At 65.2% G+C, this 50494-nt stretch carries 39 protein-coding genes and 1 tRNA gene; 19 read left to right on the top strand and 21 right to left on the bottom strand.

Going from position 1 to position 50494, the window contains the following annotated elements:
- A partial coding sequence (locus QQS14_RS10405; RefSeq protein ID WP_285906929.1) for a cadherin-like domain-containing protein occupies positions 1 to 1072 on the bottom strand: 1072 nt, incomplete at its 3' end.
- A gap of 548 nt (positions 1073 to 1620) precedes the next feature.
- On the opposite strand from QQS14_RS10405, the gene QQS14_RS10410 reads away from it, so the two are divergent.
- A tRNA-Ala gene (locus QQS14_RS10410) sits at positions 1621 to 1696 on the top strand.
- A gap of 185 nt (positions 1697 to 1881) precedes the next feature.
- On the opposite strand, the gene QQS14_RS10415 is transcribed toward QQS14_RS10410, so the two are convergent.
- From QQS14_RS10415 to QQS14_RS10425, 3 genes are all read right to left on the bottom strand, one after another.
- A complete protein-coding gene (locus tag QQS14_RS10415) occupies positions 1882 to 2961 on the bottom strand; it encodes an AbrB family transcriptional regulator (protein WP_285906930.1) in 1080 nt (359 codons plus the stop codon).
- 186 nt (positions 2962 to 3147) lie between these two features.
- Complete coding sequence (locus tag QQS14_RS10420; RefSeq protein ID WP_285906931.1) at positions 3148 to 6429, bottom strand: PAS domain S-box protein; 3282 nt, start codon at positions 6427 to 6429, stop codon at positions 3148 to 3150.
- A gap of 86 nt (positions 6430 to 6515) precedes the next feature.
- Positions 6516 to 8873 (bottom strand): GAF domain-containing protein, encoded by a 2358-nt coding sequence (locus QQS14_RS10425; RefSeq protein ID WP_285906932.1) that lies wholly within the window; start codon positions 8871 to 8873, stop codon positions 6516 to 6518.
- Between the two features lie 179 nt (positions 8874 to 9052).
- Here QQS14_RS10425 and QQS14_RS10430 point away from each other — a divergent pair, with 179 nt between their 5' ends.
- Entirely contained in the window at positions 9053 to 10585 is a 1533-nt protein-coding gene (locus QQS14_RS10430) for a two-component system sensor histidine kinase NtrB (protein WP_285906933.1), read from the top strand.
- On the opposite strand, the gene QQS14_RS10435 is transcribed toward QQS14_RS10430, so the two are convergent.
- The 8 genes from QQS14_RS10435 to QQS14_RS10470 all read right to left on the bottom strand — a co-directional run bounded on the left by QQS14_RS10435 (position 10563) and on the right by QQS14_RS10470 (position 18478).
- Positions 10563 to 11894, bottom strand: coding sequence for a sigma-54-dependent transcriptional regulator (locus QQS14_RS10435; RefSeq protein ID WP_285906934.1), 1332 nt, complete (start codon positions 11892 to 11894; stop codon positions 10563 to 10565). The two genes, QQS14_RS10430 and QQS14_RS10435, sit on opposite strands and share 23 nt — an antisense overlap.
- Before the next feature lie 3 nt (positions 11895 to 11897).
- Positions 11898 to 13388, bottom strand: a complete 1491-nt coding sequence (locus QQS14_RS10440; RefSeq protein ID WP_285906935.1) for a PAS domain-containing sensor histidine kinase — start codon at positions 13386 to 13388, stop codon at positions 11898 to 11900.
- Positions 13389 to 13547: 159 nt separating this feature from the next.
- On the bottom strand, positions 13548 to 14237 hold the full coding sequence (locus QQS14_RS10445; RefSeq protein ID WP_285906936.1) for a hypothetical protein: 690 nt from the start codon (positions 14235 to 14237) through the stop codon (positions 13548 to 13550).
- A gap of 1 nt (position 14238) precedes the next feature.
- On the bottom strand, positions 14239 to 15522 hold the full coding sequence (locus tag QQS14_RS10450; RefSeq protein WP_285906937.1) for a sulfite exporter TauE/SafE family protein: 1284 nt from the start codon (positions 15520 to 15522) through the stop codon (positions 14239 to 14241).
- Between the two features lie 36 nt (positions 15523 to 15558).
- Positions 15559 to 15972 (bottom strand): response regulator, encoded by a 414-nt coding sequence (locus tag QQS14_RS10455; RefSeq protein WP_285906938.1) that lies wholly within the window; start codon positions 15970 to 15972, stop codon positions 15559 to 15561.
- Positions 15969 to 16361, bottom strand: a complete 393-nt coding sequence (locus QQS14_RS10460) for a response regulator (RefSeq protein WP_285906939.1) — start codon at positions 16359 to 16361, stop codon at positions 15969 to 15971. The genes QQS14_RS10455 and QQS14_RS10460 overlap by 4 nt, the downstream gene beginning before the upstream one ends.
- Before the next feature lie 12 nt (positions 16362 to 16373).
- Positions 16374 to 16790, bottom strand: coding sequence for a response regulator (locus tag QQS14_RS10465; protein WP_285906940.1), 417 nt, complete (start codon positions 16788 to 16790; stop codon positions 16374 to 16376).
- Positions 16787 to 18478 (bottom strand): sensor histidine kinase, encoded by a 1692-nt coding sequence (locus QQS14_RS10470; RefSeq protein WP_285906941.1) that lies wholly within the window; start codon positions 18476 to 18478, stop codon positions 16787 to 16789. The genes QQS14_RS10465 and QQS14_RS10470 overlap by 4 nt, the downstream gene beginning before the upstream one ends.
- 541 nt (positions 18479 to 19019) lie before the next feature.
- On the opposite strand from QQS14_RS10470, the gene QQS14_RS10475 reads away from it, so the two are divergent.
- From QQS14_RS10475 to QQS14_RS10490, 4 genes are all read left to right on the top strand, one after another.
- Entirely contained in the window at positions 19020 to 19439 is a 420-nt protein-coding gene (locus QQS14_RS10475; protein ID WP_285906942.1) for a response regulator, read from the top strand.
- 102 nt (positions 19440 to 19541) lie between these two features.
- Positions 19542 to 22106 (top strand): PEP/pyruvate-binding domain-containing protein, encoded by a 2565-nt coding sequence (locus QQS14_RS10480; protein ID WP_285906943.1) that lies wholly within the window; start codon positions 19542 to 19544, stop codon positions 22104 to 22106.
- A gap of 102 nt (positions 22107 to 22208) precedes the next feature.
- Entirely contained in the window at positions 22209 to 23159 is a 951-nt protein-coding gene (locus QQS14_RS10485; protein WP_285906944.1) for a permease, read from the top strand.
- Position 23160: 1 nt separating this feature from the next.
- Positions 23161 to 23964 carry a TIGR03943 family putative permease subunit gene (locus QQS14_RS10490; protein WP_285906945.1) on the top strand — a complete coding sequence of 268 codons (804 nt, stop codon included), beginning with the start codon at positions 23161 to 23163 and terminating at the stop codon, positions 23962 to 23964.
- Positions 23965 to 23989: 25 nt separating this feature from the next.
- Here the strand turns inward: QQS14_RS10490 and QQS14_RS10495 are convergent, their stop codons facing one another.
- The 6 genes from QQS14_RS10495 to QQS14_RS10520 form a co-directional block, all read right to left on the bottom strand.
- The gene (locus QQS14_RS10495; RefSeq protein ID WP_285906946.1) at positions 23990 to 24442 is read right to left on the bottom strand and encodes a Fur family transcriptional regulator; all 453 of its coding nucleotides are present in this window, start codon (positions 24440 to 24442) and stop codon (positions 23990 to 23992) included.
- Between the two features lie 87 nt (positions 24443 to 24529).
- A complete protein-coding gene (locus tag QQS14_RS10500; protein WP_285906947.1) occupies positions 24530 to 25474 on the bottom strand; it encodes a metal ABC transporter solute-binding protein, Zn/Mn family in 945 nt (314 codons plus the stop codon).
- A gap of 142 nt (positions 25475 to 25616) precedes the next feature.
- Positions 25617 to 26429 (bottom strand): acyl-CoA dehydratase activase, encoded by an 813-nt coding sequence (locus QQS14_RS10505; protein ID WP_285906948.1) that lies wholly within the window; start codon positions 26427 to 26429, stop codon positions 25617 to 25619.
- Positions 26426 to 27718 carry a double-cubane-cluster-containing anaerobic reductase gene (locus tag QQS14_RS10510; RefSeq protein WP_285906949.1) on the bottom strand — a complete coding sequence of 431 codons (1293 nt, stop codon included), beginning with the start codon at positions 27716 to 27718 and terminating at the stop codon, positions 26426 to 26428. The genes QQS14_RS10505 and QQS14_RS10510 overlap by 4 nt, the downstream gene beginning before the upstream one ends.
- 176 nt (positions 27719 to 27894) lie before the next feature.
- Positions 27895 to 28845 (bottom strand): hypothetical protein, encoded by a 951-nt coding sequence (locus QQS14_RS10515; protein ID WP_285906950.1) that lies wholly within the window; start codon positions 28843 to 28845, stop codon positions 27895 to 27897.
- A 39-nt stretch (positions 28846 to 28884) separates the two neighbouring features.
- Complete coding sequence (locus tag QQS14_RS10520) at positions 28885 to 29994, bottom strand: LeuA family protein (protein WP_285906951.1); 1110 nt, start codon at positions 29992 to 29994, stop codon at positions 28885 to 28887.
- 320 nt (positions 29995 to 30314) lie between these two features.
- Here QQS14_RS10520 and nifH point away from each other — a divergent pair, with 320 nt between their 5' ends.
- The 10 genes from nifH (at position 30315) to QQS14_RS10570 (ending at position 40836) form a co-directional block, all read left to right on the top strand.
- Positions 30315 to 31142: a nitrogenase iron protein gene (nifH, locus tag QQS14_RS10525; RefSeq protein WP_285906952.1), complete on the top strand. Its 828-nt coding sequence runs from the start codon at positions 30315 to 30317 to the stop codon at positions 31140 to 31142.
- Positions 31143 to 31186: 44 nt separating this feature from the next.
- Positions 31187 to 31534 carry a P-II family nitrogen regulator gene (locus QQS14_RS10530; RefSeq protein ID WP_285906953.1) on the top strand — a complete coding sequence of 116 codons (348 nt, stop codon included), beginning with the start codon at positions 31187 to 31189 and terminating at the stop codon, positions 31532 to 31534.
- Between the two features lies 1 nt (position 31535).
- Positions 31536 to 31910, top strand: coding sequence for a P-II family nitrogen regulator (locus QQS14_RS10535; RefSeq protein ID WP_285906954.1), 375 nt, complete (start codon positions 31536 to 31538; stop codon positions 31908 to 31910).
- 21 nt (positions 31911 to 31931) lie between these two features.
- On the top strand, positions 31932 to 33569 hold the full coding sequence (gene nifD / locus QQS14_RS10540; protein WP_285906955.1) for a nitrogenase molybdenum-iron protein alpha chain: 1638 nt from the start codon (positions 31932 to 31934) through the stop codon (positions 33567 to 33569).
- Positions 33570 to 33587: 18 nt separating this feature from the next.
- Positions 33588 to 34961 (top strand): nitrogenase molybdenum-iron protein subunit beta, encoded by a 1374-nt coding sequence (gene nifK / locus QQS14_RS10545; protein ID WP_285906956.1) that lies wholly within the window; start codon positions 33588 to 33590, stop codon positions 34959 to 34961.
- Between the two features lie 72 nt (positions 34962 to 35033).
- Entirely contained in the window at positions 35034 to 36206 is a 1173-nt protein-coding gene (locus QQS14_RS10550) for a NifB/NifX family molybdenum-iron cluster-binding protein (RefSeq protein ID WP_285906957.1), read from the top strand.
- A 15-nt stretch (positions 36207 to 36221) separates the two neighbouring features.
- Positions 36222 to 36521 carry a (2Fe-2S) ferredoxin domain-containing protein gene (locus QQS14_RS10555; RefSeq protein WP_285906958.1) on the top strand — a complete coding sequence of 100 codons (300 nt, stop codon included), beginning with the start codon at positions 36222 to 36224 and terminating at the stop codon, positions 36519 to 36521.
- A 221-nt stretch (positions 36522 to 36742) separates the two neighbouring features.
- The gene (gene nifE / locus QQS14_RS10560) at positions 36743 to 38128 is read left to right on the top strand and encodes a nitrogenase iron-molybdenum cofactor biosynthesis protein NifE (protein WP_285906959.1); all 1386 of its coding nucleotides are present in this window, start codon (positions 36743 to 36745) and stop codon (positions 38126 to 38128) included.
- The gene (locus QQS14_RS10565; RefSeq protein ID WP_285906960.1) at positions 38121 to 39509 is read left to right on the top strand and encodes a nitrogenase component 1; all 1389 of its coding nucleotides are present in this window, start codon (positions 38121 to 38123) and stop codon (positions 39507 to 39509) included. The genes nifE and QQS14_RS10565 overlap by 8 nt, the downstream gene beginning before the upstream one ends.
- 52 nt (positions 39510 to 39561) lie before the next feature.
- Positions 39562 to 40836 (top strand): radical SAM protein, encoded by a 1275-nt coding sequence (locus QQS14_RS10570; RefSeq protein ID WP_285906961.1) that lies wholly within the window; start codon positions 39562 to 39564, stop codon positions 40834 to 40836.
- A 186-nt stretch (positions 40837 to 41022) separates the two neighbouring features.
- Here QQS14_RS10570 and nifA read toward each other — a convergent pair whose 3' ends face one another.
- The gene (gene nifA, locus QQS14_RS10575) at positions 41023 to 42594 is read right to left on the bottom strand and encodes a nif-specific transcriptional activator NifA (RefSeq protein WP_285906962.1); all 1572 of its coding nucleotides are present in this window, start codon (positions 42592 to 42594) and stop codon (positions 41023 to 41025) included.
- 159 nt (positions 42595 to 42753) lie between these two features.
- The gene (locus QQS14_RS10580; RefSeq protein ID WP_285906963.1) at positions 42754 to 43929 is read right to left on the bottom strand and encodes an SGNH/GDSL hydrolase family protein; all 1176 of its coding nucleotides are present in this window, start codon (positions 43927 to 43929) and stop codon (positions 42754 to 42756) included.
- A gap of 214 nt (positions 43930 to 44143) precedes the next feature.
- Between QQS14_RS10580 and QQS14_RS10585 the strand changes: the two genes are divergently transcribed.
- From QQS14_RS10585 to pstA, 3 genes are all read left to right on the top strand, one after another.
- Positions 44144 to 45184: a PstS family phosphate ABC transporter substrate-binding protein gene (locus tag QQS14_RS10585; protein ID WP_285906964.1), complete on the top strand. Its 1041-nt coding sequence runs from the start codon at positions 44144 to 44146 to the stop codon at positions 45182 to 45184.
- Between the two features lie 134 nt (positions 45185 to 45318).
- The gene (pstC, locus tag QQS14_RS10590; protein WP_285906965.1) at positions 45319 to 46545 is read left to right on the top strand and encodes a phosphate ABC transporter permease subunit PstC; all 1227 of its coding nucleotides are present in this window, start codon (positions 45319 to 45321) and stop codon (positions 46543 to 46545) included.
- Positions 46546 to 46554: 9 nt separating this feature from the next.
- Positions 46555 to 47715 (top strand): phosphate ABC transporter permease PstA, encoded by a 1161-nt coding sequence (gene pstA, locus QQS14_RS10595; protein WP_285906966.1) that lies wholly within the window; start codon positions 46555 to 46557, stop codon positions 47713 to 47715.
- Between the two features lie 253 nt (positions 47716 to 47968).
- Here pstA and QQS14_RS10600 read toward each other — a convergent pair whose 3' ends face one another.
- The gene (locus QQS14_RS10600; protein ID WP_285906967.1) at positions 47969 to 50377 is read right to left on the bottom strand and encodes a methyl-accepting chemotaxis protein; all 2409 of its coding nucleotides are present in this window, start codon (positions 50375 to 50377) and stop codon (positions 47969 to 47971) included.
- Between the last annotated feature and the right edge of the window lie 117 nt (positions 50378 to 50494).

The following is a 50494-nucleotide window of genomic DNA, read 5'->3' on the forward strand; positions in this document are numbered from 1 at the left end:
CGGTCAGGGTGGCGGTGTCGGTCAACTCGCCGTCGGACACGGTGTAGCCGATGTTGAAAACGCGGGTTTCGCCCTCGGTCAGAAAGTCGTAGGTCGACGCATCAAAGGTATATGTGCCGTCGGCGTTGAAGGTCAGGCCCACGGGCGTGTTGTCCGGGTCGGTCAGGGAATAGGTCAGTTCGTCCGCCGTGTTGTCCACGTCATGGTCGTTCTCGGCCACGGAGCCGGTGATGATCTCCTTTTCCATGAGCGCGGCCGTGTCGTCGGCCGCCACGGGCGCGTCGTTGACCGGGTTGACGGTGATGGCCCCCTGGCCCTGGACCGTGTGGACGCCGTCGGTGACGGTGAAGGTCACGGCGATGGTTCCGTTGTAGTCCTGGTCAGGGGTGAAGAGCCATGCGCCCGCGCCGATCTGGGTCAGGGTGCCGCCCGCCACGGACAGGCCGGTCACGCTCAGGACGCTGCCCGGGTCGGGATCGCTGACCAGGGCGAGGATCTGAGCGGCAGTGATTACCGTGGGCACGTCCTCGTCAGTGACGATGGACAGGGTGCCGTTGATGGTCGGCGGGTTGTTCGACGCGCCAGCCGTGCTGGAAGGGGAAAAACCGGGGGTCGAGTCGCGGAATCCGCCGCCACCGTTCTGGAAGGAGAGTCCCTGCTGGCCGCCCAGACTGTCAAAACCGTCCACGAGGGAACCCGAGTCGTCGGAATACGCGCCCGCGCCGCTGCTGCCGGACGAGCCGTCGGCTGCGGTTTCCAGCTCCTCTTCCTCGGTCACTTCGTTGAAGGCGAAGAGATAGACATCGCCGGGCACCAGGATGCCGCCCATGAGTTCGAAGGTGGGCAGCGCCCCCTGCTCCGCCAGCACCAGGTAGTCCTCAATGACAATGATACCGTGACCTTCGACGGAAATGACCAGGTCGTTTCCGCTTCCGGTGAATATGGCGTCTGACACGTCGAAGTCGAAAGCGACCAGCATGTCCGGCGCGATCTGAAAGCGGGAGGACTTTCCGTCGCCCGGAAGGGTGAGGGTGAGTCGCACTTGGGTCTGGGTGGTATCGTTCTCGGCCATGATGTGCTCCTGGTGATCGGCTGTTGGCGTCAGGATTAAACGGGCGGTTGCCTTTGTACTATTGTATAGTGGCAATCGTGCCAGGAGTCAATTGGCAAAAACTTTGTAAATACTATTAGTTGAATTGTTGATAACTCTGATCGCCACAGCGAAAGGCAAGGCTTGGCGGACATGTTTGTGGCAAGCCATTATCGGCGAATATCCGAGAAATTTTTAGTTTTAAACAGCATCATGTTAATAACATGCCAGGCATGGAGAGGGTTTTCCCCTGGTGATTTGGTCGGCTAGTCAGCGTAGTTATCTGAAATAACTAAATAAATATTTTTATCAGAAAAAAAGCATAAATAAAGCATGAGAAGAGGAACGATTCCTACCTGTCCTTGGTTTTCGAAGACGTGGTTTCATGGCCGTTCTCTGGTCGGTGCGCCCGTCCTGGCTGTGGAGCTGAAAACGCCCATTGCCCGTGAATCATTCAACCTTTGCGGCGAGCTCGTGTTTTGTGTTGACAACCATGGGCGCATTCTGCAAATTGACTTTCCCAACGACGTGGGGCTGTAGCTCAGTTGGGAGAGCGCTTGAATGGCATTCAAGAGGTCGTGGGTTCGATTCCCTCCAGCTCCACCACACGAAAGTTAAGGGTTTCAAGTAAATACTTGGAACCCTTTTTTTCGTGCCTGATGGCGGATTTCAGGAATATGTCCGCTATGTGTCCGCCGCTTCCGACGGGGTGTGTGGATTGACACCCAACTTGAGAAAGTGAGCTACGTGGTTTGAAAATGTTGTCCTGGTTGGCGATTGTGCACGAAGTATCATTTTCTGGGGTCAGGAGTGCCCTTTGGGCGGCCCAGGCGGCAGATAAGCCTGGCCACCAGGGGGCCGGCGAGGACCACGGCGAAGAGGCGCAGGGTCTGTAGGGCCAGGATGAAGGGCAGATCGCCCCCGCTGCCCATGGCGATGATGGCGATGGAGTCGAGGCCGCCGGGGCTGGTGGCCAGGAAGGCGCTCAGGCCGTCCATGCCGAGCCAGGCGGTCAGCAGCCAGGCCGAGACGCCGCACAGGGCGATGAGCAGGGCGGTGCCTAGGAGCATCTGGGGGATGGCCTGCATGGCGTGGAGCACGGTTTGGCGCGTGAAGCGCAGGCCGATGTACCAGCCAAGCCCGGCATAGGCGAGCCAGAGCAGCCAGGGGGGCACGATCAGGGTGACGAGGCCCGTGGCGTTCAGGGTTGCTCCGACCAGCATGGGCAGCAGCAGGGCCCCGGCCGGGATGCGCAGTCTGCCGCCCGCCGCCACGCCGCAGACGGCCAGGGCCAGGGTTTGGATCAGGGGGATCAGGGGCGTGTCCAGGCCCGGATTCCAGGCGTGGGGCGCGGGTGTGTCCAGCGCATGGCCCACCACGAGGCGCGTGGCCACCGAGGCGGTCAGCACCACCACGAACAGCCGCAGATATTGCATGAAGGCGACCATGCGCAGGTCCGCGCCATGGGCCTCGGCCATGGCCGTCATGGCTGCCGCGCCTCCCGGAGACGAGCCCCAGGCCGCCGTGTCGCCCGGCAGCGAGCCGAACCGCGTGAGCAGGAATCCGGTCAGCCCGCCCGCACCGATGGTCATGGCGACCACAGTGAGCATCACCGGCCAGTCCCTGGCCAGCGAGACTAGGGTGGAGGGGGTGATCGCCATGGCAAGCATGCAGCCGATCACGGCCTGGGCTCCGCCAAAGGCCCACCGGGGCATGTCGGGCGCAGCGCCGCGCAGGGCGAAGAACGTGGCCGCCACCATGGGGCCGAGCATTTCCGCTGCGGGAAGCCCGGCCCAGCGCAGCAGGACGGCCAGGAGTGCGGAAACCAGGACCAGCGAGGTCCATTTGCCTAGAAGCCGGAAGCTGACCATGAAATCTCCAGGCGGAAAGGGCGGACAAGCGGCGGCCGTGATCGGCCGCGTGGTGGCGGCCCGGAAGAGGGCGATGCGCCGGAAGGGCCGACGCGCAAACGTCGGCAAACCTACTCGGGAAGCGGGCGGCTGTCCAGACGGGCCACGCTGCTGCCGGGATTGTCGGCCCGGACCCCGTGTGCGGAGCTAGCGGTTCCGGGCCGCGCCGGTCACTCGGGCCAGTTCGTCGTGCAGGGCCCGTGTTTCCACGGGCTTGGCCACATAGCCGTCCATGCCCTCGGCCAGGAGCCGGGCGCGGTCGCCGGACATGGCGTAGGCGGTCAGGGCGATGACGGGCACATGCCTGTTGGCCTCGCCCGCCTCGCCGCGCCGGATGGCCCGGGTGGCGTCCACGCCGTCCAGCACCGGCATGTGCACATCCATGAGCACCACGTCGAACCCGCCCGAGCGCAGGGCGTCCAGCACCTGCTGGCCGTCTGTGACCAGGGTCACTTCGCAGCCCGCCTTTTCGAGATGACGGCGGGCGGCGATGCCGCTGACCCTGTCGTCCTCGGCCAGCAGCACCCGGAGGGATCCCAGCGGCGGCACATCCTGCCGGGCCGCCTCGGGATGCGTGTCATCCATTCGGGCAGCCACGCCAAAGGAGAGGCCGATGTGGACCGTGGTGCCGATGTCCACCCGGCTCTCAATGCACAGGGTGCCGCCCATGAGTTCGATCAGGCGCTTGGTGATGGAGAGCCCGAGGCCAGCGCCCTGGTATGGCCGGTTCCATCCGCCGTCCATCTGGGTGAAGGGCTGGAACAGGTTGTCCAGACGGTCGTCCGGTATTCCCGGGCCGGTGTCCGCCACCGAGAGGAGCACCCGGCACTGGCCCGGGGCCAGCGGCTTCAGATCGGACACCTCCACGGTGACCGAGCCGGATTGGGTGAATTTCAGGGCGTTGCCCACCACATTGCTCACCACCTGCTGCACGCGCACCGAGTCGCCCAGGAGCATGTCGCTGATGCCCGGTGAGATGCGGATATCAAAGTCGATGCCCGCCTGACGGGCGCTGGGCATGAAGAGGTCGCGCACGGTGAGCAGGGACTCCCCGAGGTCAAAGGGTTCGATCATGATGGTCAGCTTTTCCGCCTCGATGCGCGAGATGTCGAGGATGTCCGAGAGCAGGCGGGTCAGCCGCCGCGATGCCTGGATGGCGTTGCCGACGTAATCATCCTGTTCCCCGTCGAGGCGGGTGGTCCGCATCAGCTGGAGCATGCCGAGGATGCCGTTGAGCGGGGTGCGCACCTCATGGCTCATGTTGGCCAGGAATTGGGACTTGGCCCTGGTGGCGGCCTCGGCGGCCTCCTTGGCCTGTATCAGTTCGGCCTCGTATTGCTTGCGCTCGGTGACGTCCCTGGCGATGGCGTAGTTGAGTCCCTTTTCGGGCAGTGGCCGCGCCACCCAGTTGAGCCAGATGTAGTCGCCGGATTTTCGCCGGTAGCGGTTCTCGAAATCGACCACTTCCTGGCCCTGCTTGAGCTTCATTTCGACCATGTCGATGGTGGGCTGCACATCGTCCGGGTGGATCAGGGAGAGGAACGAGCGGGCCGTCAGCTCCTCTCTGGAATACCCCAGGGTGTCGGTGAAGGCGGGGTTGACGCGCAGGAACCGGGATGTCCGGATGTCGGAGATGCTGATCATGTCCTTGGACAACTCGAAGATGCGGCTCAGGTCCTCCTGGGCCTGGACCCGCTCGGTGACATCGGCAAAGATGCAGGCGAACCTGTTGGGCGCGGGGCGGAAGGACGTCACCTCGAAGTGCTTGTCCAATTCCTTGGAATAGCTGGCGAAGTGAATTGGTTCGCCGGTGAGGGCCACCCGGCCGTAGCGTTCTATCCAGAGCCGTTCGGTGCCGGGCAGGATTTCGAGCACGGTCCTGCCGACGACGGTTTTGGCCGTCAGGCCGGTCATGGCCTCAAAGGACGGGTTGACCACGAGGAAGCGGTAGTCAATGGGCTCGCCTGCCTCGTTGCAGATGATTTCATGCACGGCAAAGCCGTCGAGCATCTTCATGAACAGGTTTTCGTAGTCCTGCTCCACGCGCCGCTGTTCGGTGATGTCGCGGCTGATGGAGAGCAGCGAAGGGATTTCGCCCCCGGCGTCGAACTCGGGGATGAGCCGCCAGTTGAAGACCACCGGTCCTTTGCGGCTCTCGAAGGAGAACTCCGTCTCCAGCGGTTTCCGGGTTTCAAAGACCGTTTCTATGGCGTCGTGCCAGAATTGGCAGTCGGACTCGGGAAAACCCAGCTCCGCATGCGTCTTGCCGAGAAACTCCCCGGGCACGAGGTGGACGTATTCCCTGACACTGTCCGAAACAAAGAGGTGGTGGCCCTGCCGGTCAAAGCGCATGACGATGTCCGGCATGCCCGAGAGCAGGGCGTGGTAGCGCTCCCGGCTCTCGAAAAGATCCTGCTCGAACTGCTTGCGCTCGGTCACGTCCTGATTGGCCCCGATGGTCTTGACCGGCCTGCCCAGGGCGTCGCGCAGGAGCAGATAGCTGACCACGATGTGCCGCACCTCGCCGTCGCGCCGCACGATGCGGTGCTCGACCCGTCGGGTGAAATTGGGGTCGTCGGTGATGGCGAGGCGGGTCCTCTCGTCCTTGACCACGCCCATGTCCACGGGATGCACGAATTCACGCTGGTAAGTCTCTGCGGCCATGCGGTATCCGCCCTCGCGCTCTGCGGTGGTGCCGTACAGGGCATAGAATTGGTCGTCGAAGAGGAATGTTCCGCTGGCGATGTCCATTTCCCAGGGCGCGATGTCGGTCATTTCCATGGCCAGCCTGAGCTTGGCCTGGCTCTCCTGCAATTCGGCGCGTTGCCTGTCCAGAGCCTGCTGGGTCTGCCCGTACCGGAGTCTGTTGACCAGCAGAAGGCCCATCAGGCAGCTGGCGGCCGGGAAGATGAGCAGCACAGGCCAGGATATGCGGGACAGGACCAGGAGGGCCGTGGCCCGGGGCAAGGTGAACATGAGGGCGAGCATGACCAGATGGATGGTCAGGCCGAAGAGGAGCAGTTCGCGCCAGGAAATCGAGGCCAGCGACCCTTTCCTGGCGTGGCGCCAGAAGATGCCGATGCTGCCGGCGGCCAGGATGACGGCCACGCCTGTCCACGCGCCTGCGCCGCCGAGGTGCAGCCGGTAGGCGGCGGTCATGAGCATGGTCACGGCCGTGGCGACCCCGCCGAAGAACAGGCCGGAGATGCCGAGCAGCACGGAGCGGGCGTCGAAGATCACGCCAGGCATCAGGGTCCACGGTGTGGCCATGCTGACCACGCCGATGAGCCCGAGCAGGAACCCGACGATGAGGTGTGCGGGCGTATGGCTGCGCAGCCGCCAGCGCACGGCGAAGACGTCAAAGAGGATGGCCGCGGCCAGCAGCAGCGACACGTTCTGGGCAAGGGCAATGAAGGTGCTGGTCGTCATCGCCACATCTTATGCACAAAGTGCCTCCGTTTCCAAGAATATTGTAAGGGGCTTCCGTCCTTCACGGAGTGTGGCCGCCCGGTGGTTCAGAACCCGTCGTGGCCCACGGGCAGGCGGATGATGAAGGTGGTGCCCCGGCCCACCTGGGTCTCGAAGGTGATGGTGCCGCCGTGCTTCTCGACAATGGCCGCGTAGGCGATGCTCAGTCCCTGGCCGGTCCCCCCGCCCACCGGTTTGGTGGTGAAAAAGGGATCGAACACCCTGGAGCGAATGGCCTCCGGGATGCCGGTGCCCGTGTCGCTGACGCGGATCTCGGCCTGGCCGTCGCGGCTGGCTGTGGTGATGCGGATGAGGCCGCGCTTGTCCGGGTTTTCTCCCACCACGTCGCGGATGGCGTGGGTGGCGTTGATGACCACGTTGAGCAGGGCCTGCTTGATGTCGTCGGTCAGGCACATGACCTGGGGCAGGTCCCGGTCCAGGTCGATCTTCGTGTCGGCCACGAACTTGTATTCGTTGCGGGCCACGACCATGGTGTTTTCGATGATCCGGTTCAGGTCGGTCAGGGTCTTTTCGCGGCCGCCGGGGTGGGCGAACTCGCGCATGGACCTGACCACGTTGCCTATGCGCTGGATGCCCTCCTCGATGTGGGCCACGGACAGCGGCAGCTGGGTGCGCAGGAAGTCGAGGTCCGCGTCCTCGGCCAGCTTGCGGGCTTGCTCGACAAGGGATTCGGGCAGGTGGCCGTTGCTGGCCGCCCGCAGCATCTCCTGGTGGGTTTCGAGAATCGGCAGCAGCCCGGAGAGGGCATCCCGCAGGAACTGGGTGTTGTCGCCCACAAACTGGGCAGGGGTGTTGATCTCGTGGGCGATGCCCGCGGCCAACTGGCCGATGGCCTCCAGCTTCTGGGACTGGAGCAGTTGGGTTTCCATCTGGCGCAGGTGGGTTACATCGCGCCCCTGGATGAGCAGACCCACCCGGGTGTCGTTCTCATCGAGGACGGCGCTCGCGGTCAGTTCCAGCAGCCCGGCCCTGCCGTCGGTGTGCTCGAAGCGCAGATTGTGCACCTGGGCCGGGGCGTCGTCCAGGCATTCGGCGATGGCGCGCTCCACCTCGGCCCGGTCCCAGGCCATGGCGCACTCGGCCAGGGGGCGGCCCAGCACATCGCCGGGCTCCAGTCCGAACAGGGTGTGGGCGGTCTCGTTCCAGCGCACCACCGTGGTGTCGGGCTCGATGCGCACCAGCATGCTGGGGATGGCCTCAAGCAGCAGCTCGATCTCCCTGTTGGCCGCCTCAAGGCGCGCCTTGTACCGGTTGCGGAGCATCCTGTTCCAGACCCGTTGCAGAAGCACTGTCAGGGCCTGGATGTCGGAATCGTCGTACCCGGTTTTCTTGTTGGCCACCGCCACTGCGGCCACGATGCGTCCATGATGCATCACGGGCACGGTCAGCAGCCGGGCAAGGGGGACATGGCCTGCGGGGCATCCACCGGCGGCCGGGTGGTCCTCGGGAGACTCGTTGACCACCAGCGGCTGCCGCTGGCGGACGCATTCGGCCCACAGGCCGGCCCCGGCCACGGGGAAATGAAGGGGAGTTCCATCGACCCTGCACTCGGCGAGGACATCCTTGGACCAGGCCTGGACGACCATGGTTGACTCGTCCTCGGTCATCACACCCACGAAACCTATCTGGCTGCCCGTGGCCACAAGGGCCGCCTCCAGGGCAAAATCCATCACCTCCTGCACCGGGGCGTCGGTCATGCGGTCCAGTTGCAGCAGCATGTCCTGGCGGCGGCCGTCGAGCCGCAATTGGTCCCGGGTGCGGCGCAGCATGGCCGCGATGACGGCCAGGGCCACGGAGACGACCAGGATGCCGAAGCTGCCTATGGCGATCCATCGCCTGTGGGCGCGCTCCCTGTCCAGGGTCTCGATCTTTTCGGCCACGAGTTCCTCCATGCGCGTCTGGTAGCGCTGAAGTTCCTCGTCCATCAGCAGTTTGCCCGTGGCATCGCGGATGAGGGAGAGCAGGAGCTTTCTGCCTGCGGCATCGGCAAAGGGGGAGCTGGAGACCTCCACCGACCGGATGGTGCCATCGGCCAGCCGGTGGGGAAAGATGAAGTAGTTGCGCTGCTCGTCCCTGGCCCGGCGAAACTCCTGAGCCACCTCGGTGGGCGAGAGCTGGTTGATGTCCTGGATGCGCATGGAGCGCATGGTTGCCAGGGAGTAGCCGTAGAAGCGCAGGGCGGAGTCGTTGGCGTCCAGGATGGAGCCGTCGGCGGGGTCGATGAGCAGGGCGATGTCGTGATGCCCCCGCAGGCCGGGGCCGATGAGCGGCTGCGAGTCGGCCCGGGCGGGCAGGGTCGTCGTGAGGACAAGGAGCGTCAGCGCTGCCTGAAAAAAGAGAAGCGCCAGCGTTGCCCGGGGTGTGTCTTGCGCGTGATGCATCATGTTTTGACTCGTTGGGTGAAGAGAGCCGGTCCTCCAGGTTCCGCCACATGTACCCTCGCAGGCCACCGTGTAGCAATGATAATGTGCCTTCGGCCGGATGCCCCGTGGCCGAATTCCGCCCATCGCCTTGTCAGGGGCGTGGTCATCCCGTATCCTTGGCCCAAACGGAGGATGCGGCCATGGGCGAGTTCGATTACGACTCCCTGGGAATATGCTACTGGAACGGGAGTATGGAATCCTTCGTGGTGGGGATCATCGGCTCCGGGCCGGGAGTGAAGGCCCTGCTCGACATCGTCTTCGAGGAGGATTTCCGCGAATTTCTGCCGGACATCCTGCTGGCGGCCGCCAGCCACGTCGAACGGGAGTCGGACCTGGTCACCTTCGGCGAGATCAATGTGCCCGTGTACGACCGCTTCGAGGTCATGCTCGACAGGCACCCCGAGATCAACCTGGTGGTGGAGATGACCGGCAGCCCCGGCATGCTCGAAAGCCTGCGCAGGCGGGTGGGCGAGTCCATCTCCATCCTCGATCACCGGGAGGTCGCCTTCTTCTGCGGCCTGCACGACATGACCCTGGTCAAGAAGTACTGCATGGACAGTCTGGCCCACCAGCGCAGTCTGCTCCAGGCCATCCTCGACGGCATCCGCGAGGACATCCTGCTCCTTGATCGGGCTGGCAACGTGGTGGATCTCAACCGCATCGTCTGGGAGCGGGCGGGGGCACAGCGCAAGGACCTTCTGGGCAAGGCCTGCTGGCAGGCGGCCCGGCTGCGCGACGGCTCGTCCTTTTGCAGCCTCATGGACCCGACCTGTCCGTATCACAAGACCCTGGCGAGTGGCCGGGCCGAGGAGGCGCTGGTCACCCGTGTCAGCCGGGACGGACTGCTTCAATATTACCGGCTCTACGCCTATCCCATTTTCGGGGTCCGGGGCGAGATGAGCCATGTCATGGTCATGCACCGCGACATCACCAAGCGCACCTTGCAGGAGCGGCACCAGACCCAGCGCGACAAGCTGGCCATCGTGGGCGAGATGTCCACCTACCTCGCCCACGAGATACGCAACCCGCTCTTCGTCATCGGCGGGTTTGCCAACTCCCTGCTCAAATCACCCGACCTGATCGGCGCGGACAGGGAGAAGGTGGAGATAATGCTGGAGGAGAGCGGGCGGCTTGAGCACATGCTCACCAGCATGCTCAACTTTGCCCGGGCCTCGGAGACACGGATCGGCGAGGTGGACATGACGGCCGTATGCCGCGACGCCGCCGAACTCATGACCATCGGCTACGGCGGGCTTGGCTACGCCGTCGAGGTGCGCCCGGCCGGGGCGCTGCCCGCGGTGCTCGGTGACGAGGACACCCTGAAGCAGTGCGTGGTCAACATCCTCAAGAACGGCATCGAGGCCATGCCCGGGGGTGGCACCGTGACCATGGGCCTCTCCCTGGAGGGCGATTGCGTGGTGGTCAGGGTCAGGGACACAGGGGTGGGCATGGATGCCGTGGACCTGGAGCGTGTCTTCAACCCCTTCTATTCCACCAAGCAGGGGAGCAGCGGCCTGGGGCTGGCCATGGTCAGGAAGAAGATCGACGAGTTCGGCGGCAGGGTGGAGATCGCCAGCAAGCCGGGGCTGGGGACCACGGTGTCGCTCTATCTGCCCGCGTCCACCGGAGAGGGGTGCGCCGGGTGCCAGGTCATTCCTTCCCCATCTTCTTGAGTTTTTCCCGCAGCGTCTTCCGGTTGATGCCCAGGATGTCGGCGGCGTGGGACTTGTTGTTGCCGACCATGGTCAGCACGTTCATGATGTGCTCGTGCTCCACCTCGGCCAGGGGCCGGTCCACCCGGCCGGTCATGGACAGGCAAAAGCGCATGGTCTCCGGCAGGTCCGTCACCTCGATGGGGTCGTGGTCCACGATGACCAGCAGCCGCTGGATGAGATTCTCCAGTTCGCGCACGTTGCCTGGCCAGGAGTGGCGGCGCAGGGCCTGGACCGCCTCGTCGCTGATGGACGGGGTCGGGCGCTGCATGGCCGCCGCGAACTTGGCCAGGAAGGTGTTGATGAGCACGAGGATGTCGTCGCCGCGCTCGGAGAGGGTGGGCACATGGATGTCCACTACGTTGATCCGGTAGAAAAGATCCTCGCGGAAGGAGCCTTCGGCCACCAGCCGCCTGAGGTCCTTGTGGGTTGCGGCCAGGATGCGGGTGTCCACGGTGTTGCCCCGGCTCGAACCCACCTTGCAGAACTCCTTGGACTGGATGACCCGGAGCAGCTTGGCCTGCATGTTGGGGCTGGCGTCGCCGATCTCGTCCAGGAAGATGGACCCCCCGTTGGCGATCTCGAAGAAGCCCGCCCGGCTCTCCTTGGCCCCGGTGAAGGCCCCCTTGACGTGGCCGAACAGCTCGCTTTCGAGCAGGCTGTCCGGGATGGCCGTGCAGTTGACCGGCACGAATGGCGCGGCCCTGCGGTCGCTGTTGTAGTGGATGGCCCGGGCCACCAGTTCCTTGCCCGTGCCCGATTCGCCGGTGATGAGCACGTTGGCGTTGGTGGCCGCCGCCTTGCCGATGCGCCGGAAGACTGCGGCCATTTCGGGCGAGTCGCCGACGATTCCGTAGTTCTCGCTTTGGGCCGCGGTGGAGCTCACGGCCTTGCGCCGCTGGAGCTTGTCCGCGATGCGCCCCACGGCTGACAGCAGTTCTTCGGTGGTGAAGGGCTTGGGCAGGTATTCGCCCGCGCCGTCGCGAATGGCCTCCACGGCCCCGGAGATGGAGGGATAGCCGGTGATCATCATGATCTCGGTCTCCGGGTGGTTGTCGCGCACGTGGCGGATGAGGTCGAGCCCGGTGGCCTGGGGCATGCGGTAGTCGGTGATGACCAGGTCTATGGCCAGCTCGCCGAGCAGGGCCACGGCCTCGTCCACGCGCAGGCGGGTGTAGACCTCGTAACCGTGCGGCTCCAGGTTGCGCTTGATCACTTCAAGGGTGCTGGGGCTGTCGTCCACGGCGAGGATGCGGATGGGGGCGCTCATGGTCTATTCGGCTCCATTGGTTTGACTGCATGGAAAGGCCACCTCGAAGCGCGTGCCCTGGCCGGGGGTGCTGTCCACCTGGATGAACCCCTGGTGCGCCTTGACGATGCCATGGACCACCGAGAGGCCGAGGCCGGTCCCTTTGTCCACGTCCTTGGTGGTGTAGAAGGGGGTGAATATCTGCCTGAGTTCCTCGGGGTGCATGCCCGGGCCGGTGTCCTCGATGACGATGTAGGCGTCGCCGCCGTGGTTGATGGTCCTGACCGTGAGCGCGCCGCCGTTTTCCATGGCCTGGATGGCGTTGGCCGCGAGGTTGACCACCACCTGGGTGATGTGCTGCGGGTCGGCCATGACCGGGGGCAGGGTCTGGTCCAGCTGGCAGGCCACCTCGACCCTGTTGCGCTTGGCGCCCGCCTCGGTGATGCGCAGGGCCTGGGTGATGGTGGCGTTGAGGTCGGTCATGACGAGCTGGGGCGGCATCTGGCGGCCGAAGAGCATAACCTTGCGGATGACCTCGCGCGCGTGCAGGGACGAGTCCACGATGTTGCGCAGGTCGGTTTCCACCTGTTCGGGCAGGCCCGGGGTCTGGAGGGCCAGCTGGGCGAAGCCGAGGATGTTGGCCAGGGGCTCGTTGATCTCGTGGGCCAGCCCAGCGGAGAACTGGCCGATCTTGGCCAGCCTGTCGGCCTGCCTGAGCTGCTGTTCCAGCTGCTGCCTGGCGCGGCGCTCCTCCTTCTTGGCCACGATGAGGGCTATCTGCTGGGCCACGGTGGCCAGGAGGTCGTTCTCGTCCTCGATGAATTCCGCGTTCCTGGCCCTTCTGCCGTGGCCTTCGAGGGAGACCACGAGCATGCCGCGCCGCTCCTTGTTGACCGTGATCGGTTCGGTCAGGCGGTTGTCCGTGTCGCGGTAGCCGGGGCTTTGCAGGTGGATGTCGTCCACGGTCAGGGAGATGTGCGTCTTTCTTGGCCGCTGGAAGCCCGACGGGAGCAGGTTGACTATCCTGGACAGGATGACCGGAAGCTCCTCGTTCATTTCGACCATGAGCAGGCTGATGTGGTAGAGGCAGCTCAGCTCCTTGTTGCGCTCCATGAGGGTTGATCGTTCGTAGATCAGCCCTTTTTGGCGGAGCATGTGGTCGGTTACGTCCTGGCCCACGCACAGGACGCTGATGGGTTCCCCGGCCGAATCCACCAGGGATTTGATGTGCCAGTCGATGTACACGGTGTCGCCGCTTCTGGTGCGGATGATGCCCGAGGTGGTGGAGATGGTCTGGCCGCGGATGGAGTCGGTCACGGTGCGGATGGCCTTTTCGTGCCGATCCTCGGGGATGAAGGTCTTGAACCAGTCCCTGCCCGCCAGCTCCTTGATGGAATAGCCGGTAAGCTTCTCAAGCTCTGAGTTGCCGTGGATGATCCGGCCGCCGAGGTCGAAGGTCACCACGATGCCGTGGCTCAGCTGCATGACGGTGTCGTAGTAGTTGTGCAGATTCATGGCGATCTTTCCCGTTCCTTGTGGAGATACTGCGCATCGGTGCCGGAGTAAACACCTTCCGTCTCTTCGGCCGGGCGTGCAGGCCCCGGTCGTCAAAGAGAGCGCGGCCCGGCGTCATGATGAGCCGGGCCGCGTGATTGGTGTGACGCTGTCCTGCGACTAGTGGCTCAGGCGCAGTCCCCATCCCTCGAAGACCCAGAGGATGGCGAACCCGTACCACAGGGTGTAGAACACATAGAAGGCCAGCGAGAAGATGACCGTGCCGAGCTTGTCGGTGATGTGCAGCGGCTCGATCTTGAAGTAGTTGTAGGCGGTCTCCACGGCGCGGGTCTGCACAGTGTTGACGACCTTGGCCGCAGCGAACTCCTCCTGGTGGGAGAGGGCCCTGTCGATCTGGGCAAGAGTCACCCACCAATTGTAGGAGGCGCGCCGGGGGTTGATGCCGGCGTACTTGGCGGAAACCGAGTCGCCGTCGTTGTGGTACATGTAGTCCGCGTCGGCGATGCTCGCATCGAGGATGGCCTTGAGCGAACCCGTCACCTCGACATCGGTACCCTTGACGGTGGCGGCCACGCCTGCGGCCGTCATCTGGGCGGCCGACTGGGTGGCGATGTTCTCGTCAACGTAGTGCAGCACGAGGTTGACATCCTTGCCCTCGACCTTCTGTGCCGCCTCGCCCGCCATGGGGATGTAGTAGACCGAGCCCTTGGAGATGGAGTTGTACAGGGCGTCGAGATACGCCATGGAGTTGAGGCCGTTGAACATCGGCTGGAACATGTAGAACAGCACCGCGAAGAACAGGGCCAGCGCTACCAGGCCCCCTGTGAATTCCTTCTTGTTGTGGACCATTTTAGTGTACCTCCTTGGCCTTCAGATTCGGGATGTTTTTCAGGAAGGTTCCGATGACCCAGACCGAGAAGCCACCGATGACGACGAAGAACGCCCAGATGCCGATGTCGTTGAGCACGGAGCCCAGGGCTGGCGATATGGGCAGGATATCCATCTCACCGAGCTTGCCCGGCAGGGCGAAGATGCGGTTGACGAAGCCGGAGAGCACCGCCATGGCGTAGAAGCCGCGGATGGTGATGCCGGGCACCACCTTGGTGACCAGCGCGCCGATCTGGATGCCCAGCAGCGAGCCGAGCAGCATGCCCATGGCCAGGGTGTAGAAGATGAAGCCGTAGATGGCGTACTGGCTGATGGACGCGAAACCGGCGGTGAAGACGATCTGGAAGATGTCGGTACCGACGGTGGTCATGGACGACACGCCCAGCACGTAGACGAAGATGGGGAAGGTCAGGAAGCCGCCGCCAACGCCCATGATACCTGCGGCCAGACCGACCAGGGCGCCGGACAGGACCAGGAACACCCAGGATATCTGCCTGCCGCCGGGGGTCAGGTCCTGATCAAAGGTGACCATGGGGGGGAATTTGACGGCCTGGAGGCTCTTGGCCATGGAGCCCATCTCCGCGCCTTCGCTCTTTCCGCCGTGGCCGCTGCTGGTGTCGCCAGCCTTGCGGCTGCGCAGGAAATCGATCAGGGAGTAGAAGCCGAGGAAGCCGAGCATCAGGGAGTAGACCGAGGTGATGAAGGCGTCGCTCAGGATGGGGTTGATGTCATAGAGTACACGGTTGATAATGCCGCCCGCCGACGCGCCGAGGATGGCGCCGATGAGGAAGACCACGGCCAGGGGCACCGAGACGTTGCCCAGCTTGCGGTGGATGACGCTGCCCATGATCGCCTTGGCGAAGATGTGGAACAGGTCGGTGCCGACCGCCAGGATGCCCTTGATGCCCGCGCTCATGAGCGCCGGGGCGATGATGAAGCCGCCGCCCGCGCCGATGCAGCCGGTGATGAGTCCTGCGCCCATGCCGATGCCGATGGACACCAGGAAGATGGTCAGGCTGTAGAAGGCCGGGCTGTAAGCCTTCTTGCCGCCCAGGATTTCCGGCAGGGCCGGACCCAGGTCATTTGCAAAGGCGATACCGCCGATGATGATCGGGATGAGCATGAGCCCCAGGACTATCCTGAGCTTCTTGCTGCCCATGATATGCCGGGCGTTGTCGATTTCCCACTGGGCGAGAGCACCGGCTCCCGCCAACATGAATTTGCCCCATTGGTTGAAGAATCGCATTTTTGACCTCACTTCCACTTGCGATTGGTTTGCAGATCAGCCCGTTGTCGCTTCCGGGCCGCTGTCCTGCGCCAAATTCCGCTGCCTTTTTTGGGCTGCTTCCCTGATTTTGCCCACCAGCTCGTCCAGGCTTCCCGGCTTCATGACATAGTCATACGCGCCCATGGCAAGGCAGGATATGACCATGTCGGAATTCGAGTGTGCCGTGAACATGAGCACCTGGGTGTCGGGGTGCAGCCGTTTGATTTCCCCGAGGGTCTTGATGCCGTCCATGCCGGGCATCATGACATCGAGGAGGGTGACATCCACCTCTTCCTCAGCCAGTACCGTGAGCGCATCGCGCCCGCTTGTCACGAGGCGCGTGTCCATGCCTCGCTTGTTCAGCCTTTTGGACAGGGCGGTGGCGAAGCCGACCTCGTCATCGACGATGAGCACCGATACCCGGGTCATGCCTTGTCGCCTCCCTGTCTGGCCACATTCAACACCTTTGCCACCAACGCCTCGAAGTCCACCGGCTTGGACAGATAGTCCGCCGCTCCGAGCCGCATGCTTGCCTTGACCGCCGTCTCGCTCCCGTGACCGGTGAGCATGAGGATGGGCAGTCCCGGATCAAGCAGCTTGAATACCTTCAGGATTTCGACACCGTCCATGCCCTCGAGCTTGAGGTCGATGATGGTCGCGTCGTAGTCCTGCGTCCTCAGCATGCGCACGGCCTCTGCCCCGCTGGCGGCGGTGTCCACGCGAAGACCCCGTCTGGTCATCCGCTTGGACAGCACCTCCGTGAAGCCCCGCTCGTCATCCACGATGAGCAGCCTGATGGGTGTCGCGCCGTCCTGCATGCCGTTGATCCCTTACGCCTTTTCGCCGTCGGCCTTGGCGGCCTCGACCTCATGCCTGCGCTTGAGCGCCGCCGCTTCGTTGATCTTCTCGGTGAGCACATCGAAGCTGCACGGCTTCATGAGATAATCGTACGCGCCAAGCTGGATGCCTTCGAGGGCCGAGGGCACGGTGGCGTGTCCGGTGAGCATGATCACCTCGACCAGAGGAAACGCCTGCTTGATCTCCTGGAGCACGGCCAGCCCGTCCTTGCCAGGCATCTTCACGTCCAGCACGATGACCTCGATCTCCGGAAACTCCCTGAGGCGGCGCAGAGCCTCGTCGCCACTTTGGGCCGTGTGGGCGGTCATGTTCCGCTTGGCCAGACGTTTTTGCATGGTTTCGACAAAGCCGGGTTCGTCGTCCACTATGAGCAGGGACGCATCGCTCATGAGTTTCCTCCCTGGAAAGTATCGGATCGCTGAAGGGGCAGCCGGATGTTGAAGCTGGTACCATGGCCCACGGTGCTTTCCACTTCGATGGTCCCGCCCATCTGGTGGATGATGCCGTAGCAGATGGACAATCCGAGGCCGCTGCCCCTGCCCACGGGCTTGGTGGTGAAGAACGGGTCGAATATCCTGCTCAGGTTGGCCTCGGGGATGCCGGGGCCGGTGTCGGCCACGGTGATGAACACCTCGTCCGGTGATGCGTGGCAGGATATGATCAGGGTGCCGCCGTCCTGTTCCATGGCCTGGATGGAGTTGTTGATGAGGTTGAGAAAAACCTGCTGGAGTTCGGTGGGCGAGGCCTTGATGGGCGGCATGTGCGGGTCTATGTTCAGCGAGAATTCGATGCGGGCGTAGCGGGCGGGCTGCATGGAGAGGTTGACCACCTCGGCCACCAGCTCGGGCAGGGAGACCATGGTCACGCGCGTGTCTGTCTGGCGGGCGAAGCTCAGGAGCTTGTGGGTGATGTCCTTGCAACGCACACCCTGGGTCCTGATCTGGGCGAGGGCGCGTTCCACCTCCTCGCGGCAGGACATCTCGCGCCCCTCGTCCTCAAGCAGGTCGCCGACCCATCCGGCTTCCTCGATCATGATGGCCACCGGGTTGTTGATCTCGTGGGCGATGCCCGCGGCAAGCTCGCCTATGGAGGCCAGCTTGCCCGCCTCGATCATCTGCCGGTTCATCATCTCGGTGCGCAGGTCGATGAGCCGGAACCGGGTCACCAGCTTGCGGTTCATGAACAGGGCCATGCCCAGGATGGCCAGCGCGCCGGCCACCAGGACGAGCAGGGCAATGCGCTCGGCGGTGGCGAGTTCCGAGAGGGCGTCCGAGGACTCCTGCTGGAAGACGAGCTTCCAGTCCGCCCCGGCCAGGGCGGCCGAAACCACGATATAGTCCTCGCCGTCGCTGCCCAGCGAGCGCTCGATGAGCACGCCGGGGGTGGTGTGGGGCCGCTGCACCGTCCTTGACGCGACCATGCTCAGAGCCTGGGTCTCCACTGACCGGGGACGGGTCTGTAGCTCGCCTTGGGCGTTGACGATGTAAGCGTGGCCCGTGTTGCCGATGCGGATGTTCTCCACCTGGTTGCCAAAGGCCAGGAAGTCGATGGTGGCCTTGAGGGTCCAGCTGCGCAGGCCGTCGGAGTTGTTGACTGTGACGATGAAGTGGGGCGAGCGGTGCAGGCCGAGGAAGACGTCGCTGATGGCGATCTTGCTGTCGCGGGAGTTCACATACCACGACTCTTCGGAACAGTCCGCGCCCAACTGGTCGAAGGGCCCGGCATAGGCGACCTGGCGGCCCGAGGCGTCGATGACGCCGAGGTCCACGAAGACGCGGCCATATTGCTGCTGGATGTCCTTGAGGGTCCGCTCCAGAAAGGCGGGCGTGGTCAACTGCTCGTAGGTGAAGGCCTTGTCGAGGTAGAGCACTTCGTACTGCTTTCCGGCGAGGAAGGCGTCGATGGTCTCCAGGTGCTTGTCCACCACCGCGCCGAGATGGGCGTAGACCTTTTCAGTGTATATGGAAGAGAACTGGACGAAGATGAGGCCGCCCACCAGAAGGAGCGGGATGAAAGAAATCCCGATGACGCCCAGCGCCAGATTGCGGGAAAGATTGTTGTAGGGCTGAAGGTCCATTCAGGGTCCTGTGTTTTCGTCCTTGTATTTCAAGTGGCTGCGGTCAGCGTGTCGTGGCCCGGACTGACAAGAGCAATGGCCGTGCCAACGTGAATGCGGGGTGCGTTGGCTGCCATGCGTCCAACAGGCTGTAATTGCAGCGGATGTTTTCTGGAGAGAATGTTTCGCCCGGCCCGGCGCGGCTGGCGCGAGCGTTGATTTGACCGGATTTGGCCGTGGGGGAGTCCTCAAGTGGGGCATAACGCCCCGGTGGGGTAAAAGGACCCACTTGGTGGATGGGTGCGGCAAGGGGCGTGGACAGGGAGATGCGTTGTGCAAAAAATCACAAGTGGGGCGTTTCGACCCACATGGCGTCGTGTTTGCGCGCGGGTGCGGGTTTGCGGTCCGCGCACTCCGTGGCGATGCGTCCGTCCAACCCGGACGCAATCCGTTGGAAGTGGCGGCGTTGTCTGCCCGGAGCGTGGTGCGGCACCGGGGGTTTTCTTTCGCTGGCCTCTTTGGCAAGGTGGTTGTAAGGTGGCGGGCAACATGGAGGCATTTCGTGAGTGAAGCCATACGAGTCTTGCTTGTGGACGACGAGGACGGGTTCATTTCGGCCCTGTCCAAGCGTCTGGGGCGGCGTGGCATGGTCGCCACCGCCGTGTCCGGCGGCCAGGAGGCCCTTGCCCTGCTCGATCGCGAGCCTGTGGACGTCATGGTGCTCGACGTGAAAATGCCGAAGATGGACGGAATGCAGGTGCTCACCCTGGTCAAGGGCCGCCACCCCGAGGTGGAGGTCATCCTGCTCACCGGGTATGCGGACATGGATTGCGCCCTGCAGGCCATGTCGGCCGGGGCCTTCGACTTCCTGATCAAGCCGGTGGATTTTGAACTGCTCGGGTGCCGGATCATGGCGGCCGCCCGGGGCAAATCCCTGCGCGCGGACTGCCCCGCGCCCGGGGAGACCGCACCGGGCGAGTGACCGGGGCGGGGCCTGCGCGCGTGAGTGTTCTGGGCCCGCGCGCCAGTCCGGGGGAAGGGAACCATGGGGCCGGTGGAGCGAATCAAGCAGATTTCACGCAGGATGGGAGCGTTGTTGGGCATCGGCCCGGCGTCAAAGCCGGAGACGCTGCGCGAATCGTTCCAGGCCCGCTACCACACCTTCAAGCTCCTGGTCTCTGCCAACACCCAGGCCCTTGAGGTCATGGCCGAGATGGAGGAGGCGCTGCGCGGGCAGGTGCCCTTCGGTTTTGGCTTCATCCGCTCCAAGACGGCCCGGGTCACGGCCGTCGTGTATTCCATTATCCGCCATCTGGAGGCCCTGGCTCCGGGGCGCTACACCGGACTTCAGGACAGTTTCGAGGTCATCCGGCGAAATATCCAGGAGTCGCTCCCCCGGGTGGAGAAGCATGTGGAGGGCCGCCGGGTGGTCGCCCTGGCCGAGATCGACCGCAACGACTCGGCCGAGTGCGGCACCAAGATGGCCCACCTGGGCGAACTGCGCAACCGGATGGGCCTGTGCGTGCCCGATGGGTTCGTGGTCACGGCCGATGCCTGTCTCATGTTCATGGAATCAGGCGGACTGCGCGAGGAGATCGAAAGGCTGATTCAATCCGCCGGGGCGGACAGCCCATCGTCCATGCTCTCGCTGTCCGAGGCCGTCGAGAGCAAGGTCATGGCGGCCGAGGTGCCCGATGAGGTGGTCTCGGCCATCGCGAGGGAATACGAGGGGCTGGCGGCCCGTCTCGGCCGCAGGCCCAATGTGGCGGTGCGCTCCTCGGCCCTGGGCGAGGACGAGGCCGGTTCCTTCTCGGCGGGTCAGTACCGCACGCTGCTCAATGCTCATCCCTCGGACCTGCTCACCGCCTACAAGCGGGTGGTGGCCTCCCTGTATGGGGTCCAGGCCGTGGGCTACCGCCGCAACCGGGGGCTGGACACGCCCGCCATGTGCGTCGGCTTTCTGGAAATGGTCGAGGCCCGGGCGGGCGGCGTGGTCTACACCCGCGATCCGCTCTCCGAAAACGTGGACGCCGTGCTGATCAACGCCTGCTGGGGACGGCCCAAGTCCGTGGTGGACGGCTCGGTGGTGGCCGACAGCTTTGTGGTGGACCGCCAGACCCTGGCCCTGCGCAGCCGCGTGATCGCGGTCAAGAACACCTGCGTGCGCGGCGGTGACGCCGGGGGCATGGTCATGGCCTGTGTCCCGGCCGAGATGGCGGCGCAGCCTTCGCTGACCGACGAACAAGTGGCGGCCCTGACGCATACCTGCCTGCGCATCGAGGAGCAGTTCGGTTATCCCCAGGACATCGAATTCGCCGTGGACCAGGCCGGGGAGATCGCCTATCTCCAGGCCCGGGCGGTCATGCTCACGGCCGAGCCGGTGGTGCGCCCGCTGCCTGTGGGCACCCGCGTCGTCATCTCCGGCGGGGTCAGGGCCAGCGGCGGGGTGGCCACGGGCAAGGTCCACCATGTGCGGACCACGGCCGATACCCTGAATTTCGAACCGGGCGGGGTGCTGGTGGCCCGGCAACCCGGGCCGAACCTGGCCCCGCTCCTGCCGGTGGCCTCGGCCGTGATCACCGAGCTGGGCGGCGTGGCCGGGCATCTGGCCTCGGTGGCCCGCGAATTCCGGGTTCCCGCCCTGTTCGGCCTGCGCAACGCCATGGACTCCATCCCGGACTCCACCATGGTCACGGTGGACGCCGATGGCAGGCGCGTGCTCCACGGGGTGGTCGAGTCCCTGCTCGAACCCGATGACGCCGGGGCCAACCTCATGGAGGGCAGCCCGGTACACACGGCCCTTGCGGCCGTGGCCGAACACATCACCCCCCTGCACCTGCTCGACCCCGAGGGACTAACCTTCCGCCCGGAAAACTGCACCACCCTGCACGACATCACCCGCTTCTGCCACGAAAAGGCGGTGGCCGAGATGTTCTCCTTCGGCCGGGGGCACAAGGTCAGCCGCTACGAGGCCAAGCAGCTCCATGTGGAGGGGCGCCCCAAGCAGTTCTGGGTGGTCAATGTGCAGGACGCCTTTCTCACCGAGCCCAGCGACAAATGGGTGGAGATTGGCCAGATCGCCTGCCAGCCCATGCTGGCCCTGTGGCGCGGCATGAACGCGGTCCCCTGGGCCGGACCACCGGCAGTGGACGGCCGGGGATTCCTGTCGGTCCTGTTCGAGGCGTCCATGAATCCCAAGCTCAACGTGGCTGGCGGCACGTCCCTGGCCTTCAAGAACTATTTCCTGATCTCAAAGGAGTTCTGCTCGCTCCAGTCCCGGTTCGGGTTCCACTTCTGCAACGTGGAGGCGCTGGTGGGCGAGTACGCGGTGGAGAACTACGCGGGGTTTCGCTTCTTCGGCGGCGCGGCCGATCCGGGACGGCGGCGGCTGCGCGTGCTGCTCATCTCCGAGGTGTTGGAGGAGTTCGGCTTTCGGACCTCGGTGCGCCAGGACAGCCTGACCGCCCGGGTGGAGGGGCGCGGCCCGGAGCACATGCTTTCGCGGCTCGTCGTCCTCGGGCATGTGATCATGCACACCCGCCAGCTGGACATGATCATGCGCGACTTGGCCCAGGCCAGGGCCTATAAGGCCAAGCTCTGCGACCAGCTGGCCGAGCTGCTCGGCGAGCCCCGGGGAGAGGGCGTCTGACGTTCCTTCTTTTTTGCCTGCCGCACCTTGGCGCTTCATTTTTGGAAATGATTCCGCTATAGGATCGGTCTGCGACGCCTGACGGCCAACTCCGGAGAATCAGTGCTCGAATCCCTTGTCGTCATGACCACGGCCGCCACGGCCATCGTGCTCGAAGCCGCCCCCTTCCTACTGCTCGGCTCCCTCATCGGGTCCCTCATCGAGGTGCTGGTGCCCGAGCGCACTCTGCTGCGCGTGATTCCGCGCAGTGCCTCCGGGCAGGTGGCCGTGGGGGTGTTCGCGGGCATGCTTCTGCCCACCTGCGAGTGCGGGATCGTGCCCGTGGTCCGGCGGCTGCTCCTCAAGAACGTGCCGCCCAGGGTGGCCATTCCCTACATGATGGCCGCGCCGGTGGTGAATCCGGTGGTCATCGCCTCCACCCTCTTCGCCTTCCAGGGAGACCTGTCCGTGGTCGGCCTGCGGCTGCTGCTGGTGATCGTCCCGGCCGCGGCCCTGGGGTTTGCCCTGGGTGGCGCGAGCCCGCGCGCGGTCCTGCGCCAGCAGCCCATTGACCTGAAGCGGTTTGACGAGGCCGAGGCCGTCCATCTGCCGGAACACGAACACGGCCACGGCTGCGCCTGCGGTTGCGGCCATGTCCAGGCAGGCCCCTTTGCCCGGACCCGGGCGGTGCTCTTTCACACGGCGGCGGAGTTCGTGTCCATGGGCCGGTTCCTGGTCTTCGGCGCGCTGGTGGCGGGCGGGTTCAAGGCGTTCCTGCCGCCCGGGGTGCTCGAATTCTTCGTGGGCAGCCCCATGCTGGCCGTGGGCGGGCTGATGCTGCTGGCCATCGCCCTGTCCATCTGCTCCGAGGCCGACGCCTTTGTGGCCGCGTCCTTCGCCTCCTTCCCCGTGGCGGCCAAGGTGGCGTTCATGGCCATCGGCCCCATGGTCGATCTCAAGCTGATTCCGCTGTTCCTGTCGGTGTTCACGCGGCGCGTGGCCCTGGCCCTGATCGTGGTGCCCACGGTCACGGTCTATGTCATGGGCGTCCTGCTCGCCTGGGGAGGGTGGTAACGTGGCCGCCCTCGTCCGTCTCGTGGAGGTCTGCCTGCTGGCGGCCATGGGCGCGTTCATGGTCGCGCTGGCTACGTCTTCCGGCTACTGGCAGTACCTCAACCCCAGGTACGCATGGCTCACCCTCGTGGCGGGCGTGTGCGTGATGATTCTGGGCCTCGGTGCCCTCCTGGACACCCGGAGGCGGCGCAAGGGCACGGAGCTGGCCGGTCTGGCCGTCTTCCTCGGGCTCGCCGTCGCAAGCCAGATGCTGCCGGGCATGCTCTTCGAGCCCGGGCCAGCCATGCCGCAGCGGGGCGGCCTGACCTTCGGGGGCGGGTTCACGGGCGGTCTTGAAGCCGGTTACGAGGACGACTATTTTGAGCCGGTGGAGGTTCATGACGGGCGCGAGTACGTCAGGATCAACGCGGCCGAGCTGATTGCTGGCGAGTCCGGCGGCTGGGTGCGCGAGGGCGACCTCTTCGCGGTGCAGGGCAGTGTGGCCCGCACGCCGGAGCTGGACCGGGCCGGTCTGGTGGCCGTGACCCGGCTCTTCATCTCCTGCTGCTTTGCCGACGCGGCGGGGGTGGTCGCCCTGGTCCGGGTGGATGACCCGGCATCGTTCACGCCCGGCACCTGGGTGCGCGCACTCGGCCGGGTGGTGCCGATCCCGGCCGTGGAGGACACGCGGATTTCCATCTTCGGTGCCCTCACGGCCATCCGCAGCGACCGGTTCGCGCTGCTGGCCGAAAACGTCGAAACCCCGGCATTCACCGGGGTTCCCTACCTGTTCGAGATCCGATCCGGGCAGCCCTTCGCCTATTGACCGGCCCGATTCTTCCGTGACCGGATCATCCTGTTCCCGCCGCCTTGCCGCATGAGGCGCAGATGCCGTCCAGGCGCAAGTCCACGCCGCATATCCGCATGGGCAGATCGTGCCCCAGCGCCTTTTCGTCGAAGTGGAGCATGGCGTTGTCCACGCATTGCACCTCGCCGCAGCGCGTACAGTGGAAGTGGCTGTGTCCCCCCGGCCAGCGGCCGCCCCGGGAGCAGAAGCGCGCGGGTCCGTCCACCGAGGCGATGCGGTTGACCGCGCCGCAGTCGGCCAGCAGGTCCAGTATCCGGTAGACAGTGACCCGGTTGATGCGGTGGTCGGCCAGAACCCGTTCAAGGACCTGCCGGGCCGTGAGCGGGTGGTCGCTGTCGGCCACGGCCGAATAGACGAGGATGCGGTTGAGGGTCGGCTCCAGGCCGGTCCCGACCAGAAAGGTCCGGGCCGCTCTTCCGGTGTCTGCGTGGGGCATGGGGTCTCCTTTGTCTACGCCCCGGGGTGTCTGCGCCCCGGGATGTGGCCGCGCCGGGGTGTGGTCCCGGCGCGGCTGGCATGTTTATCAGCGGGCCGCATCGGCGATGGCCCGGGCGGTGTCGCGCATGGAAGCGGGCCAGTCCTCGGCCAGGGGGTCGAGCACTGCGGTGCGCGCGCCGATCTCGGTGGCGATGACCCGGGCGCTCCGCTCCGAGAACTGGGGCTGCACGAAGATCACCCGGATGCCCAGGGCCCGGCCCTGCTCTATGACCTCGGAAAGCCCCTTGGGGCTGGGTTCCCGACCGGCCACCTCGATGGGAATCTGGGTCAGCCCGTACTGGTGGGCGAAGTAGCCCCAGGAGGGGTGGAAGACCATGAACGAGCGCCGGTCCTCGGGCAGGCCGTCGAGCAGGGCGCGGATGTCGGCGTCCACGCTGTCGATCTCGCCAAGCAGGGCGTCCGTGTTGGCCCGGTACACGGCCTCGTTGCCCGGGTCCACCTTGATCAGCCCGTCGCGGGTGTTGGCGGCCAGCACCCTCGCGCCGTCGGGCGAGAGCCAGACATGGGGGTCGAGGATGCCGTGGTCGTGATCGTGATCATGGCCGTGCCCGTGCTCGGCCGCGCCGTGGTCGTGACCATGCCCGTGATCATGGCCCTCATCGTCGTGATGGTGGTGGGCGTCCATGGGCAGCTTTTCGATGCCCCGGGCCGTGGCCACGATGCGCAAGGAAGGATTGGCGCTGTTGATGCGCGGCAGCCAGACCTCCTCAAAGGTCACGCCGATGGAGAAATACGCCTTGGCCGTTGCCAGGGCGGCCATTTGCCTCGGGGTCGGCTCGTAGGTGTGGGGGCTGGCCCCGGGCATGACCAGCACCGAGACCTCGGCCAGATCCCCTGCGATCTTTTCCACGAAATACTTCTGGGGCAGGATGCTGACAAAGACCGATGTCCCGGCCCTGGCCGTGCCAACACCCATGGTGGCGGCAAGGCAGAAGGCAACGACGGCCAGCAGGATGCGTTTTGTTGTCATGGGTGATTCCCTCGCTGCGCGCTTGCGCACGGTTGACGGTGACGGGTGACGGGAAGGCAACGATGGTGCATGATGCGACACTGTTGCATTGGTGTCAATAGCCGTCGGATGCGCTGCGTGAAAGAGAGGGCGAGCGGTGTCCTCAGATGGCGGTTCGCAGTTGGTCGGCCGGGGTGGTGGAGTAAGTGCGCGCGGCTTGGTCCAGGCCGCACAGGGCGGCCCCCAGCGCTCCGGTCATGTCCGGCTCGTCAGGGATGAGGATGTCGGACCCCACGGCTCCCCCCAGCGCCCGGGCCAGCAGGGACACGACGCACGGGTTGTTGGCCACGCCGCCCGTGAAGACCAGGGGCGGCTCGTGGCCCACCCGGCCAAGCATGTTCACCGTGCGTTTGACGATGGCCGCGTGAAGGCCCAGGGCGATGCTCTCGGGCCGCGCCCCGCGCGCCATGAGCGAGGTGGCCTCGGTCTCGGCGAAGACCGTGCACATGGCGCTGATCTCGGGCGGGTCCGTGCCCTTGAGCGCGTAGGCGCCGAACTCCTCCACCGGAATCTGGAAGACCCCGGCGGTGTACTCCAGGAACTTGCCTGTCCCGGCGGCGCAGCGGTCGTTCATCTCGAAGCGGACGACCCTGCCCTGGCGCAGGGTCATGGCCTTGGTGTCCTGGCCGCCGATGTCCAGCACCGAGCGCGCCCCGGGGAAGAGATGGGCCGCGCCCCGGGCATGGGCCTTGATCTCGGTGACGGCGGCGGTCTGGCAGTCAAGACCCAGGCGCTGGACAAGGGCGCGGCCGTAGCCGGTGGCGACGAGGGCGGCGGGCCGCAGCCCGTCCAGCAGCCCGGCGCACCGGGCCACCGGGTCAAAGGTGGTGGGCGAGCGTCTGGCGAGGATCACCTCGCCGTTTTCCACGCCCACCAGCTCGATGGAGCGGGAGCCGATGTCCAGCCCGACGATCACGCCAGGGTCTCCACAAAGGCCTCCACCCGCGTCTTGAGTTGTTCCACGTCCTCCATGGAGTAGTCGGTCTCGATGGAGAGCATGGGGATGCCTGCCTTGGTCAGAGCCTTGTCCATCTTGAGCGCCTCGTGGGAGTATGGCTGGCAGAAGAGCAGGCTGTAGTGGATGACGCCGTCCGCCTTGAGCTTCCCGGCCAGGTCGGCGACGTTGTCAAGTCGCTCGTCGTTGGGCGTGAAGCAGGCACAGTCGATCTTCATGTAGCGGTCGGCGATGGCGTCGAGCATACCCTCCAGGGTGGTGGCGGATTCGTCCACCAGATCGCGGGAGTTGCGGGTGCCGATGCAGGATTCCTCGCCAACAATGACCGCGCCAGCGCTCTCGACCACATAGGGGAGCTTCCAGTTGGGCACGGCCATGGGACAGCCCGAGAGCAGGAGCCGGGGCGTGTTGGGCGGAGTCACGCCGCGACCCGCCTCGACGCGGGCCTGAAGCTCGTCGCACAATTCGTTGATCTTGGTCGTGAAGCGCACCGGGTCGTCGTAGAAGCTGATTTGGTTGACGAGCAGGGCATCGCGGCCGGAGATGGGCGCGGGCGAGGCGGCGCGCAGCCCGGTCAGGCGTTGCAGGGCGCGCCGCTTGGCGTTGGCCGTTCTGATGCCCTGGGCGAGTTTTTCGGCCGTGATGGTCCGGCCGGTGACCCGCTCCAACTCGGCCATGTAGCGCTTCACCTCGGAGCGCCACAGCGCGCGGGCGGCCGGGGTCTTGGTCTGCGGCACCTCCATGACCCAGGTGGGGGCGATCTCGTTGAAGGCCTCGTAGGCCTTCTTCTTTCCGTCACAGGTGGTCTCGCCCACGATGAGGTCGCTTGATTCGATGAACGGGCACAGCCGGGCCATCTTGAAGCCGATGAAGGATTTGATCAGGGCGCAGGTGTTGCGCGGCACCAATTGCTCGGCCAGGTTCGTGCCCGCCTCGGCCCCGGCGCACAGGCCCACATGGACGGCATCGGCGGCCAGGGTGATCTCCTCGGGCACGAAGACACAGAATGAGCCCACCACCTTGCGCCCGGCGGCCTTGGCTTCCTGCAATTCCTTGATGCGCAGGCCGTGCACCTCGGAGAGGACAAAGTCGAGATACTCGGCACCGCGCAGCCGGTTCTGCTGGGACAGGTAGATGTCGCCATAGAACTTGCCCAGCACCTCAAGCAGCGCGTCGTGGGCGGAAAGATCAAGATTCAGGGTTTCCCACATCGCCTTGTGGGGCGAGTCGGCGTGTATCGAGTCCGGCATGGTGCCTCCTTATGGAACGGGTTGATGGTTGCCTGTCTGCGTGCTGCCAAAAATAGAGATCGTCTATTGTTGGGTGGCAATCATGTCTATGCACCGGTTCCATGAGGAGGGGAAATCCGTGGCACTGGCACACGGTTCTGCACCTTGGCTGATATTTCGGGCCGGGCGCGGCCGGGTCAGATGGTGCAGCGCAGGTCGGGCATGGGAGCCATGAGCCCGGGCAGCCAGGGCGCGGTGAAGAAGGCGTGCCCGGCCCGGCCGATGCGGACCGGCGGCGCGTTTCTGGCCTGGCTGACGATGACTTCATTCGGGGTGAACCTGACGATCATGGGTATCATCTCGCGTTCGCCGTCCCCGCACAGGCTCTCGCGCTGGTCAGGGGCAAAGGGTGTGGAGCGGCCGTCCGGGCTGATGGCGGTCAGCCGCGTGAGCACCGTGACGACCCGGGCCACGGCTCCGTCGGGGTGGAAGGCCAGGGAGTTGTCGTCGCCGTTGACGCCCACGGCGTCGGGGTCGTGGGCCGCCATCTCTCCGGCCGGGGTGCTCACTGTGGTGGGCCGGGCCGGTTCCACGGAGCGGACCGTGCCGTTGGGCCAGAAGGACACGCCCATGCGTGTTTCCACCATGCCCGCCGGGGTGTCGATGGACACGGTCTGGCCGGGCCAGAGGGTGAGGCTGCGCAGCGCGCCCGAGGGATGGAAGGCCGCGCCGATGATGGTGGCCGTGAGCATGCCGACCGGGGTGAGCAGGGTCGCGGGCCGGGCCAGCCCGGCCTCGTCCTCCTGGCTCCAGTATCCCGAGAGCCTGCCGTTGAGGGGAAAGACCCGGTTCAGGGAGCCGTCCGGGTGAAAGGTGAGCAGTTCGGCCGGGATGTCGCCAGCCGGGGTGGAGACCACGGTCTGCTCCTCCAGGGGCAGGGACCGCAATGATCCGCCCGGGTGAAAGACCACGGGCTGGACTTCCTTCTTGCGCAGTTCGCTGGTTGTGTGTTGGGGAACGAGCCGCCCGGCCGGGGTGTCCAGAATGCAGGGTCCGGCTGCCTGACAGGCTTGGAGCGAGCCATTGGTGAAGGTTTCGGGATTTTGGGCGGTGGGGATGACGCCGAGGCGGGTGGCGATGGTCTGCATGCGGCTTTCCTTGCTGAAGGTGTCGAAAATTTCGAAGAATCAATCCGACTCGGGGCAGCGGGTGGCCAGTCCGGTGAACTCGTCGCGGGTCAGGGGGCGGCCACGCTCCCAGGCGAGGCGGCGCACTGCCTCGACCAGTTTGGGCAGATCCCGGTCCGGGCAGTGGAGGTCGAGGCGTTCCAGGGCGGTGACCACGGCCCCGCGCCCGCTCTTGCCGCCCACCGCGATGCGGCGGCCAAGGCCCACGGCGGCCGGGTCGTACGGCTCGAAGAGATCGGGCGACTTGCTCAGGGCGTGGGCGTGCAGCCCGGACTCGCAGGCAAAGATGTCGTTGCCCGCTACGGCCTTGGTCCTGGGAATCGGCACCCCGGCGGCCCGGGACACGAAGCGGCACAGCTCGCGCAGACCACCGGTGCGATACCGCCCTGTGCCCGCATTGAGGGAGAGGTGGGCGGCCAATTCCTCGGTGGCCGCGATGCCAGAGCGCTCGCCGATGCCCAGCACGCTCGCGTCGGCAAAGTCCGCGCCCGCCTCCAGGGCCGTGACCGCGTTGGCCGTGGCCATGCCGAAGTCGTCGTGGCAGTGCACGGCCATATCAATCTTGAGGGCGGCGCGGAACCGGCAGACCATTTCCCGCGTGCGCGCCGGGGTGAGCAGACCCAGCGAGTCGGACAGGCGCACCCGCGAGGCCCCGGCCTCGGCCGCGGTAAGGGCCGCTGTCAGGGCGAATTCCGGGTCCGCGCGGGATATGTCTTCAAGCCCCACCGAAACATAGGCCACACCCAGCAGCCGGGCCGTCAGCACCGTGGAGGCGATGCGCTCCAGCACGCCCGCCCGGTCCAAGCCCAGCCGCTTGGCGATATGGGCGTCAGACACCGGCACCCCGATGTTGACCCGGTCCACGGGCAGGGCCGCAGCCGTGCGCACGTCCGTTTCGCGGCAGGGGCACCAGACGCCGAGGCTGGCGCGCCCGGCCCGGCCGCGCACCCGCCCGGCCAGAAGGTCGATCCCCTCCTGGCCCACCCAGCCCAGCTCCACCTCCTCGACGCCCAGGTCAAACAGCGCGGTCGCGATGGCCTCCCGCGCATCTAGTGTGAAGTAGGCCCCGAAGAGCTGCGCCCCCTCCCTCAAAGTCGTGTCTATCAGCATGGTCAGGCTCCCTGGTTGCAGTGCGGTCCTCCACCTCTTCCGAGCAGGAAGGATGCCAATGCGTCCTGTCTTTGCAACAGCCTGCATACATGGATGTTTTATTGGCATGGCCGCTGGTCGCGGGAGGACACGTTTTTGTAGGAAACAACACTTTACGTAGGGACCGGCTGTAGCAGGATACACATTCGTAGGCTGTTGGCTTGATCTCGTTCGTGTTATTTGTGCTTTAATTTCGATAATTTAACATCGCCGTGCGACAGTGGCACGCCCTTTGCCTTTGCGGGTTCATCAACGCGAACCAACCCTTTAGGGAGGAAAACATGAGAAAAGTAGCGATTTACGGGAAGGGCGGCATAGGCAAGTCAACCACCACGCAGAACACCGTGGCCGGGCTGGCCGAGATGGGCCGCAAGATCATGGTCGTGGGCTGCGACCCCAAGGCGGACTCCACCCGTCTGCTGCTGGGCGGTCTGGCGCAGAAGTCGGTCCTCGACACCCTGCGCGAGGAAGGCGAGGACGTGGAGCTGGACGACATCCGCAAGCCCGGTTTCGGCGGGACCTGGTGTGTCGAATCCGGCGGTCCCGAGCCGGGCGTGGGCTGTGCCGGACGCGGCATCATCACCTCTATCAACATGCTTGAATCCCTGGGCGCCTACGAGGAATCCGAGGGCCTGGACTACGCCTTCTACGACGTGCTTGGCGACGTGGTCTGCGGCGGCTTCGCCATGCCCATCCGCGACGGCAAGGCCGAGGAAATCTACATCGTCTGCTCGGGCGAGATGATGGCCATGTATGCGGCCAACAACATCTGCAAGGGCATCATGAAGTACGCCGAGTCCGGCGGGGTGCGCCTTGGCGGCCTCATCTGCAACTCGCGCAACACCGACCGCGAGGCCGACCTGATCACCGAGCTGGCCAGCAAGCTGGGCACCCAGATGATCTACTTCGTCCCCCGCGACAACGACGTGCAGCGCGCCGAGATCAACCGCAAGACCGTCATCGAATGGGACGGTGCCGTGCCCCAGGCCAACGAATATCGCGGGCTGGCCAGGGCCATCGACGAGAACAAGATGTTCACCGTGCCCACGCCCCTTGAGATCGAGGAGTTGGAACAGCTGCTGCTCGACTATGGCATCATGGAAGCATAGTTAACCAAAATCACAGGAAAACAGTAAGATAGGAGGGAGTGGAAATGATGATCATGGTGAGAGCGATAGTGCGCCCGGAAAAAGCGGACGACGTGCTGGCGGCCCTGATGGACAACGGGTTTCCGGCGGTCACCAAGTATTCCGTGGCCGGGCGCGGCAAGCAGCGCGGCATAAAGATAGGTGAAGTCACCTACGACGAGATCCCCAAGACCATGCTCATGAGCGTGGTCAAGGAGGCGGACAAGGACTTCGTCATCTCCACCATCATGGACGCGGCCCGCTCCGGCGTGAAGGGCGCGTTCGGCGACGGCAAGATCTTCGTCTCCCCGGTGGAGGATGTCTACACCATCAGCTCCGGCGTCAACGAAACCGCCGTGGCCGGGGAGGCGTAGCATGAAGGAAGTCATCGCAGTGGTGCGCATGGACATGATGAACCGGACCAAGGCCGCCCTGACCAAGGCCGGGGTGGACGCCTTCTTCGCCCACGAGGCGCAGGGGCGGGGCAAGGGGTTTGTCAATTCCGGCGTGCTCCAAGGCGCCAAGAGCGGCTACGAAGAGGCCGCCGCCGTGCTCGGGGAAAAGGGCAAGCTCTATCCCAAGCGCATGGTCACGGTGGTGGTCAAGGACGACATGGTCGGGGAAGTGATCGAGGCCATCGCCACGGTCAACCGCACCGGCAAACCCGGCGACGGCAAGATCTTCGTCCTGCCCATCAATGACGCGGTCCGGGTACGGACCGGCGAGAAGGGCGCAAAGTCCATAGCCTAAGCCCTGCAAGGAGAAAGTGAAATGGCAAAGACCAGCAAGGCGGTGCGCTTTGATCCCGCAGACATCAAGGAAGAGCTTCTCAAGAAGTATCCTCCCAAGGTGGCCAGAAAGCGCGCCAAACAGATAATGATCAACGAGGCCCAGGAGAGCGAGACGCCGCCCGAGATCGTGGCCAACGTCCGCACCATCCCCGGCATCATAACCATGCGCGGCTGCACCTACGCGGGCTGCAAGGGCGTCATCATGGGCCCCACCCGCGACATCGTCAACATCACCCACGGCCCCATCGGCTGCGGCTTCTACTCCTGGCTCACCCGCCGCAACCAGACCGACGCGGGCGAGACCGGCGAAAACTACATGACCTACTGCCTGTCCACCGACATGCAGGACCAGGACATCATCTTCGGCGGCGAGAAGAAGCTGGCGGCGGCCATCCAGGAGGCCTACGACCTCTTCCATCCCAAGGGCATCTGCATCTTCGCCACCTGTCCGGTGGGCCTCATCGGCGACGACATCCACGCCGTGGCCCGCAAGATGAAGGAGAAGCTGGGCGATTGCAACGTCTTCGCCTTCTCCTGCGAGGGATACAAGGGCGTGTCCCAGTCCGCGGGCCATCACATCGCCAACAACCAGGTCTTCACCCATCTGGTGGGCGAGAACCAGACCCCGCCCGAGGGCGAGTACAAGATCAACCTGCTCGGCGAGTACAACATCGGCGGCGACGGCTTCGAGATCGACCGCGTGCTCAGGAAGTGCGGCATCACCAATATCGCCACCTTCTCGGGCAACTCCACCTACGCCCAGTTCGCCTCGGCCCAGCACGCGGACCTGAGCGCGGTCATGTGTCACCGCTCCATCAACTACGTGGCCGACATGCTGGAGACCAAGTACGGCATCCCCTGGATCAAGGTGAACTTCATCGGGGCCGAGGCCACGGCCAAGTCCCTGCGCAAGATCGGCCAGTACTTTGGCGACAAGGCGCTCATGGACCGCATCGAGGCTGTCATCGCCGAGGAGATGCCCGAGGTGGAAGCCGTGGCCGCGGACGTGCGCTCCCGCACCGAGGGCAAGACCGCCATGCTCTTCGTGGGCGGTTCCCGCGCCCATCACTACAACGAACTCTTCCAGGAAATGGGCATGAAGACCCTGTCCGCAGGCTACGAGTTCGGCCACCGCGACGATTACGAGGGGCGCGAGGTCATCCCGCACCTGACCGTGGACGCCGACTCGCGCAACATCGAGGAGATCGAGGTGGAGGCCGACGAGAAGCTCTACCGGGCGCGCAAGACCCCCGAGGAGATCAAGGCCCTGGAAGACGCCGGGTACAAGTTCAAGCATTACGACGGCCTGAACAGCGACATGGACAAGGGGTCCATCATCATCGACGACCTCAACCAGTACGAGGCCGAAAAGCTGGTGGAGCTGCTCAAGCCGGACATCTTCTGTGCCGGCATCAAGGAGAAGTACTCCATCCAGAAGCTGGGCGTGCCCATGAAGCAGCTGCACAGCTACGACTCGGGCGGACCCTACGCGGGGTTCAAGGGAGCCATCAATTTCTACAAGGAAATCGACAGGCTCGTGAACAGCAAGGTCTGGAGCTACATGAAGGCGCCCTGGCAGGAGAACCCCGAGCTGACGGCCACGTTCGTCTGGGAATAAGAGAGGGAGATCAAAGACATGCTACTCAGACACACACCCAAGGAAGTGGCGGAGCGCAAGGCCCTGGCCATCAACCCGGCCAAGACCTGCCAGCCCATCGGGGCCATGTATGCGGCGCTGGGCATACACGGCTGCCTGCCCCACAGCCACGGTTCGCAGGGCTGTTGCGCCTACCACCGCTCGGCCCTGACCCGGCACTACAAGGAGCCGATCTCGGCCGCCACCAGCTCGTTCACCGAGGGCGCGTCCGTGTTCGGCGGGCAGGCCAACCTGCTCCAGGCCATCAACAACATCTTCACGGTCTATGAGCCCGAGGTCATTGCCGTGCACACCACCTGTCTCTCGGAGACCATCGGCGACGATCTCAACCAGATCTTCGAGAAGGCGCGGCGCGAGGGCAAGGTGCCCGAGGGCTGCACCCTGGTGGGCGCGCCCACCCCGAGCTATGTGGGCTCCCACGTCACCGGCTTCTCCAACATGGTCAAGGCCATGGCCCAGCTGGCCGAGCCATCGGGCAAGAAGAGCGGCAAGGTCAACATCATCCCCGGCTGGGTCGAGCCTGCGGACATGGCCGAGATCAAGCGGCTGGCCACCCTGGTCGGTGTGCCCGTGACCGTGTTCCCGGACACCTCCGGCGTGCTCGATGCCCCGCTCACCGGCGAATACACGATGTTCCCGCAGGGCGGCGTGACCATCAAGGAGCTCAAGGCCAGCGGCGACGCCACGGCCACCCTGGCCATGGGCGAGTGGTGCTCGGCCGATGCCGCCCGCTGGCTCGACGCCAAGTGCAAGGTCCCCTGCACCGTGCTCGACATGCCCTTTGGGCTGGCCGCCACCGACCGCTTCATCGACGTGCTGCGCACCGTGGCCGGAGTGACCGTGCCCGACGCTGTGGCTGTGGAGCGCGGCCAGCTGGTGGACCTCATCTCGGACATGCACCAGTACCTCTACGGCAAGCGCGTGGCCCTGTGGGGCGACCCGGACCAGCTCATCTCCATGTGCGAGTTCCTGGTCAGCCTCGACATGCAGCCCGTGTACGTGGTCACCGGCACGCCGGGCAAGAAGTTCGAGGAGCGCATCCGCGAGATCTGCGCGGGCAGGCCCTTCGAGGTCAAGGTCAAGGCCAAGGGCGACATGTTCCTGATGCACCAGTGGATCAAGAACGAGCCCGTGGACCTGCTCATGGGCAACTCCTACGGCAAGTACATAGCCCGCGACGAGGACATCCCGCTCTTGCGCTGGGGCTTCCCCATCCTGGACCGCCAGGGGCATCAGTACTTCCCCACGGTGGGCTACCGGGGCGGGCTGCGGCTGCTCGAGAAGATGCTCGACCAGTTCCTCGACCGCAAGGACCGTGACGATCCGGAAACCTCTTTCGAACTCGTCCTCTAACCACACCGTGCGCCCGCGGCGGGGACATCTCCCCCCGTCGCGGGCCGAATTTCAGATCAGGCAAGGACAACCATGGCGATCATCTCACCCGCAAGCCCCACCCATCCCTGTTTCGGGAGCGCCTCGCGGCGCGGCGAGGGGCGGATGCACCTGCCGGTGGCCCCCCGGGCCGTGGCGCGCAGCCGCTTCGCCCCGGACACGCCCCAGGTGTCGCCCGCTCTGGTGGCCACCCCGGACGAGGCCCTGGCCATGCTCGACCGGGCATTGGCCGACGGCGCGCCCATCAGCATGGTAGGCATCACCGGCCCGGGCGACCCCATGGCCACGCCCGAGGCTGCCCTGCGCACCCTGCGGCTGGTGCGGGACAAGTACCCGGACATGCCCCTGTGCCTGACCACCTTGGGGCTGGGGATAGGGACTGTGGCCGGGGAGTTGGCCGCCATCGGTCTGTCCCACGTCACCGTGCTGGTGGACGCCGTGTCCGCCGAGGTGGCCCAGGGAGTGTATGCCTGGATTCGCCCCTCCACCCGGACCATGCCGCTGCCCCTGGCCGCGCAGGTGCTGGTGGACGGGCAGCGGCGGGCCGTGACCGCCCTGGTCGAGGCCGGGCTGACCGTCAAGATCAACACCACGGTCCATGCCGGGGTCAACGCCGAGCATGTGGAGACTATCGCCCAGACCATGGCCGCTCTCGGCGCGACGATCATGACCGTGGTCCCCTTCTGGCCGGGCGGCGAAAACGGCGCAGCCCAGCCGGACATGGACCTGCTGGCCGCCGTGCGCGAGAAGGCGGCCCGGCACCTGGCCCTGACCCCCTCCTGGGGCGAGTGCGGCGATGTCGTGCCCACGGCCGCCAGGCCGGTGGCCTCGTCGCTGCCCCGGCCCGTTGCCGGGCGGCCCAACGTGGCCGTGGCCAGCGCGGGCGGCATGGACGTGGACCTGCACCTGGGCCATGCGTTCAAGCTGCTCATCTACGGCCCGCGCGAGGACGGCCTGGCCTGCCTGCTCGAAACCCGCGACGCGCCCGAGCCGGGCGGAGGCGACAGCCGCTGGGAGGGATTGGCCGACATCCTGACCGACTGTTTCGTCCTGCTGGCGGCCAGCGCCGGGGAGCGCCCCAGAGAGATTTTGCACCGCCGGGGCGTGACCGTCCTGATCACCGAGGGCGAGATCGAGGGAACCGTGGATGTCCTCTACGGCGGCGGCAAAAAGGGCAAGGGCCGCATGGAGCGGCGCAACACATAAAGGAGAACGAGAGACATGGCTACCCCCGCGAAAATGATCATCTGTTGCCAGAGCTTCCGCGCCCAGGGCGACCCCAAGGGCATCTGTCACAAGCAGACCGACGGCTTCTTGCAGTACATCGAGGAGGAGATTCTCGACCGGGGTATTGACGCCCTGGTGGTGGCCTCCACTTGCCTCAAGCAGTGCGAGTCCGGCCCCATCATGGTCGTCCAGCCCGAGAACTGGTGGTTCAAGGGCGTTGCCAGCGAGGAGGCCATCGACGCCATCCTCGACGGCCTGGAAGACGGCGAGCAGTGCGCCGAGTACGCGCTGTAGGAAATTGAGAGCCCGATGCCCAGCGCTTGCCGCCAGCCCCGCAGGACGCCGAACTCAGGTCGGGGACGCGTGCTGTCCGCCATGAACGCCGTGGCGAAAGGGGCACCCATTCCCGGGCGGCGAGCAGGGCGGTCCCGCCGCCGGTGACGGCGGCGGGATCAAGGCCCCTGGCAGGAGCGGCTTCACAGAGTCAATTACAGGTTTTGCATCGGAGGGAGGCAATGAAGACGGGCATATTGGAAGAAAGAAGGGACCAGATCCACAGGACCGGTGAAGGGGCCATCGACATCGCCTGCAACCGCGAATCCCTGGCCGGGGCGGTCAGCCAGCGGGCCTGCGTCTTCTGCGGCTCGCGCGTGGTGCTCTATCCCATCGCCGACGCCCTGCATCTGGTCCACGGTCCCATCGGCTGCGCGGTCTACACCTGGGACATCCGGGGCGCGCTCTCCAGCGGGCCGGAACTGCACCGCCTCTCCTTCTCCACAGACCTTCAGGAGACAGACGTCATCTTCGGCGGCGAGAAGAAGCTCGAAGCCGCGCTGGACGAGCTCATCGACCGCCACGGCCCCAAGGCCGCCTTTGTCTACTCCACCTGCATCGTGGGCATCATCGGTGACGACCTGGAGGCCGTGTGCCGCACGATGAGCCAGAAGAAGGGCATCCCGGTGCTGCCGGTCCAGTCCGAGGGGTTCAAGGGCAGCAAGCGGGAAGGATACCTGGCCGCCTGCAAGGCCATGTTCAAGCTGGTTGGCTCGGGCGACACCTCGGGCATCTCGCCCGTTTCCGTCAACATCTTCGGCGACTTCAACCTGGCCGGAGAGATATGGATCGTGCGCGATTATTTTCGGCGCATGGGGGTCGAGGTGGTGGCCAACGTCACCGGCGACGGCCGGGTGGCCGATATCGGCCGATGCCACGGCGCGGCCCTGAACCTGGTCCAGTGTTCGGGAGCCACCCTCGATCTCGCCAGGATGATGCAGGAGGAATACGGCACCCCCTTTCTGCGCGTCTCCTACCTTGGCATCGAGGACATGGCCGACTCGCTGTATCAGGTGGCTGATTTCTTCAAGGACGCGGCCCCGGGCATCGTGGAGCGGACCCAGGAGCTGGTGCGCGACGAGCTGGCCCGGCTCATGCCCGAGCTGGCCCGCTACCGGCGCGACCTGGAGGGCAAGCGGGTGGCCATGTACGTGGGCGGCTCCTTCAAGGCGTTCTCCCTGGTCAAGGCGTTTCGGCACCTGGGCATGCAGGTGGTCATGGTCGGCTCCCAGACCGGCACCAAGGAGGACTACGCCGAACTGGAGCAGATCACCGATCCCGGCACCATCATCGTGGACGACGCCAATCCGCTGGAGCTTTCGGCCTTCATCAAGGAGAAGGACGTGGACCTCTTTGTGGGCGGGGTCAAGGAACGGCCCATCGCCTACAAGCTGGGCGTGGGATTCTGCGACCACAATCACGAGCGCAAGGAGGCCCTGGAAGGGTTCGTGGGCATGCTCAATTTCGCCCGCGAGGTCCACGCCTCGGCCATGAGCCCTGTCTGGAACTTTGTCCCGCGCCGCGCGGCCCGCATCGCTGCGCGCGAACAGGAGGCCGTCAATGAGTAAGTCCGTCATCAAGACCGTGCCCAGGGCAGCCGCCAGGCCCAACTACGTTTCCACCACCAACGCCTGCAAGCTGTGCACGCCTCTTGGCGCGGCCCTGGCCTTCCGGGGCGTGGAAGGGGCCATCCCGTTTCTGCACGGCTCCCAGGGGTGCGCCACCTACATGCGCCGCTACATCATCTCCCATTTTCGCGAGCCGGTGGACATCGCGTCGTCTGCCCTCGGGGAGAAGAACGCCATCTACGGCGGCGGGCCCAACCTCAAGAAGGGAGTGCTCAACGTCATGAAAAAGTATGAGCCGACCCTGGTGGGCGTGGCCACCACCTGCCTCACCGAGACCATCGGCGACGACGTGCCCATGATCCTGCACGAGTTCCGCAAGGAGTTCGGCGATCTCGATCTGCCGGACATCGTCCATGTCTCCACCCCCAGCTACAGCGGCACCCATACCGATGGCTGGCACGGCGCGGTGCGTTCCCTGGTGGAGCAGTTGTGTGTCGAGAAGACCGCCGACACCGGCCGGGTCAACATCCTGCCCAACATGGTCTCCTGCGAGGACATCCGCCACCTCAAGGACATCTGTCGCGATTTCGGCGTCCAGGCCACCATCCTGCCGGACATCTCCGAGACCTTGGATGGCCCGGCCCTGGAGGATTACGTCAAGATTCCCTCGGGCGGCACGCCCATCGCGGAAATCCGGGAAATGTCCGGGGCGCGGGCCACCATCGAGCTGGGCCGCTGCCTGCCCGCCAGGACCGGCGGGGTCAGCCTGGAGGCATCCTTCGGGGTGGCCAATCACCGCATCGGCCTGCCCATGGGGCTGCGCGAGTCGGACCGGTTCTTCGAGACCCTTGAGGCCGTCACCGGAAAACCCATGCCGCGCCGCTACGAGCTGGAGCGCGGCCGGTTGGTGGACGCCCTGGTGGACGGCCACAAGTATGTCTTTGGCAAGCGGGCCGTGGTCTATGGCGAGGAGGACTTGGTGGCGGGCCTGTGCGCCTTTCTGGCCGAGATCGGCGTGGACGTGGTCCTGGCCGGAACCGGCTCGCGGGGCAGGGGGCTTGAGCGGGCCGTGGCCGAGGTCACCGCGGGCGTGGCCCGGGTCGCCCCACAGGTGCGCGAGGGCGTGGACTTCCACGACATGGCCGCAGAGGCCGAGGCGCTGGCGCCCGATCTGCTCATCGGCCACTCCAAGGGCTACACCTACGCCCGGGGCTGGAACATACCCATGGTGCGCGTCGGCTTTCCCATCCACGACCGGTTCGGCGGGCAGCGCAGGCTCCATCTGGGCTACAAGGGCGCCCTCGAACTCTTCGACCGCATCGTCAACACGGTGATGGAGAAGAAGCAGACCGACAGCGACGTGGGCTACGGCTATCTGTAACATCTTTGTTTTTCGACACTTCACTACGGCATCACCAACGCGGGAGCAGATCATGGCAGTCAAGGACATCACCAGGCACCCCTGTTTCAACAAGGAAACCGCCGGAAGCTGCGGCCGGGTCCACCTGCCCGTGGCCCCCAAGTGCAACATCCAGTGCAACTACTGCAACCGCAAGTATGACTGCGTCAACGAGTCGCGTCCGGGTGTGACCAGCGGCATCCTCAAGCCGTTCCAGGCGGCCGAGTACATGGACCAGGTGCTTGCCAAGGAGCCGCGCATCACCGTGGCGGGCATTGCCGGTCCGGGCGACCCCTTTGCCAATCCCGCCGAGGTCCTGGAGACCATGCGTCTGCTCAACGAGCGCCATCCCGAGCTGCTCTTCTGTCTGTCCAGCAACGGCATGGGCATCCTGCCGTACCTGGACGACATCGCGGCCCTGGGCGTGTCCCATGTGACCATCACCATCTCGGCCGTGGACCCGGCCATCGGGGCCAGGATCTATGCCTGGGTCAAGGACGGCAACGTGGTCTACCGGGGCGAGGCGGGCGCGGCCCTGCTGCTGGAGCGCCAGTTGGCCGCCATCAAGGGCCTCAAGGAGCGCGGCATTGTGGTCAAGATCAATTCCATCATCATTCCGGGCGTCAATGAGGACCACCTGCCCGAGGTGGCCCGGGTGGTGGCCGAGCTGGGGGCGGACATCCAGAACATGATCCCCCTCAAGCCCACCCAGGACACGCCCTTTGCCGAACTGGGCGAGCCCGGGCGCGAGGTGGTCCTGCCCCTGCGCAAGGCGGCGGGCGAGCATATCGACCAGATGACCCACTGCAAGCGGTGCCGGGCCGATGCCGTGGGGCTGCTCGGCGATGACCAGTCCGCGGCCCTGTGCGGCACGCTCCAGGCTTGTGCCAAGCTCAAGCCTCTGGATGCTGCCATGGCCCGGCCTCATGTGGCCGTGGCCACCCGCGAGGGCATGCTGGTCAACCAGCATCTGGGCGAGGCCAGGACCTTTCAGATATGGGGACAAAGCGAGAGCGGCGGCTACCGCCTGATCGAGGAGCGCCAGGCCCCGGCGGCAGGCTGCGGCCCCCAGCGCTGGTCCGACCTGGCCGCGCTGCTCAAGGACTGTCGCGCGGTGGTGGCCGCGGCCATGGGCGAGACCCCGCGCATGCTTCTGGAGGAACACGGCGTGGCCCCCCACACCGTCACCGGGTTCATTGAGGACGCGCTCCGGGCCATCTACGAGACCGGCGACCTCAAGGCGCTCAAGGGAAGGCGCGGCGGCATCGCGGGCGGCTGCTGCACCGGCACGGGCGCAAGTTGCGGTTGACGAAGCCCGGGAGAAACGCCACCCAACCCTCTCCGTGGCCCTGACACGGGGAGGGTTTTCCATAGGGCTTTTCATACGGATGCGCCCCGCTGGTCACGGATCAGCGGGGCGCATCTCTTGGGATGGGGAGGTGTGTGGCGGGAGATTCGTCCCCTTCCCGGCTCGGATTGCTGGGCGGCGCGGATGTCAGCGGATGCGCCGCAGTCTGGCGTGACCCTCGGCGATCATGCTCTCCAGGCCGTATCTCTTGACCCGGTAGCCCATCTGCCGGGCCGAGAGGCCCAGCGCCTCGGCCGCCTTGTACTGGACCCAGCCGCTGCGCTCCAGCGCGGCCATGACCTCGTTGCGCTCGACCTCCTTGAGGGAGGTACAGTGCCCGGGCTCGCCATTGGCGTGGAGCACCTCATGGATCACGGTCGTCTGGCCCGGCGCGAGGTAGGACTTGAGAAATTCCAGGCTGACGCGCTCGCTGTCGGACATGATCACCAGCCGCTCGATGAGGTTCTGCATCTCGCGCACATTGCCCGGCCAGTCGTAGCGGATCAGGGCGTCGAGCGCCGTGGGGGTGAAGTGGATGTGGCGGCCGTAGTTCTCGGCCACCTCGCTCAGGAAATGGTTGAGCAGGCCGGTGATGTCCTCCTTTCGCTCGCGCAGGGAGGGCACCCGGATGGGAAAGACGTTGAGCCGGTAGTAGAGATCGAGCCGGAACTGGCCGTGCTCCACCAGATCGCCCAGGTCGCGGTTGGTGGCGGCCAGGATGCGCACGTCGATGTGGCGTGTCCTGTTGGAGCCGAGGCGCTCCAACTCCTTGTCCTGGATGACCCGCAGCAGCTTGGCCTGGAGCGCCATGGGCAGTTCGCCGATCTCGTCGAGGAAGAGGGTGCCCTTGTCCGCTTCCTCAAAGCGGCCGGGCCGGGTGCCCGTGGCCCCGGTGAAGGCCCCCTTCTCGTGGCCGAACAGCTCGGATTCCAGGAGATTGGCCGGAATGGAGGCACAGTTGACCTTGATGAAGGGATGCCCCTGGCGGTCGGAAAGCTCGTGGATGATGCGGGCGATGAGGGTCTTGCCCACGCCGGATTCGCCAAGGAGCAGCACCGTGGCCCGGGTGGGCGAGACCTTTTCGATCTGCCGCTGCACCTCGACCATGGGCGTGCTCTGGCCCACGATGTACGGCCCCTTGGTGTTCTTGGATATCTGGTATTTGAGCGAGGTGTTCTCGCGCTTGATCACGGCCTCGCGCTCCATGATCTTCTCGTTGAGGCTGATGAACTGGGCGATGAGGGTGGCCACCACCTTGAGAAAGTCCACGTCCTCCTCAAAGGCTATCTCGTCCTCGAAGAGGCGGTCCACATTGAGCACGCCGATGGGCTCGCCGTGCAGGACGATGGGCACGCCGATGAAGGAGATCATGCCCCGGCGGATCTTGCGCGAGCCGGTCTTGTCGAGAAACAGCGGCTCCTTGTCGATGTCGGGCACGAAGTAGGGCTCGCCGGTCTGGAAGATGCGGCCGGTGACGCCCTCGTCGAGCCGGTAGACCCCGCGCTGTTTCTCCTCCCTTGTCAGGCCGTAGGAGGCGTTGATGGACAGGTGCCCGGTCTCGGGATCGTAGAGAGAGACCGTGGCCCGCTGCATGCTGAGCTGCTCGGAGAGGATGCCCAGCACGCCGTCCAGGGCGGATTCGAGATGAAGCGCCTTGTCGATGACCTGGCAGATGGCCAGCAGGGCCGAGAGTTTGAGTCCGTGGACAGTGGGAGCCATGCCCGCGCCAAGCAAGGTCGATGCCACAATTGGTGTGAGAATAAGATATGCAAAATAGATCGCTTACGCGTAGGCGGCCAAAGTCGTGAGACGACAAAAATGTCATATCGCCGCTTTCAGTGTACATATCTGCAAACTTGGGCCGACGAAATGGGGGGTTCATCCGCTTAGGGCATGGGCGCGCATGGCGGCGACGCGTTCGATGTAGGCCTGCTGGTAGAGGGGTCCGTTGGCGGTGAAGGCGTCGGCCGCCTCCAGGTGGGAGTCGCACCACAGGGCCAGGGCCGGGTTGCGCTGGATGCGGCCGTACGCCTTGATCATGTGCAGGGTCATGTGACAGACGGGCATGTGGCGGCGGGCCTGCACCAGCAGCTCGGTGCGGTCGCGGCCGAGGTCTGTGAAGAAGGCGCCCACGGCCTCGGCGCAGCGGTAGTTGGCCCCGGAGGTGAGCAGCTCGAGCATCCGTTCGTCGCCAAGGCGCGACACCCGCCAGTGGGCGCGCCACTCGGGCCGGATCACCTCATGCTCAAGGTAGTTCACCGTGCCGGTTTCCAGGAACCGGGTCAGGGTGTCGGCCAGCCGGTCGGGCATGGCCCCGATGTGCTCGATGTCGCGCCGGGCATGCAGGCCGGTGACGCGGCCGTCGGCCTCCTCCAGGGTGATCTTCAGAAACGGGCACTGGCCCTCGATGCGCTTGTCCGATTCGCTCCAGATGCCGCCGAAGACGCGGTCCATATCTATTATATGAACGTCGGGCAGGTTCAGGCTCCAGCCGTGCAGCGTCTCCCCGGCCCCGCGCGATAGCTCGGTCCAGCCCTTGAGGTAGGAGAAGGGCTCCGGGCCGAAGGCCGGGTGGGGCGTCAGGCGTGAGAGCACGACCATGGGCACGGCGGGAAAATCCGCGCGCAGGCGGGAGAGCATCTCGCCGAAGCGGCGCAGATAGGTGGCCGGATTGGGCTCGAACATGCGGCACTCGCGCCGGGCCCAGTCCATCAGCTCGGGCTTGTCCGTCAGGGCGCGCGGGTCCATGAAGAAGACGTACTTCTCCGCGTTGTGGACAAAGAGCGGCGTGTTCTCGTGAAAGAGGCTCAGGACCATGAGCGAGGGGGGTGGGTCGTCCGGCCCGATGGGCTCGAACTGGTTCGCAAGCTCGCGGCCGTGCAGGTAGTCCCCAAGGGCCATGTCGCGGTGGATGGCCGCCAGTGAGCCGGGGATGCCGCTGTGGCTGGGCAGGGTCATGGGCGAGGCGAGGACTCGGTAGGTGCAGCGGTGGCCGCGCCCGGCCATGGCCCGGCTGAGGAAATCGGCCTGGCAGTTGCCGAGGAAGTAGAGCATGTGCGTGTCCTTGCGGGTTGACGTTGCCCGCGCTATCGGCGGATTCGCTTCGGGGCATGAGGGCGGTGGGGACGATTGAGCCGTGGGCGCAAATGCGACATGTCACCAAAGCGTAACAGCCGTCCCATTGTGCTGTAACAGAGTGGGGCTAGTGTCACCTCAGCCAAACATGGAATTCCTGTTTTTTACAAACATCTTTTGAGGAGACCCCTACATGCGTAAATTTGTCAAGCTGCTCGTCGCTGTCGCCATTCTCACCTTTGGTGCCAGCATGGCCCACGCCCGCGATCAGATCAAGATCGTCGGCTCCAGCACCGTGTTCCCGTTCTCCAGCTATGTGGCCGAGGAGTTCGGCGCCACCACCCAGTTCAAGTCCCCGGTGGTCGAGTCCGTCGGTTCGGGCGGCGGGTTCAAGCTCTTCGTCCAGGGCGCGGGCATGGACACCCCGGACATCACCAACGCCTCGCGCCGCATGAAGACCTCCGAGTGGGATGCTGCCCAGGCCGCTGGCGTTACCGAGATCACCGAAGTGCTCATCGGCTACGACGGCATCGCCGTGGCCCAGAATGTTGCGAACCCCGACTTCTCCATCTCCCTCGCCGAATTGGCCCTGGCCACCATGGAGATGGTGCCCGTGGACGGCAAGCTGGTGAAGAACCCCTACACCACCTGGGACCAGATCAATCCGGCCCTGCCCAAGCGCAAGATCGTCTTCTACGGCCCGCCGACCTCTTCCGGCACCCGCGACGCCTTTGCCGAGATGGTCATCGGCCACTACGCCAAGGCCAACGGCGCGCTCTACGACGCCATCTCCCCCAAGGGCAAGGGCGAGAACTACAGTGCCGTGCGCCAGGACGGTGCCTATGTGCCCGCCGGTGAAAACGACAACCTCATTGTCCAGAGGCTGACCAAGGACATGGACGCCTTCGGCATCTTCGGCTACTCCTTCCTGGGCGAGAACACCGATCGCATCAAAGGAGCCAAGATCAACGGCGTGGACCCCGAGCCCAAGGCCATTGCCGACGGCTCCTACCCCATCTCCCGCTCCCTGTTCTTCTACATCAAGAAGGCCCATCTCGATAAGGTCCCTGGCATGAAGGAATACGTCGAGCTGTTCATGAGCGAAAAGATGATCGGCACCAACGGCCTGCTCAAGCGCATCGGTCTGGTGCCCCTGGCCGACGACCTTCGCGCCAAGGTCCAGAAGGACGTGCTGTCCTACAAGAACCTGACCCTGGAAGACCTGAAGAAGTAACGTCACCGTATCCGAAAGAGACCGGCCCGCTTCGGGCCGGTCTCTTTCGACGTTGATCGGTCCATCGCAACAAGACCCAAAAGATCGGCTGCCGGCGTGCGCTCCATGCCCCGGCGGCCGGAACAGAGGCGACAGTGGATACAGGAACCATTTTTCTCTACCTCGGATGCGGCCTGCTGCCCCTTGCGGTAGTGGCCTATTTTCTGGCCACCAAAAAAACCTTCTCGGCCCGGTTCGAGGGGGAAAAATTTCAATCCACCCCGGGCAGCTATGGCTGGTACGCGGTGGTCTGCACCCTTTCGCCCGCCCTGCTGGCCTCGGTGTTGGCCGCCGTGCTTCAGTTGGTGGGGCTGGTGGAGGTGCCGGGCTCGGCCCTGGTGGCCACGGCCCTGGTCCTGGCTGCGGGCGGGCTCTACCTCGGCGTGATGGCGGTCAAGCCGACCCTGCGTGCGCGGGCAAAGGTGGAACAGGTGGTGGTCAGGCTGCTCTTCGCGGCCTCCCTCGTCTCCATCCTGACCACCATCGGCATCGTCCTCTCGGTGATCTTCGAGGCCATGCGCTTCTTCCAGATTGTCAGCATCTGGGACTTCATCACCGGCACCAACTGGAGCCCGGACGGCGTTTCGGCGGGCGATTCGGACGTCAAGGGCATGTTCGGCTCCATCCCGCTCTTTGCGGGTACCTTCATGATCACGGCCATCGCCATGGTGGTGGCCATCCCCATCGGGCTGTTCGCGGCCATCTGCACGGCCGAGTATGCCTCGCCGACCTTTCGCAAGGTGGCCAAGCCCGCCCTGGAAATCCTGGCGGGCATCCCCACCGTGGTCTACGGCTTTTTCGCGGCCATCACGGTCAGTCCCCTGGTGGTCAGCGCGGCGGATTATTTCGGCCTACAGGCTGACTACACCAACGCCCTGGCTCCCGGGCTGGTCATGGGGGTGATGATCATCCCCTTTGTCTCGTCCCTGTCCGACGACGTCATCACCTCGGTGCCCAACTCCCTGCGCGAAGGCTCGCTGGCCATGGGCGCATACCAGTCCGAGACCATCAAGACCGTGGTCCTGCCCGCCGCATTGCCGGGCATCGTCTCCGCCTTTCTCCTGGCCGTGTCGCGGGCGGTGGGCGAGACCATGATCGTGGTCATGGCAGCCGGACTGCAGGCCAACCTGACCTGGAACCCGCTGGAGGGCATGACCACCGTCACCGTGCGCATCGTGGACGCCCTGACCGGCGACCAGGCCTTTGACAGCCCCGAGACCCTTGCGGCCTATGGCCTTGGGCTCATGCTTCTGGTGGTCACTTTGGTTCTCAACGTCGTTTCGCTGGTGGTCATCCGGCGGTTCAGACAGCAATACGAATAGGCGGGCGTCATGCAATACTCCATTGATCCGAAGATTCTCAAGCGCCGCGCTGGCCGCGACAAGCGCTTTCGCGTCTATGCCTACGGCGCCATCGGCATGGCCGCCGCGTTTCTCGTGTTCTTCTTCACCGACATTGTGTCCACTGCCCTGAGCGCCTTCAAGCAGGGTGAGCTGCTGGTGGAGGTCCATTACAAGGAAGAGGCCAGGAAGGTGGGCGACTACGCCCTGGAGGACGATCTCAGCTATCTGGTCAGCCGTGGCTTCACCCGGCTCATCCCGGCCCAGATGCGCGAGGACCGCTCCCTGCTCGGCACCACCGAGGAGAAATGGGTTCTGGCCGACGCCGAGGTGGACCAGTACCTCAAGGGCAAGCCCAACCGTCTCAAGAAGGACGAGCGAAGGCTGGTGGACACCCTGCGGGCCGAGGGCCGCGCCCGTCTCGCCTTCAATGTCGGCTTCTTCCTGAACGGCGATTCCAAGCTGCCGGAGATGGCGGGCATCTGGGCCGCAGCCGTGGGCTCCATGTACGTGTTGGGCATCACCTTTATATTCAGTTTCCCCATCGGCGTCATGACCGCGATATACCTTGAGGAATTCGCGCCGAACAACCGGATCATGCAGCTCATCGAGATCAACATCAACAACCTTGCGGCCATCCCGTCCATCCTTTTCGGCTTGCTGGGGCTCTCCATTTTCATCAACTTCTTCGGGGTGCCGCGATCATCGGCCCTGGCGGGCGGCCTGACCCTTTCGCTGATGACCCTGCCGGTGATCATCATCTCGACCCGTGCGGCCATGCGGGCCGTGCCCAGTTCCGTCCGCGAGGGTGCGCTGGCCCTTGGGGCCACCCGCTGGCAGATGGTGCTGACCACCATTTTGCCCCTGTCCCTGCCCGGCATTCTGACCGGGACCATCATCGGGCTGGCCCAGGCCATCGGCGAGACCGCGCCGCTGCTCATCGTGGGCATGATGGCCTACATTCCCGACGCCACCACCAGCGTCACCAGCGCGACCACGGTCATGCCCGCCCAGATCTACACCTGGTCGTCCGATTCCCTGCGCGCCTTCACCGAGCGCACTTCGGCGGGCATCATCGTGCTGCTGGCGGTCATGCTCTCCATGAACGCTGCGGCCATCTATCTGCGCAACAAGTACGAGATCAAATGGTAGGACGGGGTCCGTCCCGGCCGACGCTCCCAGACTCCCCTGACCATCCAGGCCACGCCATCAGGCCCCGTGCGGTATGCCGTGCGGGGCCTGTCGTTTGCTGGGCCTCGTTGCAGCGTGCCCGGTGGCCAGGGTGATTCGTACGGGCCGGACGCTGGCGGCATGGTGGCCAACAAGGCAGCCCCCCGGCGAACACCTCGGGGGCGGTCGCAAGGGGGCGGCAGTGTGCGGATGCGCGGAGTGCGGGTGACGAGGATCAGGCCTGCATTCTGTCGATGGCCCTGCCCAGGTTTTCGGAAAGGTTGTTCAGGGCGTCCAGTGCCTCGGCGGATTCGCGCATGGCCTCGGCGGTTTCCCCGGCGATGGCGTTGACGGTCTCGGTGGCCCGGTTGATCTGCTCGCTGGTGGCGGCCTGCTCCTCGGCGGCGGTGGCGATGTTCTGTACCTGGGCCACGGACTCCTCGACCTTCTCGACGATGGCCGTCAGCGAGGTGCCCGAGCGCTCCACCAGTTCACGGCAGGCTTCGAGGGCCTGGTTGGCCTTGTCTGTTCCCTTGATGCTGGTGTCGGCGCTTTTCTGGATGGAGGTGATGTACTGGCCCACCTCGTGGGTGGCGTTCATGGTCTTCTCGGCCAGCTTGCGCACCTCGTCGGCCACCACGGCGAAGCCGCGTCCGGCCTCGCCTGCCCGGGCCGCCTCGATGGCCGCGTTGAGCGCCAGCAGGTTGGTCTGGTCCGCGATGTCGGTGATCACGCCCATGATGGCTCCAATGCCCCTGGCGTGTCCGCCAAGCTCGTTCATCTGGTCGCGCAGCCCGACAGATTGCTCGTGCACGTCGCGGATCATGGCCACGGACCTTCCCACCACCTCTTCGCCAGAGCGGGCCAGCTCGCGGGTCTCCTCGGCCATGCGGGCCGTGGTCGAGGCGTTGGCCGCCACCTCGATGACGGTCTTGTTCATCTGCTCCATGGCCGCCGAGGCCTCGCCCGCGCGGTCACGCTGCATGCTCGCGCCCTGGCTGGCGGCTTCGATGCGCTCGGCAAGGGTGCGCGAGGCAATCGAGACGTTGCGGGCAATCTCGTCAGCCTCGCGGGCGGCCTGCTCGATGAGCGCGTTCTTGGCTTCCACGGCCTTTTTCTGGGTGCGCTCTTCGGTCAGGTCCACCCAGATGGTGATGGCCCCGATGAGTTCGTTGTCCAGGTCGTAGATGGGGGTTGCCACCACATGCAGGGTCACGGTGGTGCCGTCGTTGTCGCGGGTCAGGTCCACCTCCCATTCGGACTGGTGGCGTTTTTCCATGGCCACTTGGGTCAGGGTCTTGCGCGAGGGGTCGTGGTAGATGACTTCGTTGAGGGACATGCCCAGGTAGGCGTCGGGCGTCTTGCGCTTGCCCAGGATGACCACGGCGGCCTGGTTGAAATGGGTCAGGCGGTTGTCGAGGTCCACCACGGCGCAGGGAATGGTCACGCCCGCCAGCACGCCCCGGCTGAAGCCGAGCTTGTTCTTCATCTCCTGGACCATGTGCCGGAAGGCGGTCACGGTGCTGCCGATGGCGTCGTTTGCGCGGTAGTCGAAATCACAGTTGAAGTCGCCCTGGCGCACGGCGTCGGCCACGGAGGCCAGCCGGGTCATGGGCAGCATGAGCTGGCGGCTGGTGAACCAGATGATGCCCACGGCCAGCAGCAGGGGCACAGCCCCGCTGGCCAGGGCGCCCCGGATGATGCGTTCGTTGACGCCGTCGAGCATCTCGGCGGTGGTCACGCTGGTGACCAGATAGGCGTCCCACGGTTCGATGCGCACCACGCGGGAATGGACCGCGCCGCCGCCGGTCTCCAGGAGTCCGGTGTCCAGGGCGGGACCGTTGCCGTTCAGGGTGGCGGCAGCCACCTCCCGGGCCAGACCCTGATCAGCAGGCGTCACCGCAAAAGTTCCGGTGGGCGTGAAGACGTATGAGAATCCCTTGCCGCCCACGCTGACCTGGCTGATGTATCGGGCCAGTTCCTCGGGGATCACGGGCTGCACCACCTCCAGCGCGCCGATGGTCTGTCCGTCGAAATCGCGGATGGGTTCGTAGGCCGTGACATAGGTCCGCCCATCGATGGTGCTGATGCCCTTGTGCCGCTCGCCCGCGATCATGGCCTGCGCGGCCGCACTGTCGGCGGGTATGGTCAGCCCCTGAGCGGGTTGGCCGTCTGGGTCGGTCAGGGTGGTGCTGACCCGCACGAGCATGCCTTCGTGCAGTTGGAGCACCGACGAGGTCAGCCCGGCGGTCTCGGCCATGGAGTCCACGAGGTGGGTGGATTCGTGCAGGTAGTGGGCGCCGAGCTTGAAGGCGGGCAGGACCAGGGCGTGCCTTTGGCCGGTGTTCTGGTCGCGCACGGTCATGTCCACATCAAAAAGGGGCTGGAACATGGGCAGCCCGGCCACGCCCATGGCCGCCCTGAGGATGTTCAGGTCCGAGCCGATCTTCTTCCTGGCCAGATCGTCCTGAAGCATGACTGTCTCATGCAGGGTGTCCGAGACGCTTTCCAGGGCCGAGAGGCCGTTGTCGAGATAGGCCCGCCTGGACTGGACGAAGTTGACCACCGACAGGCAGGCGATGGTGATGATCACGATGAAAATCGAGGCGATGAAGAGCTTGCTGCGAAAACCGAGGCGAGTCATGGGGTGTCCCTGTTGCTGTATGAGGTTGAGGGCGCGGCGGCGATTCCTGCTTCATGCTCATAAGCCGGGGAGTGTGACCGTTGTCACAAAGGGATGTTACGATCAGGTAAAAAAGAT

The organism is Pseudodesulfovibrio pelocollis, assembly GCF_030282845.1.
GTDB lineage: Bacteria > Desulfobacterota > Desulfovibrionia > Desulfovibrionales > Desulfovibrionaceae > Pseudodesulfovibrio > Pseudodesulfovibrio pelocollis.

What these genes read in the sequence shown, in the direction of transcription:
- QQS14_RS10520 (WP_285906951.1), bottom strand. Translation starts at nt 29,994, where the DNA reads ATGCTGATAGACACGACTTTGAGGGAGGGGGCGCAGCTCTTCGGGGCC.
- nifE (WP_285906959.1), top strand. Translation starts at nt 36,743, where the DNA reads ATGAAGACGGGCATATTGGAAGAAAGAAGGGACCAGATCCACAGGACC.
- QQS14_RS10440 (WP_285906935.1), bottom strand. Translation starts at nt 13,388, where the DNA reads ATGAATCTGCACAACTACTACGACACCGTCATGCAGCTGAGCCACGGC.
- QQS14_RS10555 (WP_285906958.1), top strand. Translation starts at nt 36,222, where the DNA reads ATGGCTACCCCCGCGAAAATGATCATCTGTTGCCAGAGCTTCCGCGCC.
- nifK (WP_285906956.1), top strand. Translation starts at nt 33,588, where the DNA reads ATGCTACTCAGACACACACCCAAGGAAGTGGCGGAGCGCAAGGCCCTG.
- QQS14_RS10425 (WP_285906932.1), bottom strand. Translation starts at nt 8,873, where the DNA reads ATGATGCATCACGCGCAAGACACACCCCGGGCAACGCTGGCGCTTCTC.
- QQS14_RS10415 (WP_285906930.1), bottom strand. Translation starts at nt 2,961, where the DNA reads ATGGTCAGCTTCCGGCTTCTAGGCAAATGGACCTCGCTGGTCCTGGTT.
- QQS14_RS10565 (WP_285906960.1), top strand. Translation starts at nt 38,121, where the DNA reads ATGAGTAAGTCCGTCATCAAGACCGTGCCCAGGGCAGCCGCCAGGCCC.
- QQS14_RS10445 (WP_285906936.1), bottom strand. Translation starts at nt 14,237, where the DNA reads ATGGTCCACAACAAGAAGGAATTCACAGGGGGCCTGGTAGCGCTGGCC.
- QQS14_RS10465 (WP_285906940.1), bottom strand. Translation starts at nt 16,790, where the DNA reads ATGAGCGATGCGTCCCTGCTCATAGTGGACGACGAACCCGGCTTTGTC.
- QQS14_RS10600 (WP_285906967.1), bottom strand. Translation starts at nt 50,377, where the DNA reads ATGACTCGCCTCGGTTTTCGCAGCAAGCTCTTCATCGCCTCGATTTTC.
- nifD (WP_285906955.1), top strand. Translation starts at nt 31,932, where the DNA reads ATGGCAAAGACCAGCAAGGCGGTGCGCTTTGATCCCGCAGACATCAAG.
- QQS14_RS10580 (WP_285906963.1), bottom strand. Translation starts at nt 43,929, where the DNA reads ATGCTCTACTTCCTCGGCAACTGCCAGGCCGATTTCCTCAGCCGGGCC.
- QQS14_RS10455 (WP_285906938.1), bottom strand. Translation starts at nt 15,972, where the DNA reads ATGACCCGGGTATCGGTGCTCATCGTCGATGACGAGGTCGGCTTCGCC.
- pstA (WP_285906966.1), top strand. Translation starts at nt 46,555, where the DNA reads ATGCAATACTCCATTGATCCGAAGATTCTCAAGCGCCGCGCTGGCCGC.
- QQS14_RS10470 (WP_285906941.1), bottom strand. Translation starts at nt 18,478, where the DNA reads ATGGACCTTCAGCCCTACAACAATCTTTCCCGCAATCTGGCGCTGGGC.
- nifA (WP_285906962.1), bottom strand. Translation starts at nt 42,594, where the DNA reads ATGGCTCCCACTGTCCACGGACTCAAACTCTCGGCCCTGCTGGCCATC.
- QQS14_RS10510 (WP_285906949.1), bottom strand. Translation starts at nt 27,718, where the DNA reads ATGCCGGACTCGATACACGCCGACTCGCCCCACAAGGCGATGTGGGAA.
- QQS14_RS10435 (WP_285906934.1), bottom strand. Translation starts at nt 11,894, where the DNA reads ATGAGCGCCCCCATCCGCATCCTCGCCGTGGACGACAGCCCCAGCACC.
- QQS14_RS10530 (WP_285906953.1), top strand. Translation starts at nt 31,187, where the DNA reads ATGATGATCATGGTGAGAGCGATAGTGCGCCCGGAAAAAGCGGACGAC.
- QQS14_RS10585 (WP_285906964.1), top strand. Translation starts at nt 44,144, where the DNA reads ATGCGTAAATTTGTCAAGCTGCTCGTCGCTGTCGCCATTCTCACCTTT.
- QQS14_RS10450 (WP_285906937.1), bottom strand. Translation starts at nt 15,522, where the DNA reads ATGCGATTCTTCAACCAATGGGGCAAATTCATGTTGGCGGGAGCCGGT.
- QQS14_RS10420 (WP_285906931.1), bottom strand. Translation starts at nt 6,429, where the DNA reads ATGACGACCAGCACCTTCATTGCCCTTGCCCAGAACGTGTCGCTGCTG.
- QQS14_RS10515 (WP_285906950.1), bottom strand. Translation starts at nt 28,845, where the DNA reads ATGCAGACCATCGCCACCCGCCTCGGCGTCATCCCCACCGCCCAAAAT.
- QQS14_RS10570 (WP_285906961.1), top strand. Translation starts at nt 39,562, where the DNA reads ATGGCAGTCAAGGACATCACCAGGCACCCCTGTTTCAACAAGGAAACC.
- QQS14_RS10495 (WP_285906946.1), bottom strand. Translation starts at nt 24,442, where the DNA reads ATGCCCCACGCAGACACCGGAAGAGCGGCCCGGACCTTTCTGGTCGGG.
- QQS14_RS10500 (WP_285906947.1), bottom strand. Translation starts at nt 25,474, where the DNA reads ATGACAACAAAACGCATCCTGCTGGCCGTCGTTGCCTTCTGCCTTGCC.
- QQS14_RS10460 (WP_285906939.1), bottom strand. Translation starts at nt 16,361, where the DNA reads ATGCAGGACGGCGCGACACCCATCAGGCTGCTCATCGTGGATGACGAG.
- QQS14_RS10480 (WP_285906943.1), top strand. Translation starts at nt 19,542, where the DNA reads ATGGGAGCGTTGTTGGGCATCGGCCCGGCGTCAAAGCCGGAGACGCTG.
- nifH (WP_285906952.1), top strand. Translation starts at nt 30,315, where the DNA reads ATGAGAAAAGTAGCGATTTACGGGAAGGGCGGCATAGGCAAGTCAACC.
- QQS14_RS10550 (WP_285906957.1), top strand. Translation starts at nt 35,034, where the DNA reads ATGGCGATCATCTCACCCGCAAGCCCCACCCATCCCTGTTTCGGGAGC.
- QQS14_RS10535 (WP_285906954.1), top strand. Translation starts at nt 31,536, where the DNA reads ATGAAGGAAGTCATCGCAGTGGTGCGCATGGACATGATGAACCGGACC.
- QQS14_RS10430 (WP_285906933.1), top strand. Translation starts at nt 9,053, where the DNA reads ATGGGCGAGTTCGATTACGACTCCCTGGGAATATGCTACTGGAACGGG.